General features: G+C 67.8%; 55 protein-coding genes and 2 riboswitches (1 of these 57 running past the window's edge). Of the genes, 18 read left to right on the top strand and 37 right to left on the bottom strand.

Annotated elements, in window-relative coordinates; translation table 11 throughout:
- Positions 1 to 292 precede the first annotated feature (292 nt).
- Together ACTIF2_RS10870 and ACTIF2_RS10865 are read right to left on the bottom strand one after the other, a co-directional pair.
- Positions 293 to 778 carry a peroxiredoxin gene (locus tag ACTIF2_RS10870; RefSeq protein WP_439497077.1) on the bottom strand — a complete coding sequence of 162 codons (486 nt, stop codon included), beginning with the start codon at positions 776 to 778 and terminating at the stop codon, positions 293 to 295.
- 48 nt (positions 779 to 826) lie between these two features.
- Positions 827 to 1,678: a protein-disulfide reductase DsbD domain-containing protein gene (locus ACTIF2_RS10865; RefSeq protein WP_439497076.1), complete on the bottom strand. Its 852-nt coding sequence runs from the start codon at positions 1,676 to 1,678 to the stop codon at positions 827 to 829.
- 179 nt (positions 1,679 to 1,857) lie between these two features.
- On the opposite strand from ACTIF2_RS10865, the gene ACTIF2_RS10860 reads away from it, so the two are divergent.
- Positions 1,858 to 2,469, top strand: coding sequence for a YqgE/AlgH family protein (locus ACTIF2_RS10860; RefSeq protein WP_439497075.1), 612 nt, complete (start codon positions 1,858 to 1,860; stop codon positions 2,467 to 2,469).
- Positions 2,470 to 2,497: 28 nt separating this feature from the next.
- On the opposite strand, the gene ACTIF2_RS10855 is transcribed toward ACTIF2_RS10860, so the two are convergent.
- The 12 genes from ACTIF2_RS10855 to coxB all read right to left on the bottom strand — a co-directional run bounded on the left by ACTIF2_RS10855 (position 2,498) and on the right by coxB (position 15,668).
- A complete protein-coding gene (locus ACTIF2_RS10855; protein WP_439497074.1) occupies positions 2,498 to 5,407 on the bottom strand; it encodes an EAL domain-containing protein in 2,910 nt (969 codons plus the stop codon).
- Positions 5,408 to 5,508: 101 nt separating this feature from the next.
- Positions 5,509 to 6,123: a GNAT family N-acetyltransferase gene (locus ACTIF2_RS10850; protein WP_439497073.1), complete on the bottom strand. Its 615-nt coding sequence runs from the start codon at positions 6,121 to 6,123 to the stop codon at positions 5,509 to 5,511.
- A gap of 6 nt (positions 6,124 to 6,129) precedes the next feature.
- A complete protein-coding gene (locus tag ACTIF2_RS10845) occupies positions 6,130 to 7,473 on the bottom strand; it encodes a M16 family metallopeptidase (RefSeq protein ID WP_439497072.1) in 1,344 nt (447 codons plus the stop codon).
- Positions 7,470 to 8,885 carry a threonine synthase gene (gene thrC, locus ACTIF2_RS10840; RefSeq protein WP_439497071.1) on the bottom strand — a complete coding sequence of 472 codons (1,416 nt, stop codon included), beginning with the start codon at positions 8,883 to 8,885 and terminating at the stop codon, positions 7,470 to 7,472. Before thrC ends, ACTIF2_RS10845 begins: the two co-directional genes overlap by 4 nt.
- A gap of 220 nt (positions 8,886 to 9,105) precedes the next feature.
- Positions 9,106 to 9,870 carry an SURF1 family protein gene (locus ACTIF2_RS10835; protein ID WP_439497070.1) on the bottom strand — a complete coding sequence of 255 codons (765 nt, stop codon included), beginning with the start codon at positions 9,868 to 9,870 and terminating at the stop codon, positions 9,106 to 9,108.
- Positions 9,867 to 10,241, bottom strand: a complete 375-nt coding sequence (locus ACTIF2_RS10830) for a DUF983 domain-containing protein (RefSeq protein WP_439497069.1) — start codon at positions 10,239 to 10,241, stop codon at positions 9,867 to 9,869. The genes ACTIF2_RS10835 and ACTIF2_RS10830 overlap by 4 nt, the downstream gene beginning before the upstream one ends.
- A gap of 65 nt (positions 10,242 to 10,306) precedes the next feature.
- Positions 10,307 to 11,173, bottom strand: coding sequence for a cytochrome c oxidase subunit 3 (locus ACTIF2_RS10825; RefSeq protein ID WP_439497068.1), 867 nt, complete (start codon positions 11,171 to 11,173; stop codon positions 10,307 to 10,309).
- A gap of 55 nt (positions 11,174 to 11,228) precedes the next feature.
- The gene (locus tag ACTIF2_RS10820) at positions 11,229 to 11,825 is read right to left on the bottom strand and encodes a cytochrome c oxidase assembly protein (protein ID WP_439497067.1); all 597 of its coding nucleotides are present in this window, start codon (positions 11,823 to 11,825) and stop codon (positions 11,229 to 11,231) included.
- The gene (locus ACTIF2_RS10815) at positions 11,825 to 11,995 is read right to left on the bottom strand and encodes a DUF485 domain-containing protein (RefSeq protein WP_439497066.1); all 171 of its coding nucleotides are present in this window, start codon (positions 11,993 to 11,995) and stop codon (positions 11,825 to 11,827) included. Before ACTIF2_RS10815 ends, ACTIF2_RS10820 begins: the two co-directional genes overlap by 1 nt.
- On the bottom strand, positions 11,992 to 12,948 hold the full coding sequence (locus ACTIF2_RS10810) for a heme o synthase (RefSeq protein ID WP_439497065.1): 957 nt from the start codon (positions 12,946 to 12,948) through the stop codon (positions 11,992 to 11,994). Before ACTIF2_RS10810 ends, ACTIF2_RS10815 begins: the two co-directional genes overlap by 4 nt.
- A 143-nt stretch (positions 12,949 to 13,091) precedes the next feature.
- The gene (ctaD, locus tag ACTIF2_RS10805; protein WP_439497064.1) at positions 13,092 to 14,726 is read right to left on the bottom strand and encodes a cytochrome c oxidase subunit I; all 1,635 of its coding nucleotides are present in this window, start codon (positions 14,724 to 14,726) and stop codon (positions 13,092 to 13,094) included.
- 57 nt (positions 14,727 to 14,783) lie between these two features.
- Entirely contained in the window at positions 14,784 to 15,668 is an 885-nt protein-coding gene (gene coxB / locus ACTIF2_RS10800) for a cytochrome c oxidase subunit II (protein ID WP_439497284.1), read from the bottom strand.
- Between the two features lie 314 nt (positions 15,669 to 15,982).
- Between coxB and ACTIF2_RS10795 the strand changes: the two genes are divergently transcribed.
- From ACTIF2_RS10795 to gcvPB, 6 genes are all read left to right on the top strand, one after another.
- Complete coding sequence (locus tag ACTIF2_RS10795) at positions 15,983 to 16,492, top strand: invasion associated locus B family protein (RefSeq protein WP_439497063.1); 510 nt, start codon at positions 15,983 to 15,985, stop codon at positions 16,490 to 16,492.
- Positions 16,489 to 17,094 carry a hypothetical protein gene (locus tag ACTIF2_RS10790; RefSeq protein WP_439497062.1) on the top strand — a complete coding sequence of 202 codons (606 nt, stop codon included), beginning with the start codon at positions 16,489 to 16,491 and terminating at the stop codon, positions 17,092 to 17,094. The genes ACTIF2_RS10795 and ACTIF2_RS10790 overlap by 4 nt, the downstream gene beginning before the upstream one ends.
- Positions 17,095 to 17,187: 93 nt before the next feature.
- Positions 17,188 to 17,288: riboswitch (glycine riboswitch) on the top strand.
- Positions 17,289 to 17,397, top strand: a riboswitch (glycine riboswitch). It abuts the riboswitch before it with no gap.
- Between the two features lie 50 nt (positions 17,398 to 17,447).
- Positions 17,448 to 18,605, top strand: coding sequence for a glycine cleavage system aminomethyltransferase GcvT (gcvT, locus tag ACTIF2_RS10785; RefSeq protein WP_439497061.1), 1,158 nt, complete (start codon positions 17,448 to 17,450; stop codon positions 18,603 to 18,605).
- Positions 18,606 to 18,638: 33 nt separating this feature from the next.
- Positions 18,639 to 19,013, top strand: coding sequence for a glycine cleavage system protein GcvH (gene gcvH, locus ACTIF2_RS10780; protein ID WP_439497060.1), 375 nt, complete (start codon positions 18,639 to 18,641; stop codon positions 19,011 to 19,013).
- Positions 19,014 to 19,138: 125 nt separating this feature from the next.
- Positions 19,139 to 20,479, top strand: coding sequence for an aminomethyl-transferring glycine dehydrogenase subunit GcvPA (gene gcvPA, locus ACTIF2_RS10775; RefSeq protein ID WP_439497059.1), 1,341 nt, complete (start codon positions 19,139 to 19,141; stop codon positions 20,477 to 20,479).
- Positions 20,479 to 22,053, top strand: coding sequence for an aminomethyl-transferring glycine dehydrogenase subunit GcvPB (gene gcvPB / locus ACTIF2_RS10770; RefSeq protein WP_439497058.1), 1,575 nt, complete (start codon positions 20,479 to 20,481; stop codon positions 22,051 to 22,053). The genes gcvPA and gcvPB overlap by 1 nt, the downstream gene beginning before the upstream one ends.
- 4 nt (positions 22,054 to 22,057) lie before the next feature.
- On the opposite strand, the gene ACTIF2_RS10765 is transcribed toward gcvPB, so the two are convergent.
- Both ACTIF2_RS10765 and ACTIF2_RS10760 read right to left on the bottom strand, forming a co-directional pair.
- A complete protein-coding gene (locus ACTIF2_RS10765; RefSeq protein WP_439497057.1) occupies positions 22,058 to 22,483 on the bottom strand; it encodes a type II toxin-antitoxin system VapC family toxin in 426 nt (141 codons plus the stop codon).
- Positions 22,480 to 22,860, bottom strand: coding sequence for a type II toxin-antitoxin system Phd/YefM family antitoxin (locus ACTIF2_RS10760; RefSeq protein WP_439497056.1), 381 nt, complete (start codon positions 22,858 to 22,860; stop codon positions 22,480 to 22,482). Before ACTIF2_RS10760 ends, ACTIF2_RS10765 begins: the two co-directional genes overlap by 4 nt.
- Positions 22,861 to 22,909: 49 nt before the next feature.
- Between ACTIF2_RS10760 and ACTIF2_RS10755 the strand changes: the two genes are divergently transcribed.
- A complete protein-coding gene (locus ACTIF2_RS10755; RefSeq protein ID WP_439497055.1) occupies positions 22,910 to 24,148 on the top strand; it encodes a L,D-transpeptidase family protein in 1,239 nt (412 codons plus the stop codon).
- Positions 24,149 to 24,158: 10 nt separating this feature from the next.
- Here the strand turns inward: ACTIF2_RS10755 and ACTIF2_RS10750 are convergent, their stop codons facing one another.
- The 10 genes from ACTIF2_RS10750 to ACTIF2_RS10705 form a co-directional block, all read right to left on the bottom strand.
- Positions 24,159 to 24,968 carry a dienelactone hydrolase family protein gene (locus ACTIF2_RS10750; protein ID WP_439497054.1) on the bottom strand — a complete coding sequence of 270 codons (810 nt, stop codon included), beginning with the start codon at positions 24,966 to 24,968 and terminating at the stop codon, positions 24,159 to 24,161.
- Positions 24,969 to 25,064: 96 nt separating this feature from the next.
- Entirely contained in the window at positions 25,065 to 25,547 is a 483-nt protein-coding gene (locus ACTIF2_RS10745) for a F0F1 ATP synthase subunit B family protein (protein ID WP_439497283.1), read from the bottom strand.
- Between the two features lie 10 nt (positions 25,548 to 25,557).
- Positions 25,558 to 26,115, bottom strand: coding sequence for a F0F1 ATP synthase subunit B (locus ACTIF2_RS10740; RefSeq protein ID WP_439497053.1), 558 nt, complete (start codon positions 26,113 to 26,115; stop codon positions 25,558 to 25,560).
- A 71-nt stretch (positions 26,116 to 26,186) separates the two neighbouring features.
- A complete protein-coding gene (locus tag ACTIF2_RS10735) occupies positions 26,187 to 26,414 on the bottom strand; it encodes a F0F1 ATP synthase subunit C (RefSeq protein ID WP_114830240.1) in 228 nt (75 codons plus the stop codon).
- A gap of 67 nt (positions 26,415 to 26,481) precedes the next feature.
- Positions 26,482 to 27,228, bottom strand: a complete 747-nt coding sequence (locus tag ACTIF2_RS10730; RefSeq protein WP_439497052.1) for a F0F1 ATP synthase subunit A — start codon at positions 27,226 to 27,228, stop codon at positions 26,482 to 26,484.
- Between the two features lie 52 nt (positions 27,229 to 27,280).
- Entirely contained in the window at positions 27,281 to 27,655 is a 375-nt protein-coding gene (locus ACTIF2_RS10725; RefSeq protein WP_439497051.1) for an AtpZ/AtpI family protein, read from the bottom strand.
- A gap of 206 nt (positions 27,656 to 27,861) precedes the next feature.
- Positions 27,862 to 31,317 carry a chromosome segregation SMC family protein gene (locus tag ACTIF2_RS10720; protein ID WP_439497050.1) on the bottom strand — a complete coding sequence of 1,152 codons (3,456 nt, stop codon included), beginning with the start codon at positions 31,315 to 31,317 and terminating at the stop codon, positions 27,862 to 27,864.
- A 144-nt stretch (positions 31,318 to 31,461) separates the two neighbouring features.
- A complete protein-coding gene (locus tag ACTIF2_RS10715) occupies positions 31,462 to 32,091 on the bottom strand; it encodes a DsbA family protein (protein ID WP_439497049.1) in 630 nt (209 codons plus the stop codon).
- Between the two features lie 92 nt (positions 32,092 to 32,183).
- Positions 32,184 to 32,681, bottom strand: coding sequence for a DUF721 domain-containing protein (locus ACTIF2_RS10710; RefSeq protein ID WP_439497048.1), 498 nt, complete (start codon positions 32,679 to 32,681; stop codon positions 32,184 to 32,186).
- A 45-nt stretch (positions 32,682 to 32,726) separates the two neighbouring features.
- The gene (locus ACTIF2_RS10705) at positions 32,727 to 33,293 is read right to left on the bottom strand and encodes a GNAT family N-acetyltransferase (protein ID WP_439497047.1); all 567 of its coding nucleotides are present in this window, start codon (positions 33,291 to 33,293) and stop codon (positions 32,727 to 32,729) included.
- A gap of 196 nt (positions 33,294 to 33,489) precedes the next feature.
- On the opposite strand from ACTIF2_RS10705, the gene mutY reads away from it, so the two are divergent.
- A complete protein-coding gene (gene mutY, locus ACTIF2_RS10700; protein WP_439497046.1) occupies positions 33,490 to 34,578 on the top strand; it encodes an A/G-specific adenine glycosylase in 1,089 nt (362 codons plus the stop codon).
- Here mutY and ACTIF2_RS10695 read toward each other — a convergent pair.
- From ACTIF2_RS10695 to ACTIF2_RS10680, 4 genes are all read right to left on the bottom strand, one after another.
- Positions 34,553 to 35,737 carry a site-specific DNA-methyltransferase gene (locus tag ACTIF2_RS10695; protein ID WP_439497282.1) on the bottom strand — a complete coding sequence of 395 codons (1,185 nt, stop codon included), beginning with the start codon at positions 35,735 to 35,737 and terminating at the stop codon, positions 34,553 to 34,555. The genes mutY and ACTIF2_RS10695 overlap by 26 nt on opposite strands.
- A gap of 188 nt (positions 35,738 to 35,925) precedes the next feature.
- Complete coding sequence (locus ACTIF2_RS10690; RefSeq protein ID WP_439497045.1) at positions 35,926 to 36,504, bottom strand: ribonuclease HII; 579 nt, start codon at positions 36,502 to 36,504, stop codon at positions 35,926 to 35,928.
- Positions 36,505 to 36,597: 93 nt separating this feature from the next.
- On the bottom strand, positions 36,598 to 37,491 hold the full coding sequence (locus ACTIF2_RS10685) for an alpha/beta fold hydrolase (RefSeq protein ID WP_439497044.1): 894 nt from the start codon (positions 37,489 to 37,491) through the stop codon (positions 36,598 to 36,600).
- 72 nt (positions 37,492 to 37,563) lie between these two features.
- Positions 37,564 to 38,754 (bottom strand): PA0069 family radical SAM protein, encoded by a 1,191-nt coding sequence (locus ACTIF2_RS10680; RefSeq protein ID WP_439497043.1) that lies wholly within the window; start codon positions 38,752 to 38,754, stop codon positions 37,564 to 37,566.
- Positions 38,755 to 38,881: 127 nt separating this feature from the next.
- Here ACTIF2_RS10680 and ACTIF2_RS10675 point away from each other — a divergent pair, with 127 nt between their 5' ends.
- The gene (locus ACTIF2_RS10675; RefSeq protein WP_439497042.1) at positions 38,882 to 39,370 is read left to right on the top strand and encodes a glycosyltransferase family A protein; all 489 of its coding nucleotides are present in this window, start codon (positions 38,882 to 38,884) and stop codon (positions 39,368 to 39,370) included.
- Positions 39,371 to 39,373: 3 nt separating this feature from the next.
- Here ACTIF2_RS10675 and ypfJ read toward each other — a convergent pair whose 3' ends face one another.
- The 4 genes from ypfJ to ACTIF2_RS10655 all read right to left on the bottom strand — a co-directional run bounded on the left by ypfJ (position 39,374) and on the right by ACTIF2_RS10655 (position 43,759).
- Positions 39,374 to 40,261, bottom strand: coding sequence for a KPN_02809 family neutral zinc metallopeptidase (gene ypfJ, locus ACTIF2_RS10670; RefSeq protein WP_439497041.1), 888 nt, complete (start codon positions 40,259 to 40,261; stop codon positions 39,374 to 39,376).
- 97 nt (positions 40,262 to 40,358) lie between these two features.
- A complete protein-coding gene (gene cydB / locus ACTIF2_RS10665; protein ID WP_439497040.1) occupies positions 40,359 to 41,363 on the bottom strand; it encodes a cytochrome d ubiquinol oxidase subunit II in 1,005 nt (334 codons plus the stop codon).
- 12 nt (positions 41,364 to 41,375) lie between these two features.
- The gene (locus ACTIF2_RS10660) at positions 41,376 to 42,806 is read right to left on the bottom strand and encodes a cytochrome ubiquinol oxidase subunit I (protein ID WP_439497039.1); all 1,431 of its coding nucleotides are present in this window, start codon (positions 42,804 to 42,806) and stop codon (positions 41,376 to 41,378) included.
- 152 nt (positions 42,807 to 42,958) lie between these two features.
- Complete coding sequence (locus ACTIF2_RS10655) at positions 42,959 to 43,759, bottom strand: uracil-DNA glycosylase (protein ID WP_439497038.1); 801 nt, start codon at positions 43,757 to 43,759, stop codon at positions 42,959 to 42,961.
- A 205-nt stretch (positions 43,760 to 43,964) separates the two neighbouring features.
- On the opposite strand from ACTIF2_RS10655, the gene ACTIF2_RS10650 reads away from it, so the two are divergent.
- The 5 genes from ACTIF2_RS10650 to ACTIF2_RS10630 all read left to right on the top strand — a co-directional run bounded on the left by ACTIF2_RS10650 (position 43,965) and on the right by ACTIF2_RS10630 (position 50,685).
- Complete coding sequence (locus ACTIF2_RS10650) at positions 43,965 to 44,936, top strand: Bug family tripartite tricarboxylate transporter substrate binding protein (RefSeq protein WP_439497037.1); 972 nt, start codon at positions 43,965 to 43,967, stop codon at positions 44,934 to 44,936.
- 228 nt (positions 44,937 to 45,164) lie between these two features.
- Positions 45,165 to 46,844, top strand: a complete 1,680-nt coding sequence (locus ACTIF2_RS10645) for an electron transfer flavoprotein-ubiquinone oxidoreductase (RefSeq protein ID WP_439497036.1) — start codon at positions 45,165 to 45,167, stop codon at positions 46,842 to 46,844.
- 470 nt (positions 46,845 to 47,314) lie between these two features.
- A complete protein-coding gene (locus ACTIF2_RS10640; protein WP_439497035.1) occupies positions 47,315 to 49,108 on the top strand; it encodes a tetratricopeptide repeat protein in 1,794 nt (597 codons plus the stop codon).
- A gap of 33 nt (positions 49,109 to 49,141) precedes the next feature.
- Positions 49,142 to 50,014, top strand: coding sequence for a 4-(cytidine 5'-diphospho)-2-C-methyl-D-erythritol kinase (locus tag ACTIF2_RS10635; protein WP_439497034.1), 873 nt, complete (start codon positions 49,142 to 49,144; stop codon positions 50,012 to 50,014).
- A gap of 29 nt (positions 50,015 to 50,043) precedes the next feature.
- A complete protein-coding gene (locus ACTIF2_RS10630) occupies positions 50,044 to 50,685 on the top strand; it encodes a LysE family translocator (RefSeq protein ID WP_439497033.1) in 642 nt (213 codons plus the stop codon).
- A gap of 6 nt (positions 50,686 to 50,691) precedes the next feature.
- On the opposite strand, the gene ACTIF2_RS10625 is transcribed toward ACTIF2_RS10630, so the two are convergent.
- Positions 50,692 to 51,702, bottom strand: coding sequence for a polyprenyl synthetase family protein (locus tag ACTIF2_RS10625; protein ID WP_439497032.1), 1,011 nt, complete (start codon positions 51,700 to 51,702; stop codon positions 50,692 to 50,694).
- Positions 51,703 to 51,853: 151 nt separating this feature from the next.
- On the opposite strand from ACTIF2_RS10625, the gene ACTIF2_RS10620 reads away from it, so the two are divergent.
- Together ACTIF2_RS10620 and ACTIF2_RS10615 are read left to right on the top strand one after the other, a co-directional pair.
- Entirely contained in the window at positions 51,854 to 52,078 is a 225-nt protein-coding gene (locus ACTIF2_RS10620) for a putative signal transducing protein (RefSeq protein ID WP_439497031.1), read from the top strand.
- On the top strand, positions 52,071 to 52,826 hold the full coding sequence (locus tag ACTIF2_RS10615; protein ID WP_439497030.1) for a tRNA1(Val) (adenine(37)-N6)-methyltransferase: 756 nt from the start codon (positions 52,071 to 52,073) through the stop codon (positions 52,824 to 52,826). Before ACTIF2_RS10620 ends, ACTIF2_RS10615 begins: the two co-directional genes overlap by 8 nt.
- A gap of 9 nt (positions 52,827 to 52,835) precedes the next feature.
- On the opposite strand, the gene ACTIF2_RS10610 is transcribed toward ACTIF2_RS10615, so the two are convergent.
- Complete coding sequence (locus tag ACTIF2_RS10610) at positions 52,836 to 53,144, bottom strand: hypothetical protein (RefSeq protein ID WP_439497029.1); 309 nt, start codon at positions 53,142 to 53,144, stop codon at positions 52,836 to 52,838.
- 159 nt (positions 53,145 to 53,303) lie between these two features.
- Positions 53,304 to 53,594 carry a hypothetical protein gene (locus ACTIF2_RS10605; RefSeq protein ID WP_439497028.1) on the bottom strand — a complete coding sequence of 97 codons (291 nt, stop codon included), beginning with the start codon at positions 53,592 to 53,594 and terminating at the stop codon, positions 53,304 to 53,306.
- A gap of 213 nt (positions 53,595 to 53,807) precedes the next feature.
- On the opposite strand from ACTIF2_RS10605, the gene ACTIF2_RS10600 reads away from it, so the two are divergent.
- Positions 53,808 to 54,054, top strand: the 5' end (the start) of a protein-coding gene (locus ACTIF2_RS10600) for a glycine--tRNA ligase subunit alpha (RefSeq protein ID WP_439497027.1). Its footprint extends 698 nt past the window's final position; the window shows 247 of its 945 coding nt (coding positions 1–247); the start codon lies at positions 53,808 to 53,810; its stop codon lies beyond the right edge, outside the window.

The following is a 54,054-nucleotide window of genomic DNA, read 5'->3' as shown; positions in this document are numbered from 1 at the left end:
TATGGGGAGGCTAGCGAGCGCGCGCCGCGCTGTCTCATGACAAGCGCAGATCGGATCGATCGGATTCGCTGCTGGAATATATCAGGCGTCATGCTCGGGCGTTCGTCCCTTCTCCCCTTGCGGGAGAAGGTGGCGCGTAGCGCCGGATGAGGGGTCGCGCAGGTCTTGAAGGCTTCGGGAAACGCCTCGGTACGCTCACGATCAACGTCGCGAGACCCCTCACCCTGGCCCTCTCCCGCAAGGGGAGAGGGGACGGGCTTCGCCCCAGAATGACGGGCGTGAAATGGCGATCTCAGAGCTGCGTCAGCAGCGCCTCGGCGCCGGAGACGTCGGCCTTGCCCGGCGCGTCCTCGACGTTCAGCGCCTTCACCACGCCGTCCTCGACGATCATCGAATAGCGCTGCGAGCGCGTGCCGAGGCCGAAGCCGGAACCGTCGAGCGACAGCCCGATCTCCTTGGCGAAATCGGCATTGCCGTCCGAGAGGAACTCGATCACGCCGGCGCCGCCCGTCGCCTTCGACCAGGCGTCCATGACGAAGACGTCGTTGGTGCTGGTGACCATGATCGCGTCGGCGCCCTTGCCCTTGATCTCGGCGGCCTTGTTCAGGTAGCCCGGCAGGTGATTCTTGTGGCAGGTCGGCGTGAAGGCGCCCGGCACCGCGAAAAGCACCACCTTCTTGCCCTTGAACAGGTCATCCGTCGTCTTCGCGGCCGGTCCGTCGGCCGTCATGACCCGGAACGTCGCCTGCGGAAGCTTGTCACCCACCTTGATCGTCATCGCCTGTTCTCCGTGAGCCATGCGGCGCCGTGCCGCCTCGGTCACCGATTAGGGCTTGGCGACCGGGATGTCGAGTTCGAGCCGCGCTTCCACCGCCGCCGGCTTGCCCCGCACCGTCACGATGAAGGGGATCGGGCCCGAAGAGCCTTTCGGCCGATCGTTGATCTTGACCGTCGCCGCGATGGTGCCGTCCGGCTGCGGGCTGAGGCTCGGCTTGCCGAAGGACCACATGCCGGGACCTTCGACGAAGACGTCGTCGATCGTGCCGTCCGGCGGCGCCTGCAGCAGCAACTGCACGTTCGGCTCGGCGCCGGCTTCGCCGGGCTTCACCTCCAGGACGGAAATCTTGTCCTTGTGCGGGCCGAGCTTGACCGGGAGCGGCACGCGCTCCTGGAAGCTCTCGAGGCGCGGCGAGGTCACGGAGGTGACGCCGGGCTCGAGCCAGAGCCGGGCCTCGCCCTTGGCGGGGATGCACATCTTCTCGCAGACCGCGTAGTCGAGCTTGAGCACGACCATCACCGGCTGCGCCGGATCGACCGGCTGGACCGAGACCGGCACGACGACCTCGCCGACATAGCCGACCGAGTAGCCGTTGCCGTCCTCGAATCGTTCGGGAGCCGGCCAGCGGACATCGAGCCCGCCGACATTGAGCGAGCCGCTCCAGTCGAACACCGGCGGCACGCCCGCGTCGCCGGGGCTGCGCCAATAGGTCTTGTAGCCCGGCGACATGGTGATCTCGACGCCGATGCGCTGCTTGCCCGAGGCCGCGGTCGCCCCGGCAATGAGCCGGATCGACGAATGCGTGCTCGGCGACCACGGCGACACCGCCGCCTCCTGCGCCAGCGCAGGGACGCTCAGCGCCAAAGCGGCGAGGGCGGACAGGAGTGAAATCGATTTCACGGGTATCGTTCTAGGGAACTCGCCTTCGAAAAGCGAAACAATCTCTCTCACGATGGCTGGCGATCATGTGACACGGGTGAGGCCGGATATCGCGCAAGATTGGGGCGCAATCGCGATGACCTTTTTTCGCGCATCGGTCCCGGTTTCCAGCAACGCGGATTATGAATTAGCATGGGCCCATGAAACTCGGTTCGACCCAACGTGTCAGCGGACGCAGCTATCTCGACGGGCAATGCCTGATCGCGATGCCGGGCATGACGGATGCGCGCTTCGTGCGCAGCGTCGTCTATGTCTGCGCGCATTCCGAGGATGGCGCCATGGGCATCATCGTCAACAAGCCGGCCTCCGATACGAAATTTCCCGATCTCCTGGTGCAGCTCGACGTGATTCCGTCCGACGAGCTGATTCGCCTGCCGAGCCAGGCCGAGCGGATGCAGGTCCTGCGCGGCGGCCCGGTCGAGACCAAGCGCGGCTTCGTGCTCCATTCGGCCGATTTCTTCCTCGAATCGGCGACCTTGCCAATCGATAACGGCATTTGCCTCACGGCCACGCTCGACATCCTGCGCGCCATCGCCATCGGCAGCGGGCCGGAGAATGCGGTGCTGGCGCTCGGCTATGCCGGCTGGGGCGCAGGCCAGCTCGAATCGGAGATCCAGTCGAATGGCTGGCTGCATTGCGCCGCCGACGACGCCCTGCTGTTCGACGACGGCGTCGAGACCAAATACCAGCGTGCCCTGAACAAGATCGGCATCGACCCGGCTTTCCTGTCGAGCGAGGCCGGGCACGCCTAGCTTTCCTTCTCCCTGGCGGGAGAAGGATTTAAGCCGCCTCGGATGACGAGGCCGCCGCCGCTCCCACCAGCCTGCGCGCTTCTGCCGCGGTCATCGGCTGGCCGAAGATGTAGCCCTGCGCATATTGGCAGCCGAGTTGGTAGAGCTCGATCGCGTCGGATTCCGTCTCGGCGCCCTCGGCGACCACGTCCATGCGCAGGTCGGCGGCGAGCTGCACGATCGAGCGCAGGATCACGGGCGGCTTGCCGTTGCCCATCTGGCGCACGAAGCTCTGGTCGACCTTGATCGTGTCGAAGGGGAAGCGCTGCAGATAGGACAGCGACGAATAGCCGGTGCCGAAATCGTCGAGCGACAAGCCCGCGCCGAGCTCGCGGATGCGCGAGAGCATCTGCGCCGCATATTCGGGGTTCTCCATCACCAGGCTTTCGGTGATCTCGAGCTTGAGCGTGCCGGGCAGCACGCGCCGGCGTGCCAGCACGGTCTTGACGTCGCGCAGCAGGTCGTGGCGCAGCAGCTGGCGGCTCGAGACGTTGACGCTGGCGAAGATCGGCGGGTCGACCTCGAGCGCGGCCTGCCAGGCGGCGAGTTCGCGCGCCGTGCGGTCCATCACATAGACGCCGAGATCGACGATCAGCCCGGTCTCCTCGGCGATGGCGAGGAAATCCTGCGGTAGCAGCCGGCCTTCGCGCGGATGGTCCCAGCGCACCAGCGCCTCGAAGCCGGCGATGGTGCGGTCTTCCAGCCTGACGATCGGCTGGTACATCACCTGGATCTCGCCGCGCTCGATCGCCCGGCGCAGGTCGCTTTCCAGCGCCAGCCTGTCGTTGCGGTCGGTCCGCATCGCCGGCACGAAGACCTCGATCTTGTTGCCGCCCTGGCGCTTGGCATGGGCCATGGCGAGCTCGGCATTCTTTAGCGCGTCGTCCTTGCGCGCCGCAGGGGCGGCGTCGAACAGTGCAAGCCCGATCGAGGGCGTCAGGAAGATCTCGCGCTCCGAGAAGGTGACCGGGGTCGAGACGGCCCGGCGCACCAGTTCCGCCAAAGCGAGGATGCGTTCAGGGTCGCGCTCGGAGACCAGGATCATGGCGAAGGTGTCGCCGCCGATCCGCGCCAGCGTGTCCTGCGCCCGCAGCAGGCGCCCGAGCCGGCGGGCGAGCGTCAGCAGGATCGAATCGCCGGCCGAGAAGCCGACCGATTCGTTGACCTGCTTGAAGCGGTCGATGTCGATGACGATCACGGTCGGCCGGATGGTCTCGTCGGCGCGACAGAAGCCGAAGACCGCTCCGAGCCGGTCCTGGAACAGCTTGCGGTTGGGCAGGCCGGTCAGGTTGTCATGCACGGCGTCGTGCAGCAGCCGCTCCTGCGCCGTGCGCTGCTCGGTGACGTCGGACAGCGTCCCGATCACCCGGATCACCTCGCTGTTCGAGCCGATCACCGGCCGGGCCTTGAGGTTGAACCAGTGATAGGTGCCGTTCGCGGCGCGCAGGCGGAAATCGAGCTGCAGGCGGCCGCGCCGCTGCTCGAGCACGGCGTCGAGCGTGACGCGGTAGCGGTCGCGGTCAGCGACATGCATGTATTCGAGCCAGCGCGCCGCCGAGCCTTCCAGCGACCCGCGCGACAGGCCGAGCAGGGTCTCGATCTGCGGCGAGACGAAGATCTTGTCGGCGCTGACGTCCCAGTCGAAGACGAGGTCGCCGGAGCCCGACAGGGCCAGCGCCCGGCGCTCGGTGTCCGACACCAGCCCCTGTGCCAGCGCGCCCCCGGCAAAGGCGTGCTGGATGACCGTGAAGCCGATCAGCAGCACGATCAGCACCAGTCCGCCGATCAGGGCGGGCGCGACGAGATCGCGCGAGAACTGTCCGGTCACGGTGAACCCGGCCGCGGTCACCCAGACCGCGAGCAGGAACCAGGTCGGGATCAGCATCACGGCCCGCTCGTAGCCATGCGTCGCGAGATGCAGGATCAGCACGAAACCGACGGCAGCGACCGCCGCAATCGAGATGCGCGCGATGCCCGACGCCATCGGCGCGTCGAAGACCGCAAGCCCGACCAGGCCGGCGAGGCCGAGCATCCAGACGATGGTGACGTGGCTGTAGCGCACATGCCAGCGCGAGAGGTTGAGATAGGCGAAGAGGAAGACGAGCAGCGTCGCCGCCAGCACGGTCTCTGCACCCGCTCGATAGATTCGCTCGATCGCCGGCGTCAGCGGGAAGATGCGCTGGAAGAAGCCGAAATCGAGTCCGGCATAGGCCAGGACCGCCCAGGCCAAAGCCGCGGCGGCGGGGAAGATCACGGCGCCCTTGACGACGAAGATGATGGTCAGGAACAGCGCCAGCAGGCCGGCGATGCCGATGATGATGCCCTTGTAGAGCGTCAGGCCGTTGGTCTTCTGGCGATAGGCCTCCTGCTCGAACAGGTAGAGCTGCGGCAGGTTGGGCGATTTCAGCTCGGCGACGAAAGTCACGGTCGTGCCGGGATCGAGCGTGATCATGAAGACGTCGGCGTCGGGGCTTTCCTCGCGCTCGGGTCTGAGGCCCTGGCTCGCGGTCACCGCCTCGATGCGGGTGTCGCCGAGATCGGGCCAGATCACGCCCGAGCCGATCAGGCGGTGGAACGGCGCGACCAGGAGCCGGTCGATCTGCTCGTCGGAATCATTGGTCAGCGCGAACACGATCCAGTCCGGCCTTGCGCCCGATTCGCGGGCCCTGACCGCGATGCGGCGCACGATCCCGTCGGGCCCCGGCGCGGTCGAGATCTGGATGACGTCGCCATCGGACTTATTGCGCTCGACCACATTGGTCAGGTCGAGCACAGGCGCATCCACCGGCACGCGCACCGCCTCGACCGCCTGCGCCGATGCCGACAGCGCCAGCACGAACAGGACCACGAGGCCTGCAATGGTGAGGCCAAGCCGGTGAAGTCGGTCGGGGAGGGACAAGCGCGGCTCGATCTCGGAATGGGGCGCGATCACGCGGAACTGGGGACCAAGTCGTACCGACCGGTCGTGGCGAGGGCAAGGCGGGAAGGCGGCCTTGTGGATCATCGCGCCCGACCCGGCCCGGTATCGCCCGGCAGCGCGTCGGTCGAAAGGGCGCCATAAAGCAGGTGGTCGGCCCATTGCCCGTTGATGCGCAGATAGGCCCGGGCTTCGCCCTCGCGCCGGAAGCCGACGCGCTCGAGCAGGCGTCGAGACGGGTGGTTGTCCAGCAGGCAGGCGGCTTCGACCCGGTGCAGGCCGAGATCGGAGAAGGCGAAGCGCAGCGCCCCGCGCACCGCTTCGGTCATGTGTCCCTTCCCGGCATGACGCTGGCCCATCCAGTAGCCGAGCGTGCAGGCCTGGGCGACGCCGCGGCGGACGAGGCCGAGCGTCAGCCCTCCGAGCAGGGTCTCGGAGCCGGCATCGATGATGAAGAGCGGATAGGCCTCGTCGGCGGCGATCTCGCGCGCCGCGCGCTTGACCCGGAGCCGGAACGAATTTCGGGTCAGGTCGTCTTCGTTCCAGACCGGCTCCCACGGTGTCAGGAACTCGCGGCTTTCCATCCGCAGGACCGCCCAGGCCGCATAATCCGACGCCTGCGGCGCCCGCAGCATGAGATTCGGCGTGCGAATGAGCGGGCGTGTCGGCGGGTCGGTCGAGAAGCGGAAGAGCGCCATGGCCGCTCAGTCCCTGGAGCGCGCAGCCTGGCGCAGCCGCGCCGCCGGCGGCAATCCGTCGAGCGGCCCCACGGCCGCGATCGTCGGCTGATGGCCGAGGAGCGAGCGCCCGGCGGCGCGCACATCCTCCAGCGTGACGGCGTCCAGTCTTTGCGCCAGCTCCTCCCGCGGGATCGCCCGGCCGAAGACCAGGACCTGTCGCGCCATCTGTTCGAGCTTGCCGCCGGGGCTTTCGAGCGAGGCGAGCAGACCGACCTTCATCTGGGCGCGGGCGCGGGCGACCTCGGCTTCGGTCACGTCCTCGGCCGCCTGCCGCAGGCAGGCGAGCGAGACCTCGATCAGCTCGCCGACATCCTCCGGCGCGGTGCCGGCCTCGATCCCGAACACGCCGCAATCCGAGAATGGCCAGTGGAAGGCATCGATCGAATAGGCCAGGCCGCGCTCCTCGCGCACCTCCTGGAACAGGCGCGAGGAGAGGCCGCCGCCGAGCACCGAGGAGAACACCTGGAGCGGGTAATGCTTGCCGTCCTTGAACGCCTGGCCGGGAAAGCCGAGCATCAGGTGGATCTGTTCCTCGTCGCTCTCGATCCGTGCCTCGCCGCCGCGATATTCGCCGGGTTCGCGGTCGAAGGGCGTCGCCGGCGCATCTGGCAGCGCCGCGAGCGCATCACGCGCGAGCGCCACCAGTTCGTCGTGATCGACGGCGCCGGAGGCGGCCAGGACCATGTTGCCGGCGTGGTAGTGCCGCGCCAGATAGGCCCGGATCGCGGCGGGCTTGAAGCTCTTGACGGTCTTGGCCGTCCCCAGGATCGGCCGCCCGAGCGGCTGGTCGGGAAACGCCGCCTGCAGGAAGCGGTCGCCGACGAGATCGTCGGGCATGTCCTGGACGGCGCCGATCTCCTGCAGGATCACGCCCTTCTCGCGCGCGAGCTCGTCGGCGGAGAGCTTGGGCGCGGTCAGGATGTCGGCCAGGATATCGACGGCCAATGCGAGGTCGGAGCCGAGGACACGCGCGGTGTAGCAGGTGTACTCGACGCTGGTCGCGGCATTGAGATCGCCGCCGACACCCTCGATCTCCTCGGCGATCTGGCGTGCATTGCGGCGGGACGTGCCCTTGAAGGCCATGTGCTCGAGCAAATGGGCGAGCCCGTGCTCGTCCGGAAGCTCGTCGCGCGAGCCGGCGCCGATCCAGATGCCGAGCGAGACCGTCGCAGCGTGCTCCATGCGCTGGGAGACGACCCGCAGCCCGGAGGGCAGCGTGGTCAGGCTCACCTCGGGATCATGCGCGCCTTCGGACTGCGCCGCCGGCGCGGCCAGTGTGGCGGTCTCGGCCGGTCCGGTCGCGCTCATGCCGCTGCTCCCCGGACCGTTCTGGCATTCTGCCGGATGAAGGCCTCGATGCGTCCCTGGTCGTTCGGCAGCAGGGTGAAGCGCTCCTCGCGCTCCATCAGGTCGCCGAGATGGGCGGGCAGGGCAGGCGTCACGCCGCTCGCCGCCGCGACCGCGGCCGGGAATTTTGCCGGATGCGCCGTGCCGAGCACGATCGTCGGCGTCGCCGGGTCGGTCTTCAGCCCACGCCGCGCGGCGGCGACGCCGATCGCGCTGTGCGGATCGAGCAGATAGCCGGCCTCGCGCCAGGTCCGGCGGATTTCGTCGGCAACTTCGGCCTCGCTGACCGCGCCGGCATCGAACTCGCCGCGGATCCGGGAGAGCGGTTCCGGTGCGATCTCGAAACGGCCGGATTGCTGCAGGGACTGCATCAGCCTGCGCACGGCCGCGCCGTTGCGGTCATGCGCCTCGAATAGCAGCCGCTCGAAATTCGACGAAATCTGGATGTCCATCGAGGGCGAGGTCGTGGCGGCGACGCCGCGCATCTCGTAGACGCCGCTCTCGAGCGTGCGCGGCAGGATGTCGTTGCTGTTGGTGCCGATCATCAGCCGCTCGATCGGCAGCCCCATCTGCTTGGCGGCCCAGCCCGCGAGCACGTCGCCGAAATTTCCGGTCGGCACGGCGAAGGAGACCTTGCGGCTAGGTGCGCCGAGCGCGACGGCCGAGGTGAAGTAATAGACGACCTGCGCCGCGATCCGGGCCCAGTTGATCGAGTTCACGCCGGACAGCCGCAATTCGTCGCGGAAGGCGTGATGGTTGAACATCGCCTTGGCCAGGTTCTGGCAGTCGTCGAAGGTGCCCTCGACGGCGATGGCGTGGACATTGGGCGCATCGACCGTGGTCATCTGCCGGCGCTGCACGTCCGAGACGCGGCCCTGCGGGTAGAGGATGAACATGTCGACGCGCTCGAGCCCCTTGAAGGCATCGATCGCGGCGCCGCCGGTGTCGCCCGAGGTCGCGCCGACAATGGTGGCGCGCTCGCCGCGCAAGGCCAGGACATGGTCCATCAGCCGCCCGAGCAGCTGCATCGCCACGTCCTTGAAGGCGAGCGTCGGGCCGTGGAAGAGCTCCAGCACGAACAGGTTGTCGCCGAGCTGCGTCAGCGGGCAGATCGCGGGATGCCGGAACGTGGCATAGGCCTCGCGGATCATCGCCTTGAGTGCGGCGGCCTCGATGTCGCCATCGGCCAGCGCACCGACGATCCGCTCCGCGACCTCGGCATAGGGCTTGCCGGCGAAACCGGCGATCTCCTGCGTGCCGATGCGGGGCCAGGCTTTCGGGACATAGAGCCCGCCGTCGCGGGCGAGGCCCGCAAGCAGCGCATCGGAAAAGGCGAGGGAGGGCGCTTCCCCCCGTGTCGAGACATGCAGCACGGTATCGCTCTCTGTGATCGTGCTGATGCTATAGGCCGGGAGAGGGGCAAGGGCAAAGGGGAAGCCAAGGCCCCGGAGATGGGGCGCGGAGTTCCCCGCGCTTCCAGGAAGAGGGCTGGAGGTTAGCCGTCATTGCGAGGAGCGTCAGCGACGAAGCAATCCAGGAGGGCTCACGCGCGGCCCCTGGATTGCTTCGCTGCGCTCGCAATGACGGGGGAGGTCAGGCGCCCTTGCGCCGCCCCTGCCATGCGAAGGCCGCGAACACGCCGATCAGCGTCAGCGCCAGCCCGAACCAGGTCAGCGCATATTGCAGGTGGTTGTCGGGGATGCGCGCGATCAGTTCCTTCGCGTCGACGCCGGCAGGCGGCGTCAGGCCGTCGCCCTGGCGCTCCGCTTCCAGGTAGAACGGCGCCGCAGGCAGGCTGAGCGAGGCGGCGATCGCGGCCGGGTCGCGCGTGAAGAACTCGCGGTTGGCCGGCAGGTCGGCAGGCGTGAAGCTGCCGCGCATTTCCGGTGCGCGCAGGAAGCCGGTCACCGTGGCCGGCCCCGAAGCCGGCCTGATCTCGGCGAGGCGCGCCTCCGGGACGAAGCCGCGATTGACGAGGACGACCCCGCCCGCGTCGAGCCGGAAGCCCTGGAAGATCCAGCGGCCGAAACCGGAGAGCTGCCGCGTTCCCGGCCCGCCGGAGGCGATCGTGGTGCGAACGCCGGCGAAGGCGCCATCCACGAAATGTCCGCTCGCGGAGACGCGCGTCAGGTCGAGCTTCGCGGGGTCGAGCGACGTCCATTGCGTCTCGGGCGGGATCGGGGCCGGCGCCCCGGCCGCCTGCGCCTGTAGGCGCTCGATGAAAGCCCGCTTCTCCTCCATCCGGGAGAGCTGCCAGCTGCCCAGCAGGCAGAGCACCAGCGTGCCGCAAAGGGTCAGGATGGCGGGCAGCAGGAGCGGCGGGCGCCTTTCGCTGGCAGGCTTGTCGTCGCCGCTCATTTCTTCAGCCGGCCTTCTTCGGCCTTGTGCGCATATTGCAGCGCGACCGCGAGCCCCTTCATCGGCCGCAGCATGGCCAGGCAGACGATGACGGCGAGCGGCAGCCAGATCGCCAGGTGCAGCCAGATCGGCGGCTCATAGGCGATCTCGACATAAAGCGCCGCGCCGAGCACGGCGAAGCCGGCGATCAGCATGATGAAGACGGCCGGCCCGTCAGCCGAATCCGCGAAGGAGAAATCGAGTCCGCAGGCGGCGCAGCGCGGGCGGATCTTCAGGAAACCGTCGAAGAGCTTGCCTTCGCCGCAGCGGGGGCAGCGGCCGGAAAGCCCAGTCGAATAGGGAGAGGGGGCGCTGTGTTCGTGCTCGGCCATGGCGAGCTCCTCAAAAGACAAAGGCGGCCTCGCGGCCGCCTTCGGGATCAAAATGAGGCGGCGGCTCAGTGCGCTGCCGCTGCGACGCCGGAGCCGGCGCCCCAGACATAGATGGCGGCGAACAGGAAGAGCCAGACCACGTCGACGAAATGCCAGTACCAGGCGGCGAACTCGAAGCCGAGATGCTGGGCCGGCTTGAAGTGGCCGAGATAGACCCGGTACAGGCAGATCGCCAGGAAGATCGTGCCGATGATGACATGCGCGCCGTGGAACCCGGTCGCCATGAAGAAGGTGGCGCCGTAGATATGGCCGCTGAAGGCGAAGGCGGCGTGGGAATACTCGTAGGCCTGGCACAGCGTGAACAGGACGCCGAGGATCACGGTGAGCCAGAGCGCCTGCTTGAGCCCCTTGCGATCGTTCTGGATCAGCGCGTAATGGGCCCAGGTCACGGTGGTGCCCGAGGTCAGCAGGATCAGCGTGTTGAGCAGCGGCAGGTGCCAGGGGTCGAAGGTCTCGATGCCCTTCGGCGGCCAGGTGCCGCCGGTGAACTCGTGGCGGGCGTACTGGATGGTCTCGCCGTTGAACAGGCTGGCGTCGAAATAGGCCCAGAACCAGGCCACGAAGAACATCACCTCCGAGGCGATGAACATCAGCATGCCGTAGCGGTGATGCATCTGGACGACGCGGGTGTGATGGCCCTCGTGCTCGGCCTCGCGCACGACGTCCATCCACCAGGCCAGCATGGTGTAGAGCACGCCGAGCAGGCCGATGCCGAAGACGAGCGGGGCGATATGCATGCCGCCGAGCGTCATCGCCTTCATCCACATCACCGCGCCGATCGCCATGATCGTCGCGCTCGCCGCGCCGATGATCGGCCACGGGCTCGGGTCGACGAGATGGTAGTCGTGGTTCTTGGTATGGGCCCCGGCCATCTTGCTTTGTCTCCGCGTCCGACGTCTCTGCTCAGCGCTAACGGCTGCCGCAGCTTTATAGTTTCGACTTGTCCGCGTCACCCTTGCTTTCCGCGACAGGCTGACCGGCCTTGGACGGAAAATAGGTGTAGGACAGCGTCAGTGAATTGACCCCGTTGAGATCGCGATTCTGCTCGATCTCGGGATCGACATAGAACACGACCGGCGCTTCCAGCGTCTCGCCCGGCTTGAGCGTATGCTCGGTGAAGCAGAAGCATTGCAGCTTGACGAAATAGGCGGCCCCCTGCGTCGGCGTGACGTTGAAGGTGGCGATGCCCGTCGATATGCGGTCGCTGGTGTTGGTGATCTTGTAGAACACCGTCTGCGTCTCGCCGACGCGGAAGGTGATCTCCGAGCTTTCGGGCTGGAAGCGCCAGCCCAGGCTGGGGGCGACATTGGCGTCGAAGCGCACCGATATCTTGCGGTCGAGGATGCGCCCCGCCGCCGCCGTGCCGACCATCGGCGTGCCCCCGAAGCCGGTGACCTTGCAGAACAGGTCGTAGAGCGGCACCGCCGCGAAGGCGAGGCCGGTCATGCCGACCGCGACGCCGGCGCAGATCAGCGCCGTCCGGCGGATCCTGGCGTCCTGGCGATTCGGCGAGGCTGCGCCCATCACAGCGGCCTGTTCATGATGGCGGGGCCGGTCTTCACCAGCGTCACCACGAAGAAGAAGATCACGAGCCCGGCCAGGACCAGCGCCAGCGCGACCGAGCGCCGCCGCCGGCGAGCCATGTCTTCCGGCGAGAAGGCCGGCGGGGTCTTGGGTTTTGGCGCGCCGCTCATCCCAGCACCTTGGGCAGCGCCCACATCAGGCCGAGGCCGTTCTCGGCGAGAAGCACCGCGAAGAGCAGGAAGAGATAGAGGATCGAGAAGCCGAACAGGGCATAGGCGGCCTTGTGGGCGGCGTCGCCCTCGGTCACGCGCAGGACGCGGAACGAAAGCGCAATCATCGCAAGTCCGGTGACGACCGAGACGACGAGGTAGATCAGCCCGCCGAAGCCCATCAGGGCCGGCAGCACGGCGACCGGCGCCATCAGCAGCGTATAGGCCACGATCTGCCGGCGCGTCGCGGCCGGGCCGGCGACATTGGGCAGCATCGGGATGCCGGCGCGGGCGTAGTCGCTGGATTTGACCAGTGCCAGCGCCCAGAAATGCGGCGGCGTCCACAGGAAGATGATGGCGAAGAGCACGAGCGAGCGCAGGCCGAAATCGCCCGTCACCACCGCCTCGCCGATCATTGGCGGGAAGGCGCCGGCCGCGCCGCCGATCACGATGTTCTGCGGCGTCCAGCGCTTCAGCCACATCGAATAGACGACGGCGTAGAAGAAGATCGTGAAGGCCAGGATCGCAGCCGAGAGCAGGTTGGCGACGAGGCCGAGCACGATCACCGAGCCGATCGCGAGCGTCAGGCCGAAGGCGAGCGCTTCGGAGGGCAGGACCCGGCCCGCGGGAATCGGGCGCTTGGCGGTGCGCACCATCAGCGCGTCGATATCGGCGTCGTACCACATGTTGAGGCACCCGGACGCGCCGGCTCCGACCGCGATCGCGATCAGCGCGGCGAGGCCGATCACGGGATGGATCGCGCCGGGAGCCGTGACCATGCCGCCGAGCGCCGTGACCACGACGAGGAACATCACGCGCGGCTTCAGCAGCGCGAAGAAGTCGCGCGCCTCGCCCGTGGAGCTCAGCGCGACGTCGTCGGTGCGGGGATCGAACCTGTCGAACGCAGCGGACATCGGTCTTGTCGTTTCACTCTGTCGGCGGCCCATCGGGGCCGAGGGTAAGAACTGGTGCGGCTGTGCCGCCCGTCGCCGGAACGCCTCGCGGGGCGCTCGGGGGAGGGGCGGCGGCGGGCGCTGGCGCCCGCCGCCTTGCTTGATCAGTGGTCCGAGCCGGTGATGCGCGGCAGGGTCTCGAACTGGTGGAAGGGCGGCGGCGAGGGCAGGGTCCATTCCAGCGTCGTCGCGCCTTCGCCCCAGGGGTTGTCGCCGGCGAGCTGCTTCCTCGTGAAGGCGACGATCACGCCGTAGAAGAACACCAGCAGCCCGGCCGCGAAGATGTAGGAGCCGATCGAGGACCAGAAATGCCAGCCCGCGAAGGCGTCCGGATAGTCGGCATAGTGACGCGGCATGCCGGCGAGGCCAAGGAAGTGCTGCGGGAAGAACAGCAGGTTGGCGCCGAAGAAGGCGATCCAGAAATGCACCCTCCCGACCCAGTCCGGGATCACATAGCCCGACATTTTCGGGAACCAGTAGTAGAAGCCCGCGAAGATGCCGAACACGGCGCCGAGCGACAGCACGTAGTGGAAATGCGCCACCACGTAATAGGTCGCGTGCAGCGAGCGGTCGACGCCGGCATTGGCCAGGACGACGCCGGTCACGCCGCCGACGGTGAACAGGAAGATGAAGCCGATCGCCCACAGCATCGGCGCGGTGAAGCGCAGCGAGCCGCCCCACATCGTCGCGATCCACGAGAAGATCTTGATGCCGGTCGGCACCGCGATGACCATTGTGGCGAAGACGAAATAGCGCTGCGTGTTGAGCGAGAGGCCGGCGGTGTACATGTGGTGGGCCCACACGATGAAGCCGACAACGCCGATCGCCACCATCGCATAGGCCATGCCGAGATAGCCGAAGATCGGCTTCTTCGAGAAGGTCGAGATGATGTGGCTGACGATGCCGAAGGCCGGCAGGATCATGATGTAGACTTCGGGGTGGCCGAAGAACCAGAACAGGTGCTGGTACAGGATCGGGTCGCCGCCGCCGGTCGGGTCATAGAAGGTCGTGCCGAAATTGCGGTCCGTCAGCAGCATGGTGATGGCGCCGGCCAGAACCGGCAGCGCCAGCAGCAGCAGGAAGGCGGTGACCAGCACCGACCAGGCGAAGAGCGGCATCTTGTGCAGCGTCATGCCGGGCGCGCGCATGTTCAGGATCGTGGTGATGAAGTTGATCGCGCCCAGGATCGAGGCCGCACCGGCCAGATGCAGCGCCAGGATGCCAAAATCGACCGAGGGGCCCGGGTGGCCGGTGGAGGAGAACGGCGGATAGATCGTCCAGCCGGTGCCGACGCCATGGGCGCCCGGCGCGCCCTCGACGAACATCGAGGTGATCAGCAGCACGAAGCCGGCGACCGTCAGCCAGAACGAGATGTTGTTCATGCGCGGGAAGGCCATATCCGGCGCGCCGATCATCAGCGGCACGAACCAGTTGCCGAAGCCGCCGATGACGGCGGGCATGACCATGAAGAAGATCATGATCAGGCCGTGGCCGGTGACGAAGACGTTGTAGCTCTGCCCGTTGGCGAAGATCTGCAGGCCAGGCTCCTGCAGCTCGATGCGCATCATGATCGAGAGGAAGCCACCGACGAGGCCGGCCATGATCGAGAAGACCAGGTAGAGCGTGCCGATGTCCTTGTGGTTGGTCGACATCAGCCAGCGCCGCCACCCGGTCGGGTTGGCGTGGGCCTCGTCATGTCCGTGTTCGTGGGCGTGAGCGTCCGGAGCCGCGGTTGCCATGGAGTTCGTCTCCTCGTGCGAAATCTGTTCGCGAGAGTCAGTCAGATCAGGTTCGGTTTACTTGGCCGCCGTGGCGACCTTGCCGGCGGCGTCGCCGGCATTGGCGAATTTCTGCTTCGATTCGGCGAGCCAGGCCGCATAGCGCTCCGGGCTCACGACGCGGAAGGCGATCGGCATATAGGCGTGGTTCTGTCCGCAGATGAACGAGCACTGGCCGTAATAGATACCCTCGCGGTCGGCCTTGAACCAGGTCTCGTTGAGACGGCCCGGGATCGCGTCGATCTTGATGCCGAAGGACGGCACCGTGAACTTGTGGATGACGTCGGCGCCGGTGACCTGGACGCGCACGATCTTGCCGACCGGCACCACCGCCTCGTTGTCGACGGCGAGCAGGCGCGGCGCCTCGGCTTCCGCGATCTTCTTGCTGCTGATCGCCTCGGCCCGCTGCTTCTCGTCGAGCATCAGCGAATCGAAGCCGAACGCACCGCCGTCCTGCGGGTACTCATAGGACCAGTACCACTGCTTGCCGGTGACCTTCACGGTGACGTCGGCCTGCGGAATCTCGAGCTGCAGCTTGAGCAGCCGGAAGGACGGGATGGCGATCACGACCAGGATCAGGACCGGAATGACCGTCCAGGCCACCTCGAGCAGCGCGTGGTGCGTCGTCTTGGACGGAACGGGATTGCGCTTCTCGTTGAACCGCCAGGCGACATAGACGAGCAGCCCGAGCACGAAGACCGAGATGATGAAGATGATGACGTTGAGCCAGTCATGGAACCAGTGGATATATTCCGCGACCTCGGTCGCCGGCCCCTGCAGGTTCATCTGATAGGGCGACGGCATGCCGGTGCCGGCCAGCGCGCTGTTGGGGACGATCGTCGTCGCGCCGGCGGCAAAGGCCGCGGCAGCCACTGTTGCAATGGTCCTGCTCAGAAATCGCATCGGTCCGACATAGCTCCTGTGATGCCCGTCGCGGTCCGCGTCCTTGAGGTCTGTGCGGCCACGCGTGACGACGCGTGCCCTGCGGCCCGCCTCGTTCTTCGGCATTGCGATAAATCAAAGATCACGCCAGCGCCAGAGGGGCAATGCGGGCCTTCAACGCATGCCGTGCGGCAAAATCGCGCGAGGCCAGAGCGCTGTTGCATGGGTCGGGGGCCGCTCTCTCCTTGACAGGACAAGGCCTTGCATGGTCCCAACGCAGGCGCTTGGGGAGCGAAGTCCGGCCGCGACTGCCGGTTTGAAGGGGAATGACGGGGATGGGCAAGATCATCGGACCTGTCTTCGCGGCTGCGTTGGCGGCTGCGGGCGCCTGTCTGGCCGTGGGTCCGGCTTTCGCCCAGGGCGCGGTGAAGGCGACGCATGGCGACTGGCAGATGCGCTGCGAGGTGCCGCCTGGCGCCAAGGTCGAGCAATGCGCGCTCGTGCAGAACGTCGCGGCCGAGGACCGGCCGAATCTGACTCTGCTCGTCATCGTCCTGAAGACGGCGGACCAGAAGAGCCGGCTCCTGCGCGTCGTGGCGCCGCTCGGCGTGCTGCTGCCCTCCGGGCTCGGCCTCAAGATCGACGACAAGGATATCGGGCGGGCCGGTTTCGTCCGCTGCCTGACCACCGGCTGCGTCGCCGAGGTGGTGATGGACGACACCTTGCTCGGCCAGCTCAAGACCGGCAAAAGCGCCACATTCATCGTATTTCAGACACCGGAGGAGGGCGTGGGCATCCCCGTCTCGCTTTCCGGCTTCGGGCCTGGCGTGGAGACCTTGCCGTGATTGATGTGACCTCCCGCCGGCTGCACTGGCTGGCCGCTTCGATGCTTTGCGTTGGTCTCGCCGGCTGCGGCTCGTCCTCGGGCGGGTCGGGCGGCATGCAGTCGCTGACCAACATGGTGATGTTCCAGTCGTCGACGCCGCCGCCGGTGATGGAGCTTCCTCCCGCCGAGGACGATAATTTCAACTGCCCGGCCGTGGTCATCGCCGAGGGCGGGGCCGCCGTTCGCGCCCAGTCCGGCGCCGATAGCGACACCTTGCGGCACCAGATCTCGATCCTGAACATCGCGCGCGAGTGCAAGCCGACCGGCAATGGCGGCTTCGGCCTCAAGATCGGCGTCGAAGGGCGCGTTCTGATCGGCCGTGCCGGCGGCGCCGGCAGCTACTACGCGACCCTCAACATGCAGGTTCTGCGCAACACCGCGGTCGTCGCCCGCCGCGCCGTCCGCGTCGGCGGCACGATTCCCGCCGGGCAGGGCGGAACCGATTTCACCCATGTCGAGGACGGCATCGTCGTTCCGCCCGGTACCGGCGAGGTCGAGATCATCATCGGCCTGAGCCAGGGCGGCGCCGCGACCCCGGCGCGCTCGCGCAGGCGTCGCTAACTCAGGCGTCGCCAGCACCCCGGCGATTGCCGTGAAGTGAGGCGCCCGCCCGATTGACTCGGGGGCCGTCTCTTGTATCTGTGCTGACGCCGCATCATCCCCGCGGGAGAGACCGGGTTCGGGCCTTGTCCGAAACCGGCGCCGAAGGCGCAACCGCCCCGGAAACGCTCAGGCAAACGGACCGCGTGGGAATTGGCACTCTGGAAAGCGGCGGGAGCGATTCCGCCCACCGACGGGTGTAACCTCTCCGGCCGATCGCGCCGGGCAGGGAAATCTCTCAGGTTCCGAGACAGAGGGGGCGCGCTCCGGACAGTTCCGTCCGGGGCTGGCGCTCGATTCTGGAAGGGGCCGTCATGGCTGCCGAGGCCGTTGAAGCCGATGCCGCAGGCGCACAAGCGCTGCTGAAGACACCGCTCCATTCCCGTCATGTCGCGCTGGGAGCGCGCATGGTGCCCTTCGCCGGCTACGACATGCCGGTGCAATACCCGTCCGGCATCCTCACCGAACATAACTGGACGCGCGAGCAGGCCGGGCTCTTTGACGTCTCCCATATGGGCCAGGCCTTCCTGATCGGCCCCGACCACGAGACCACGGCGCGCGCGCTCGAGGCGCTGGTTCCGGCCGATATCCTCAATCTCGCGCCCGGCAAGCAGCGCTATTCGCAGCTTCTCGACGAGACAGGCGGCATCCTCGACGACCTGATGGTGACGCGCTCGATCGAGCCGGACGAGGACGGCGCGTTGCTCCTCATCGTCAACGCCGCCTGCAAGACCGCCGATTACGCCCATATCGAGGCCCGCCTGCCGGTGAATGTGAAGCTGGTCCGCGCCGAGCATCGCGGGCTGATCGCGCTACAGGGCCCGGCCGCCGCCGAGGCGCTGGCCGCGCTCGCGCCCGAAGCCGCCGAGATGGGTTTCATGAGTGCGCGCAGCATGAAGGTCGCAGGCGTCAAGGCCAATCTCAGCCGCTCCGGCTATACCGGCGAGGACGGCTACGAGATTTCGGCCGCCGCCGGGAAGATCGGCGAGATCTGGGATGCGCTCCTGCTCGATCCGCGCGTCAAGCCGATCGGCCTGGGCGCACGCGATTCGCTGCGGCTCGAAGCGGGCCTCTGCCTCTATGGCCATGACATCGACACCACGACCTCGCCGGTCGAGGCGGCGCTGAACTGGTCGATCCAGAAGCGCCGGCGCGAGGAGGGCGGCTTCCCGGGCGCGGAGCGCATCCAGCGCGAATTCGCCGAGGGGACCGATCGCATTCGCATCGGGCTGCTGCCTGAAGGCCGCGCGCCGGCCCGCGAAGGCGCCGAGATCGCGACGCCCGAGGGCGAGATCGTCGGCAAGGTCACGTCCGGCGGCTTCGGCCCGACGCTGAATGCGCCCTGCGCCATGGGCTATGTCGCCAAGGCCCATTCCGCCCCCGGCACCCGCCTCGACCTGATCGTCCGCGGCAAGCCGCTGCCGGCGACCGTCGCGTCGATGCCCTTCGTGCCCAACCGCTACAAGCGCTGATTTTTCTCAATCCTCTTCGGGAGACGTAAGACCATGGCCGAGACCCGCTACACCAAGGACCACGAATATATCCGCATCGAGGGCGATACCGGCACGGTCGGGATCACCGATTATGCCCAGGGCCAGCTCGGCGATGTCGTCTTCGTCGAGCTGCCGGCGGTCGGCAAGGCGGTCGCCAAGGGCGGCGAGGCGGCGGTCGTCGAGAGCGTCAAGGCGGCCTCGGAAGTCTACGCGCCGGTCTCCGGCGAGGTCGTCGAGGTCAATAGCGAGCTCGAAGCCACGCCCGGCACCGTCAACGAGGACCCGGCCGGCAAGGGCTGGTTCGTCAAGCTGAAGCTCAAGGACGCCGGCGAGCTCGAGGGCCTGATGAGCGAGGCCGAGTACCAGGACTACGTGAAGACGCTGTGAGAAGCGCTCGCGCGTCATTCTCGGACGGAGCGTAGCGGAGATCCGAGAATCTCCCGACGAGAAGGCACTGGTTCAAGAGATGCTCGGGTCAGGCCCGAGCATGACGCCATTCAAGGAAAGCCCGAATGCGCTATCTCCCCCTGACCGATACCGACCGCGAGGACATGCTCGCGCGCATCGGCGTCTCCGGCATCGACGCGCTGTTCAGCGACGTGCCTGCCGGCAAGCTGCTGAAAGCTCCGCTCGATCTGCCGCGCGCCAAGGGCGAGCTCGAGGTCGAGCGCATCATGGGCCGCATGGCGGCGAAGAACCTCGCGGCCTCCTCCGCCCCGTTCTTCGTCGGCGCCGGCGCCTACAAGCACCATGTCCCGGCGACGGTCGACCACCTGATCCAGCGCTCCGAGTTCCTGACGAGCTACACGCCCTACCAGCCCGAAATCGCGCAAGGCACGCTGCAATATCTCTTCGAGTTCCAGACCCAGGTCGCGGCGCTGACCGGCATGGAGGTCGCCAACGCCTCGATGTATGACGGCTCGACCGGCACCGGCGAGGCGGTGCTGATGGCGCATCGCGTCACCAGGCGCCGCAAGGCCGTGCTCTCCGGCGGGTTGCATCCGCACTATGCCGATGTCGTGAAGACGATCTCGGAAATGGCGAGCGACGAGATCGTGGCGCTGGCTCCTGACGTTTCCGCCAGCGAGGACATCCTCGCCCAGATCGACGACGAGACCTCCTGCGTCGTCGTCCAGTCGCCCGACGTCTTCGGCAACCTGCGCGATCTCAAGCCGATCGCCGACAAGGCCCATGCCCATGGCGCACTGCTGATCGCGGTCTTCACCGAGGTGGTTTCGCTGGGCGCGGTGACCCCGCCCGGCGCCATGGATGCCGATATCGTCGTTGGCGAGGGCCAGTCGATCGGCAATGCGCTGAATTTCGGCGGCCCCTATGTCGGCCTCTTCGCCGCCAAGTCGAAATATCTGCGCCAGATGCCGGGCCGGCTCTGCGGCGAGACGGTCGATTCCGACGGCCAGCGCGGCTTCGTGCTGACGCTCTCGACGCGCGAGCAGCATATCCGCCGCGACAAGGCGACCTCGAACATCTGCACCAATTCCGGCCTCTGCGTGCTCGCCTTCACCATCCATATGACGCTGCTCGGCCAGGCCGGGCTGTCGCGGCTGGCCGAGGTCAACCACGCCAATGCCGTCAAGCTCGCCGATGCGCTCGGCGGGGTGAAGGGCGCGAGCGTGCTCAACGAGAGCTTCTTCAACGAATTCACGGTGAAGCTCTCGAAGCCGGCGGCACAGGTCGTCGAGGCGCTGGCGGAAAAAGGCATTCTGGCCGGCGTGCCGGCCTCGCGCCTGCTGCCCGGCGCCGGGCTCGACGATCTGCTGATCGTCGCCAATACCGAGATCAACACGGATGAGGACCGGGCGGCCTTCGTGGCGGCGCTCGCGGAGGTACTGTGATGCTGAACCGTCAGGGACGTCCCACCCAGGCCGGCTCCACCGTGGATCACGGCCGCGAGACCTTCACCGGCAACCGCGCGCTGCAGCAGATCGAGCCGCTGATCTTCGAGATCGGCCATCACGAGACGACGGGCGTCGATATCGACAAGCCGGCTGCGTTCAAGAGCCGCCTCGGCAAGCACGCGCGCAAGGACGGCATCGGCCTGCCCGGTCTCTCCGAGCCGGAGACGATGCGGCACTACGTGCGCCTGAGCCAGAAGAATTACGGCATCGATACCGGGCTCTTCCCGCTCGGCTCCTGCACGATGAAGCACAACGCCCGGCTCAATGAGAAGACGGCGCGGATGCCGGGCTTCTCCGACGTGCATCCGCTGCAGCCGGTCTCGACCGTGCCCGGCGCGCTCGACGTGATGCTGGAGCTCGCGCGCTACCTGATGACGCTGACCGGCATGCCGGCCGTGGCGCTGAGCCCCAAGGCCGGCGCCCATGGCGAGGCCTGCGGCATGATGGCGATCAAGGCCGCCATCGCCGCCAAGGGCGAGGGCGCGACGCGCAATGTCGTGCTGGTGCCGGAATCGGCCCATGGCACCAATCCGGCGACGGCGGCGCTGATCGGCTTCACCGTCAAGTCGGTGCCGGCGCGCGACGACGGCACGGTCGCGGTCGAGGACGTCAAGGCCCTGCTCGGGCCGGACATCGCCGCGATCATGCTGACCAACCCGAACACCTGCGGCATCTTCGAGCCGCAGATCGTCGAGATCGCCGCGGCGATGCATGAGGCCGGCGCCTATTTCTACTGCGACGGCGCCAATTTCAACGCCATCGTCGGCAAGGCCAAGCCCGGCGATCTCGGCGTCGACGCCATGCATATCAACCTGCACAAGACCTTCTCGACGCCGCATGGCGGCGGCGGGCCGGGCGCCGGTCCGGTCGTGCTGTCGAGCCGGCTCGCCCCCTATGCGCCGGTGCCCTTCCTGCATCTCGATGGCGGAAAGGCCCGCCTCGTCGAGCACAAGGCCGAAGCTCCGGCCGGCACCGCGCCTTTCGGCCGCATGACCGCCTTCCACGGCCAGATGGGCATGTATGTCCGCGCCCTGACCTATATGCTCAGCCATGGCGCGGACGGCATGAAGCAGGCCTCGGAAGACGCCGTGCTGAGCGCCAACTATATCCGCGCCGGCCTGTCGGATCTGATGTCGCTGCCTTTCCCCGACCATCCCTCGATGCACGAGGCGCTGTTCGACGACGAGTGGCTGAAAGGCACCGGCGTCACCACGCTCGATTTCGCCAAGGCGATGATCGACGAGGGCTACCATCCGATGACGGTGTATTTCCCGCTCGTCGTCCATGGCGCCATGCTGATCGAGCCGACCGAGTCCGAATCGAAGGCCTCGCTCGACCTCTTCATCGCGACGCTGCGCGATCTCGCCATGGCGGCGAAGGGCAACGACAAGGCGCGCTTCACCGCGGCGCCGCATCACGCCCCGATCCGCCGTCTGGACGAGACCCGGGCGGCGCGTCAGCCGATCCTGAAATGGGTCAAGCCCGAGCCGGTCGCGGAAGCGGCGGAGTAGGGCTTCAACGCTGCTCGGTCCAAGGATCGAGCAGCTCGATGCCGAGTTTGGAGAAGTCGCGCAGATTTCGCGTGACGAGCGTCATCTTATGCGCGACGGCGGTTGCGGCGAGCAGGCCGTCCATCGCGTGAAGGTTCGCACCCGTGCGGCTCGACAACGCCATGAGCTCGCCCCAGGCGGCCGCGGCATCTCGATCGACATCGAGGATGCGCCTTCCGAAGCGGGCCGGGATGTCCTGCACCAGCCATTGTTCGAGGGCGAGCCGCTTGCGGCCGTGGCTCATGCTCGCGATGCCGAAGCCGATCTCCGCCAAGGTGATGACGCTGATATGCAGCCGGTCCTCGGAAGCGTCCACGAAAAGCGATACGCTCGGCGACGGGTTGGGCTTGATCAGCTCGGAGACGACATTTGTGTCGATCAGATAGATCACAGATCGATCTTGCGCGGCGGGTGATTCAGCCGCACCAGATCGATACCGCTATCGCGTAGCGGCGAGTTCTGGAAGAACTCTGTCAGTGTCCCCTGGCGCGCCGTCTTCTTCTCCCACTCCTCCACCGACACCAACACGGCCGCCGGCTTGCCATTGCGGGTCACCGTCTGCGGGCCTTCGGATTTGGCCTTGTCGATCAACTCGGAAAACCGCGCTTTGGCGCTCGCTACGGTCCAAGCCTCTTTTGGTACGGCAGTCATGCGCGCCTCCATCAGGAAATGACCATCATGACCATATAGGTCATCGCGGCTCTCCCTCAAAGTGGCCCGCTGCCCTATGGTCACTTTTCTCCACGGCCTTAAGGCTTCCTTGACCATATGCGAGGGAAGCTCCTTCGGTGCGTCCTTCGCGCCTCGGGATTGGTCCATGGAATGCTTTCGCTTTGCCCGCCCCGCTGCCGCCGTCTTCGCCCTGATGCTGACGGCGACCGTGGCGTGCGCGCAGGAGCCGGGCTACGGGCCCAACACCTATGACCGCACGCTCGATGCGCTGATCGCGCATGAGGATATCGCCTCGCGTGGCGGCTGGCCGCAGGTTCCGGGCGGCGTGACGGCGCTGAAGCCCGGCTCGCAGGGGCCGGAGATTGCCGCGCTGAAGCAGCGGCTGATGCTGAGCGGCGATCTGCCACCAGCGGCGCTGCCGGGCGACATCTACGATGCGGCGACGGTCGCAGCCGTGAAGCGCTTCCAGGTCCGGCACGGGCTCTCCGACCTCGGCACCGTCGGGCGCCTGACCCTGAAGGCGCTGAACGTGCCGGTCGAGGTGCGGCTGAACCAGCTCACGGCGACACTCGAGCGTTTGAAGGGCAACGGCTTCGTTTTCGCCGAGCGCTATGTGGTGGTGAACATCCCCGGCGCCAGCGTCGAGGCTGTCGAGAACGGCGTGGTCCAGCGCCGGCATCTCGCCGTCGTCGGTCGTCCCGACCGGCCTTCGCCGGTACTGCAGGCCAACATCACCTCGGTGAACTTGAACCCGTACTGGACGGTGCCGATGTCGATCGTGAAGGCCGACATCATCCCGCATATGCGCAAGGATCCCGGCTTTATCGCGAAGTCGAACATGAAGCTGCTCGGCGCCGAGAATCGCGAGATCGATCCGGCGAGCGTCAACTGGGCGAGCCTGACCAACCCCTATTTCTACGTCCGGCAGGAGCCCGGCCCGACCAACTCACTCGGCCAGCTCAAGATCGACATGCCGAACGGCGAGGCGGTCTATATGCATGACACGCCGAAGAAGACGCTGTTCCGCAACGATGTCCGCTTCAACTCCTCCGGTTGCGCCCGCATCGAGGGCGTGCGCGATCTCGCCGCCTGGCTTCTCGAAGGCACCGAGTGGAATCAGCCGGCGATCGAGGCCGAGATCGCCAAGGGCGAGCGCAAGGATATCCGCCTGAAGAAGGCCGTGCCGGTCGCCTGGGTCTATCTCACCGGCTGGCAGAGCGGCGATGGACTCGTCCAGTTCCGCGAGGACATCTACGGCCTCGACACCCCGCAGGGCATCGTCACCTCGACGATCCAGGCCCGCAAGCCCAAGCCGGCGTCGCCCCAGGGCACGCCGCTGCCCGTGCCGCGACCAGGCGCACTGACGGTGACCGCGGTCAATTGAGGCATCGGCCTCAGGGCCGGCGCAGGATCGCCATCACCTCGTCGATGGCGCGCGTCCTCGCCGCAGGATCGGTTCCGATCGTCACCTTCCCGTCCGCACGCTGCGAATAGGCGGCTGTGCGCTCGCGCAACCGCAGGTCTGGGTGGTCGAAATCATGATAGGCGCCGGGGAAGCCGACAAATCGCGCGCCACCCTGGCGAGCCAGGTCCTCGCACGGGGCCGCGGGCGTCCAGTCATCGGCGAGGCCCTGGAGGATCGTGGTCGGCGCCTGCGCCCGCCAGCCGCGCTTCAGGATCACGCGGCAGCCTGGATAGAAGGCGATAACGGCGCGGAACCCCTGCGGGCCTGCCGCGGCACGCTCGCCCGCCACGCGCAACGCGGTCGACCCGCCATTCGACCAACCCACCAGCATGACCTTGTCGGCGGTAGCGAAAGGCTGCGCGCTGAGCCAGTCGCGCGCGCCGAGCGCATCTTTCGCCCGGTCGGCGGGCCGGAGCGAACGCTCGCGGCTGTTGCAGAGCGCCGTAAGACCGCGTGGGCGCAGGCTGTCCGGCAGCAGCACGGCGAAGCCAGCAGCGACCCAGCGCGCGCTCCAGTCGGCCTCCCGCGCCGACAGCCGCCCGGACCGGGTCCAGAGCCCGCTGCAGCCATGCAGCGCGACGATGGCGGGGAAGGGGCCCTGGCCGTCCGGCTTCGCCAGCAGCCCGGTCAGCATGGTGCCGTCGCGGGAGGGGAAGCTGACCTGTTCCATCGCCGCGGCTGGGGACGCCAGGCTCGCGGCGAGCGTGAGGGCGAGCACGATCCGGCGGCGGGCGGGCATGGCGAGGCTCCCGGGTGGCGAAGGCGGTCGCTCAAAACGACGACGCCGCGATCCTGTCGGATCGCGGCGTCGAATGCATGGCGCTGGACCGGGAGCTCAGTTCAGCTTGGTCTTGATTTCCTTGAGGCCGGCCGCGAACAGCGTTTCGCCGGTCTTGCCGCCGACCTGGTTGCGCAGGATCGTCTCGGCGGCGCGGGTGGCGGCTTCGGCGGCCGCAGCGCGGACCTCGGCCTCGGCCTGAACCTCGGCCTGCGCGATCTTGTCTTCCGCCGACTTGGTGCGGCGGGTGACGAAATCGGCGAGCTTCGCCTCGGAATCCTTGGCGAGCCGTTCGGCATCCTCGCGCGCGGCGGTGACGATCGCTTCGGCTTCGGCCTCGGCGGCTTTGCGCTTGGCCTCATAGGCAGCGAGGATCGCGGCGGCCTCTTCACGCAGGCGGCGCGCTTCGGCCAGTTCCGCCGCGATCATCTCGCCGCGCTTGTCGAGAGCGGCGGTGACGGCCTTGGCGGCGCCCATATAGATCGCGAGGCCGACGAAGATCGCCGTGGCGATCAGCACCCAGAAGGTCGGATTGTTCAGCATTGTCCGCTCACCCCTTGGTGCTGGCCTTGACGGCTTCGTCGACGGCCGCCTGTGAAGGCGCAACGCCCGTCAGCTTCGCCACGATGGTGGCAGCCGCATCGGCCGCGATGGTCGAGACATTGCCCATGGCCTTGCTCTTCATCGCGACGATCTTGCCTTCCGCCTCGGCGAGCTTGCCCGAGAGGTCGGACTCGACCGCCTTGCGGCGCTCGTCGCTCTTGGCGTTGACGGCATCGCGCGTCTCCTGCGCGATCGCCTGGGACTTCGCCCGGGCTTCGGCAAGCGACTTCTCGTAGGCGGCGACGGCCTCTTCGGCCTTCGTCTTCATCGCCGCGGCTTCGTTCAGGTCGCCGCCGATGCGCGAGGCGCGGTCGGCGAGGATCGCGCCGAGGCGCGGCACGATGACCCTGTCGGCCAGCCAGTACAGGAAGCCGAAGGTGATCGCCAGCCAGAGGAGCTGGGAGGCGAAGGTCTCAGACTGGAACGGCGGGAAGGCGCCGCCCTGAGCGGCCCCGGAGCCGCCATGGGCAACGGTGCCCGTCGTGGTCGTGGCTGGCGTGGCCATCACTGAACCTCATCCGGCACTGCGGACCTCAGTGTCCGCAGTGCAGCTTCGGGAAGCGTGCTCGAGCCGGATCAGACGGCGAAGAGCAGCAGCAGCGCGATCAGCAGCGAGAAGATGCCGAGCGCTTCCGTCAGCGCGAAGCCGAGCAGCAGGGTGCCGCGCTGGCCTTCGGCCGCCGACGGGTTGCGCAGCGCGCCCGAGAGGAACTGGCCGAACAGGTTGCCGAGGCCGATGCCCGCGCCGGCCATGCCGAGGCAAGCGAGACCAGCGCCGATATACTTGGCAGCGATCGGGTCCATGGGAAAACTCCTTGAGAGGTTTGGTGAGGATCGAAGGGGTGGGAGAGCTACCGGACGCTGACTTGCGTCAATGTCCGGGATGCAGGGCGTCGTGCAGATAGATGCAGGTCAGGACTGCGAAGACATAGGCCTGCAGCACTGCGACGAGGAATTCGAGAGCGATCAGCGCGACGGTCAGCACCAGCGGCAGCGGCGAGAGGATCGCCCAGCCGCCGGCGAAGAGCAGCGTGGCGACGAAGCCGGCGAAGATCTTGAGCGCGATATGGCCCGCCAGCATGTTGGCGAAGAGACGGACCGACAGGCTGATCGGGCGCGAGACGAAGGAGATCACCTCGATCGGCACCAGGATGATCAGCATCAGCGGATGCACGCCGGAAGGCACGAACAGGCCGAAGAAATGCGCGCCGTGGCGAACGATGCCGTAGATGATGACGGTGAAGATCACCAGCGCCGCCAATGCGGCCGTCACGACCAGGTGGCTCGTCACCGTGAAGGCGCCGGGCACCATGCCGATCAGGTTGCAGAACAGCACGAACATGAACAGCGAGAAGACCAGCGGCAGGAATTTCATGCCGTCATGGCCGGCGGAATCCTTCACCGTATTCGCGACAAATTCGTAGCCCATCTCTGCCAGGGCTTGGATTCGACCGGGGATCAGGGAGCGGCTGCGGGTGCCATAGACGAAGAGCAGGACGATCAGCGCCAGCGCGATCATCATGAACAGCGCGGAATTGGTGAAGGCGATCTCGCTATTGCCGATCGTGCCGAGCTTGATGATCGGCTTGATCTCGAACTGTTCGATGGGACTGGCCATCTGGCGCCTTGAGCTCCGCTGTCATTCCAGGACGAAAACCGCCCCGGGGCCGCTACTTGGCGCCCGACTTATCGCCAGTGCGAGATTTCATCAACCCCGCTGCGCGCGCGACGTTGAAAAAACCCGCGCAGGTGCCGAGCAGCAGCAGCACGATCAGTCCCCAGGGACTGGTTCCGAGCCAGCGATCGAAGGCCCAGCCGGCTCCGCCGCCGACGATGATGCCGGCTATGAATTCGGTGGACAGCCGCAAGGCCTGCCCGATTCCCGACATATTGGGCGACTGCCCCTCGGTCTTTCGGACGCTGCCCTTGCGGGCTTCGACGTCGCGCAGCTTGGCCTCGAGCGTGTCGAGCCGGCGTGACAGGGCTTCGTCGCCCGGTTGGGTGGGCCCATCGCTTTCGGGCCCTTTTGGACTGCCTTGCGCCATGAGACGGGACCTTGTTCTGCGGGGTTCGGGGTGTCTTTTGCGAGGGTGCAGGATACGCCACCTCGCGACGGACAGCCCCGAAAAATCGCGCGGACCATAGGAATGGTGCGGAACCCTGTCAAGCTGACGGGGTTCGTTTAATGCTTTGAGTTAATTGGATTTTTTAGGCACCGAAGGGCGCGCCGACCGCCCGCTGCGGACCGCGCTCAGACCGCTTCGCGGATGCGCTCCGCCGTCGCGAGGTCGACCGAGACCATCTGGCTGACGCCGCGCTCGGCCATGGTGACGCCGAACAGCCGGTCCATCCGCGCCATCGTGATCGGATTATGCGTGATCAGGATGAAGCGCGTCTGCGTGTTGCGCGCCATCTCGTCGAGCAGGTCGCAATAGCGCTCGACATTGGCGTCATCGAGCGGCGCATCGACCTCGTCGAGCACGCAGATTGGCGATGGGTTGGTCAGGAAGACGGCGAAGATCAGCGCGGTCGCGGTCAGCGCCTGTTCGCCGCCGGAGAGCAATGTCATCACCTGCGGCTTTTTGCCCGGGGGGCGCGCGAAGATTTCCAGCCCCGCTTCGAGCGGATCGTCCGAATCGACCAGCCTCAGCTCGGCGGTGCCGCCGCCAAAGAGAATCCCGAACAGCCGCTGGAAATGGCCATGGACGATCTCGAAGGCCGCCAGCAGCCGCTCCCGGCCCTCGCGGTTGAGCGCCCCGATCGCCTGCCGCAGGCGGCGGATCGCCTCGCTGAGATCGTCGCGCTCGCCGGTCAGCCCTTCGCGCTTGCCTTGGACCTCCGCGAGTTCCTCCTCAGCGCGCAGATTGACCGCGCCCAGCCGCTCGCGCTCGGCTTTCAGCCCGGCGAGCCGGCGCTCGATCTCGCCCGGTTCCGGCAGCGCGTCGCCCGGCTTGATCGTGGTCAGCTCCTGGAGGCCGGCAAGGCTGGTCTCCAGCCCGTCCTCGATCTGCCGGGCCACGTCGGCGAGGCGCTGGCGGGCAGCCTCCAGCCGCGCTTCGGCGGACGCCCGGACCTCCCTCACGCCGGACAATGCTTCCAGCGCCGCGCGTGCGGCGCGGTCGGTCTCCGCCTGCGCGGTCTCTCCGGCGGCCAGCCTGTCGGCCGCTTCGCGCCGCGCGGTCTCCGCGGTCTCGATCTCGGCGATGATGCGGCGGCGTTCGACCAGGAAGGTGTCGGGGGCCTCGAGCAGGGTCTTCTGTTCGGCCTCGGCCGTCTCGATGCGGCGTTTCGTCTCGTCGGCGGTCTGCCGGCTGGCCTGGGCGCGCTCCTGCCAGGCCTTGATATCGTTGGCGATCGTGACACGACGCTGCGCCCGAAGCTCCGCTTCGCGCCCCAGGGTCTGGACGCGGGCGCGCGCGTCGGATGCGACGGCGCGCTGCTCGCCGAGCGCGACGCGGGCATGCAGCAGGGTGCTTTCCAGTTCGGTCGTCGGTGCGAGCGTGGCCATTCCCTCGTCGGCGCTCGCCGCCTGCGCCCCGGCTTCCGCGATCGCCTGACCCAGGCGCGCGATCGCCTCGCTCAGCGCCGAGCGCCGGGCCGCGACCTCGCCGGCCTTGCGCTCGGCGCTGGTGAGCTGCTCGCGCGCGAGGTCGAAGTCGCGCCGCGCCCGCCGCGCGGTCTCGAGGGCCATGGTCTCGGCCTGGGCGGCTGCCTTGACGGCCTGCGCGGCGTTGTCGAGCCCTTCGCGCGCCGCTTCCGCCGCCTCGCGCGCCGCCTGCGCCTCGCGTTCGAGGTCGCCGAGCCGGTTCTTCTCGACGAGGCGCCGTGCCGCCGGGGTCGGCGCTTCCGCCGCGCTGGTGAAGCCGTCCCAGCGCCAGATGTCGCCCTGGCGCGAGACCAGCCGCTGGCCGGGCTTCAGCGCGCCGCGCAGCCGGGCGCCGTCCTCGCGCGCCACCACGCCGATCTGCGCCAGCCGGCGGGCGAGCGCCTGCGGTCCGCGGACATGGCGGGCCAGGGGCTCGATGCCGGCAGGCAGGACGGGATCGTCCGCGCCGTCGCCGGTGTCGAGCCAATGCGCCGGAGCCGAGGCGTCGGAGGCGGCGTCGAGATCGTCGCCGAGCGCCGCGCCGAGCGCGGTCTCAAAGCCCTTCGCCACGCTGATCGCCTCGACGATCGCCGGCCAGAAATCTCCCGAAGCCGGCGCCAGCAGCTTCTGCAAGGTCCGGATCTCGGTCTCGAGCCGCTGCGCCTGCCGGTCGGCCTCGGCGAGCGGGGCCCGCAGGCGCGTTTCGGTCTCGCGGCCGGCGGCCAGCGTGGCGCGGGCGGTCCCGGCCGCCAGATCGGCTTCGCGCATGGCGCCCTCGGCCTCGCCGAGGCCGGTGCGGAGAGCATCCAGCGGGCTTGTCGCGCTGTCGGCGTCGAGTGCGGCCTGGTCGCGGACCAGGCGCTCGCGCTCAGTGACATGCCTGGCTTCGCGCTCCCGCGCCTCGCGCAGCGCCCGCTCCAGCGCGCCGCGGCGGGCGCCAAGCTCGGAAAGCCTGGCCTGTGCCGTCGCATGCTCGGCCTCGGCTTCGGCCAGCGCCGTCTCGGCCTGGCTCAGGGCGGCTTGTGCCGCCTCGCCAAGCGTCGCCGAGTCGTCGGTCTCCTGGACGAGCGCCTCATCCTCCTGCGCCAGCCGGGCGAGGCTTTCGGCCGCATCACTGGCGATGCTGTTTTGGCGCGCGAGGTCGCTTTGCAGCTCGGTGAGGCGCCGGCCCAGCTCTTCGCTGCGCTGCTTGGCGCGGCGGTTCTCGGCTTCGAGCTCGTCGAGCCCGCGTTTCAGCCGCACCAGCGCCGCAGCAGATGCAGCCTCGGCCTCGCGCAGGGGAGGCAGGGCGTGCGCCGCGATCGCCTGGTGGCGCGCGGCTTCGGCCTGCATGCCGGTCGCGTCGGCGACGCTGCGGATCGCGGCTTCCAGAGCGCGCTCGGCCGTTGCCTCCTGCTCGCGCGCATCATGATGGGCGATCAGCGCCAGCGTCGCCTCGGCGCGGCGGATATCGGCGGCGAGGCTGCGATAGCGCCCGGCCTGCCGCGCCTGCCGCTGCAGCGCCTCGACCTGCGCGTCGATCTCGCCGAGCACGTCCTCGAGCCGCGTGAGATTGTCCTCGGCGCCCCTGAGACGGAGTTCCGCCTCGTGGCGGCGGCTATGCAGGCCGGCAATGCCGGCGGCGTCCTCGAGGATGCGGCGGCGCGATTGCGGCTTGGCGGCGATGATCTCGCTGATTTGCCCCTGGCGCACGAGAGCCGGCGAGCGGGCGCCGGTGGCGGCGTCGGCGAAGAGCAACTGCACGTCGCGGGCGCGCACCTCCTTGCCGTTGACGCGATAGGTCGAGCCTTCCTCACGCTCGATCCGGCGCGTCACCTCCAGGACGTCGGTGTCGTTGAAGCTGGCCGGCGCCTTCCGGTCGGAATTGTCGAGGGTCAGCGCCACCTCGGCCATGTTGCGGCCGGGCCTGTCCGACGAGCCGGAGAAGATGACGTCGTCCATGCCGGACGCGCGCATGTTCTTGAACGAGCTCTCGCCCATCACCCAGCGCAGCGCTTCGACGAGATTCGACTTGCCGCAGCCATTGGGGCCGACGACACCCGTCAGGCCCGGCTCGATCAGGAATTCCGAGGGTTCGACGAAGGTCTTGAAGCCGGTGAGCTTGAGGCGCGTCAGCTGCATGGACGCCTCTCTCCTTCTCCCCTTGGGGGAGAAGGTGTCTGCGAAGCAGACGGATGAGGGAAGGATGATGGCGCTCGGCCCTCATCCGTCAGCGCTTCGCGCTGCCACCTTCTCCCCCAAGGGGAGAAGGGAGGACGCGCGGCTTCAGCCCGCGAGAAGCGGTTCGAGGATCTTGTCGAACTCCGAGATCGAAAGCGCACCTGAACGCTTCTGCCCGTTGATGAAGAAGGTCGGCGTCGAGTCGACGCCAGCCTTGGCCCCACGATCCTTCACTTGCGTGACGGCGTCATAGATATCCTGCCGTTTCAAGCAAGCCTCGAAAGATTCCTGTGTGAAACCGGCCTGTTTCACCATGGTCGACAGCGCATCGACCGGTTTCTCGGTGAAGGCCCAGTTGCGCTGCTGGGCGAAGAGCAGGTCGGACATCGGATAATATTTGTCGTTGCCGTTGCAGCGCGCCAGCATGAAGCCGGCGGTCGCGAGCGGATCGAGCGGGAATTCGCGCAGCGTGAAGCGGACCTTGCCGGTGTCGATATATTTCGCTTTGAGCTCCGGCCAGGTGTCCTTGTGGAAGGTCGCGCAGTGGCTGCAGGTCAGCGAAGCGTACTCGATGATCGTGACCTTGGCGTCGGCCTTGCCGAGCCAGACATCGCCGAGGGGGCCCTCGGTGGCGAGTTCGGGATTCGAAGATTGCGCCTGGGCCGCGCGCGAGCCCAGCATCGCGGCGGCTGCGATCCCGGCGGCGCCGGTGAGAAGCTGTCGCCTGTTCGTCATCTTGCAAGTCCTCGAAGGGTCGAAATGGATGGCCGGACCATAGAGGCCATCACGATTGTGGCAAGATCGGTACGTGCCGAACCGCCGCGTTCTCACGAAGCCGTGTCATTCCGCCGCCGGTTCTCCTTCGCTGCGACAGCCTGGCCGAGCCGCTGCAGGGCGGCCTTGAGGTCGGAATCGACGATGCGGGAGACCTGGCCTGCGACCCGCCGCACGACGGCAGGGTCCGGCGCTGCGGCTGCCTGCTTCGGAGCCGGCGCCTCGACCGGCCCCTGCTTCAGCACGAGCTTGCCGACGGCGCGCCAGCCGAGATGGGTGTTGACCCGCTCCAGCACCAGCGGCCCGAGCTGCTGCATGTCGAGCGCGAAAGCGCCCTCGACGCGCACCACCAGCGTCGCCGGGTCCGAGACTTCGCCCGGGGCAGGGCGCCGGCGCGGCCAATCGATCTTGAGCGGCCGGGAACGCGCCGCCAGCCGCTCTCCGACGATCTCGGGCCAGAGCGAGACGATGGCGCGCCCGGCAAAACCCTGCGCGGCGAGCGCGGGCGCGAGGCAGTCATCGATCAGGTCGGCGAGGGGTTTGGCGGCCATGCGCCATTTTGCGCCCGCGCCGCCGGCGCGGCAAGCCGTTGCGGCTCAGGAGCCCTGTCGGTGGGCGCGCCATTCGGCCGCGGTCAGCTCCCAGATCTCGGCAGGATGCGGGCCGGAGACGTAATTGCGCGTTTCGGTCCGGATCACCCGCATGCCGCTGCGTTCCGAGATGCGGCGGGAGGCGAGGTTATCCACGGCCTTGGGAATGTGGAGAACCTCCCGCCCCAGATCCTCGAACCAGAACTCGGTGACCGCGGCCGCGGCCTCGCTCATCAGCCCCTGGCCCTGCCAGTCCGGCGCGATCCAGAAACCGCGGTTGTCGCCTTCGCGCGCCATCAGGCTGATTCCGCCGATCAGCGTGCCGGGGTCCGCTTTCGGTCGCAGGCTCCAATGCCATTCGTCGCCGCGCGCCATGCCCGGCAGCGCCACGTTGCGCAGGAAGGTCTCGGCCCCGTCCGGCGGGTAGGGCCAGGGCACATGGCTGGCGAGGAAGCGCACGATCTGCCATTGCGGGAAGGTGGCCTGGATCGCCGGCGCGTCCGCGAGCGTCAGCGGTTGCAGGGAGAGCCGCTTGGTTTCGAGCGTGGGGATCGTGCCAGAGATCTGCGGCATGTGCCGGCCGGTTCTTTCGGGCTTGGCGCAAGCGGCGCTTGCGGTCGCGGGGCGGCACCTTAGAGCCGGATGGTTTCAGGTGGAATCGCTGCGCGATCCACCTGAAAGCTGAATCCGTCTCTCACCAATAAGTGAGAGCAGGATCAATGCGAAAAACCGGTTCCCACTTTTTCGCATCCTGCTCTAAACCGGGGCGATGAGCCTCGCAACGCGACTGCAGGCGGCCAGGGCGGCCGACCTTCTAGCCTGGTATGACCGTCACCGCCGCGTCCTGCCCTGGCGCGCCTTGCCGGGCGAGCGCGCGGAGCCCTACCGCGTCTGGGTCTCCGAGATCATGCTGCAGCAGACCACGATCGCGGCCGTGAAGCCCTATTTCGAGCGCTTCATGGCGCGCTTTCCCACGGTGAAGGTGCTTGCCGATGCGCCGAGCGAGGAGGTCATGCAGGCCTGGGCCGGGCTCGGCTACTATTCCCGCGCCCGCAACCTCCATGCCTGCGCCAAGGCGGTGGTGGCGCTGCATGCCGGCCGGTTTCCCGATACCGAGGACGGTTTGCGCGAACTGCCCGGCATCGGCGCCTATACGGCCGGCGCGATCGCCGCGATCGCCTTCGATCGGCCGGCGGTGGCGGTGGACGGCAATGTCGAACGGGTGATGACGCGGCTCTTTGCGATCGAGGACGCCTTGCCTGGCGCCAAGCCGTTGATTCGCGAGCGCGTACTGGAGTTGCTGCCGCCAGAACGTCCCGGCGATTTCGCGCAAGGCTTGATGGATCTCGGCGCCACGATCTGCACGCCACGCTCGCCGGCCTGCGGGCTCTGTCCCTGGCGCGCCCCCTGCGCGGCGCGGCAGGCGGGAACGCAGGAGATCTATCCGCGCAAGACGCCGAAGAAGGCGGGCATCACCCGCTACGGCGCGGCTTTCGTCGCCATGCGCGAGGATGGCGCAGTGCTGGTGCGCACCCGCCCGGCCAAGGGCTTGCTCGGCGGTATGGTCGAGGTGCCGACCAGCGAGTGGCAAGCCGAATACCTGCTGGAAACCGGCATGCGCGATGCGCCCTTGCCGGCCCGCTGGCGCCGCCTGACGGCCCCCGTGCGCCATGTCTTCACGCATTTCCCGCTGGAGCTGACGGTTTTCGTCGCCAAGCTGCCCTTCGAGGCGCAGGCACCTGAGGGCATGCGCTTCACGCCCTTCGCCCGATTGCGCGAGGAAGCGTTTCCGAACGTCTTCCTGAAGGCTCTGGAGGCGGGGCTCGAGGCGCTCAGGCCGCCGCCATCTGCGCCCTGATCTCGCCGCGCAGCGAATCGAGCAGCGTCAGCCCGCCCGATCGCTCGACATGCCAGAACGTCCAGCCATTGCAGGCCGGCAGCCCTTGCGCCAGCGCGCCGACCTTGTGGATCGAGCCGACGGCGGGCCCGAGCACCAATGTGCCGTCGGCCCGGATCACCGCCTTGTGCCGGCGCTTGTCGTCGACGACGCTCTCGCCGGCCCTGACCAGCCCGGCCTCGACCAGGCTGAGGAAGGGCACGCGCGGCTCGCTGCGCTTCGATGGCGCGGTGGCGAAAGCCTCCGGCGGCAGCGGCTGCACGGCGGCGATGCGCCTGCGGGCGGCTTCGGCATAGATCGGATCGCGCTCCAGGCCGATGAAATGCCGGCCGAGCGCCTTGGCGACGGCGCCGGTGGTGCCGGTGCCGAAGAACGGGTCGAGGATCACGTCGCCGGGATTGCTGGCCGAGAGCATGACGCGGGCGAGCAGGGCTTCCGGCTTCTGCGTCGGGTGGACCTTGGCGCCGCTCGCGTCCTTCAGGCGCTCATCGCCGGTGCAGAGCGGCAAGTACCAGTCGGAGCGCATCTGCAGGTCGTCATTGCCGCCCTTCAGCGCCTCGTAATGGAAGGTGTATTTCGAGCTCGCGCCGCGGGCGGCCCAGATCAGCGTCTCATGCGCGTTGGTGAAGCGCCGGCCGCGGAAATTCGGCATCGGATTGGCCTTGCGCCAGACGATATCGTTCAGCACCCAGAAGCCGAGATCCTGCAGCGTCGCGCCGACGCGGAAGATGTTGTGATAGGAGCCGATCACCCACATCGCGCCGTCGGGCTTCAGCACGCGGCGGCAGGCCGTCAGCCAGGCGCGGGTGAAGGCATCGTAATCGGCGAAGGAGGCGAACTTGTCCCAGTCGTCGTCGACTGCGTCGACGAGGCTGTCGTCCGGCCGGCGCAGATCGCCGCCGAGCTGCAGATTATAGGGAGGATCCGCGAAGACGAGGTCGACGCTGGCCGGAGGCAGGCGTTCGAGCGCGGCGATGCAGTCGCCGACGACGACCTGATCGAGCGGAAGATCGAGAGAAAGGCCGGAGGCCTTGATCCGGGATTCCAGCGCTGGCCGTCCGGTACGCGAGACCTGGATCCGGACGGCGGCGCTGGCGGTCCCGGTACGCGAGGTACCCATGACGCCGAAACCGTTACGCAACTTCAACAGTCGCGATCTTGGCGAGTCAGGGTAAAAGCCGGGTTTCCGGGTTGAAAAAAATGCGTCTCGTTTTGGGGCTGCAGATTTTGCCTAGTCTTTGGCAAACAAGGGGAATTTGCCGCGGCGATTAAGAAACGGCTAACGTTTGCCGCTGCCGCGCCGATGTTTCAGCGCTGCCATGTGCTCTTGATCGGCGCGAAGGAGAAGCGGTGCTCCGGGCAGGGGCCGTGAAGCGCGATCGCGGCGCGGTGCTGCGGCGTCCCATAGCCGACATGCCCGGCGAAACCATAGGCCGGGTAATGCGTGGCGAGCCGGGCCATCATCCGGTCGCGCGTCACTTTCGCGACGATCGATGCGGCCGAGATCGAGCAGACCAGGCCGTCACCCTGGATGATCGCCTCGCAACTGCAGGCCAGCAGCGGCGGGTCGTTGCCGTCGACCAGCACGAGGTCGGGCCGCAGCGGCAACGCCGCTACCGCCCGCCGCATCGCGAGCAAGGTCGCCTGCCGGATGTTGATCGCGTCGATCTCTGCCGCCGAGGCGCTGCCGACGCCCACCCCCAGCGCCGAGGCCAGGATGGTCGCGAAAAGCTCCTCGCGACGCGGCGCGGCGAGTTCCTTCGAATCGGCGAGGCCGTGGGGGATCGTCCGCCAGTCGAGGATGACGGCGGCCGCGACGACAGGGCCGGCCAGAGGCCCGCGGCCGACCTCGTCGACGCCGGCGACAAGGGCGTGCCCGGCGGTCATCGCTGCCTGCTCGCGGCTGAAATCGGCGGTCATAGCCCCGCTATGCCAGATCGCGGCCTCGCGGTCTGCCGGTCGCCTTGCCGCATCCACAGTTCAGGCCGTGCCCATCAAGAATGCTCGCAAGGCCCGGGCCGTGGCTTCCGGATGTTCCTCTGGAAAGAAATGCCCGCCCTGCACGCCTTCGCCGGCGGCCGTCTCGGCCCAGCGACGCCAGATCGCGAGCGGCCCGCCGTCCGCTGCATACCATTGCGCCAATGCGCCCCGCGCGCTCCACAAGGCGAGGACGGGGCAGGCGATGCGCCGCCCGTTTTCCCGGTCGTCCGCGTCATGGTCGCGGTCGATGCCGGCGGCCGCCCTGTATTCCTCGCAGATCGCATGGATGTGGCGCGGGTCGCGAAGAACCTCGAGATAGGCTTCCCGGACCGAGGCCGGAAAGGTCGCGGCAGGCGTTCCCCAGCCGTCCAGGGCGCTATCGATGATCGCCTCGGGCGCAGCCGCGAGCAGCCGCTCGGGCAGGGGCGCAGGCTGGCCGAGCAATGTCCAGGGCCAGAAGCCGAGCGCGAAGCGTGCGTCGGCGCGGTCCCAGGCCTCGATGGTCGGCACGATGTCGAGCACCGCGAGCCTCGCGATGCGCTCGGCATGATCGAGCGCCATCCGGTAGGCGACGCGGCCGCCGCGGTCATGTCCCGCCACGCTGAAGCGGGGAAAGCCCAGCCGCCCCATGACCGCGACCATGTCGGCCGCAAGCGTGCGCTTGCTGTAGGGCGCGTGGTCTGCGGCCGAGGGCGGGCAGGAGCTGCGCCCGTAACCGCGCAGATCGGCGCAGACGACGGTGAAATCCTGCGCCAGCAGCGGCGCGATGTCCCGCCACATCAGATGCGTCTGCGGAAAGCCGTGGAGCAGCAGGAGCGGCGGCCCGGAACCTCCTCTGCGCAGGAAGATCGCGGCTTCTCCCGTCTCGATCGTCTCGCTTGTGAAATCGTCCATGCCGGCCTCCGCCTCTTACGGCGGAAACGCGCGGCAGCCGGATCGGTGCCGCCATGGGCGAAGGCGGCGGCGTCAGAACAGGCTGAGCTGCGCCTTCTCCTTCTCCGGCTTGACGAAGAGATCGCTCCGCAGCCTCAGGCGGTTCGCGTTGAAGCCGAGGCGTTCGGCCGCCATCTCGAAACGCCGGCCGATCATCCAGGCATAGGGGCCGGAGCCGACCTGGCGCTGGCCCCAGGCCGAATCGTAATCCTTGCCGCCGCGCGTCGAGCGGATCAGCGAGACGACATGGCGCAGCTTGTCGGGGTGATGGGTCAGCAGCCAGTCCTGCACCAGGTCCTTCACCTCGAGCGGCAGGCGCAGCAGGACATAGCCGGCCTCGCGCGCGCCAGCGGCCTTGGCAGCGTCCAGGATGCGCTCGATCTCCTGCTCGTTGATCGCCGGAATGATCGGCGCGACGAGCACCGTCACCGGGATGCCGGCTTCCGAGAGCCTGCGGATCGTTTCCAGCCGCTTGCCCGGCGCGGCTGCACGCGGCTCCATGCCACGCGCCAGTTTCGGATCGAGCGTGGTCAGCGAGATCGCGACCTTGGCGAGGCCCTGCGCCGCCATCGGCGCCAGGATGTCGATGTCGCGCTGCACCAGTGCCGATTTGGTGACGATGCCGACCGGATGGTTGAACCTCGCCAGCACCTCGAGGATCGAGCGCATGATGCGCAGCTTCTTCTCGATCGGCTGATAGGCGTCGGTATTGGTGCCGATCGCGATGGTGCGCGGCTGGTAGGACGAGGCGGAAAGCTCCTTTTCGAGCAGAAGCGCGGCGTCGGGCTTCGCTGTCAGCTTGCTCTCGAAATCGAGCCCCGGCGACAGGCCGAGATAGGCGTGGCTCGGCCGCGCGAAACAGTAGACGCAGCCATGCTCGCAGCCGCGATAGGGATTGATCGAGCGGTCGAAGGAAATATCAGGGGAATCATTGCGCGTAATGATCGTGCGCGGCTTCTCGATCGCGACCTCGGTCCTGAACGCCGGCAGCTCGCCGAGCGAGCCCCAGCCATCGTCCTCGCTGACGCGCTGCTCCGCCTCGTAGCGCCCGCCCGGATTGATCGTCGCGCCGCGTCCGCGCCGCCGCTCCGGATCGATGCGGTGGCCGGCATGGGCGAGCGGCTCCAGCGGCGCCACGCGCGCCGAAACCGACAGCGGCTCGCCATCATGCCGCTTCAGCGGCTGGGCCGCGATCGGCCGGGCGGAAGGTCTGGCTTGGCGCATGGCGCTGAACCGTTCTGAAAAAGAGCCGGAGAATCGGCGTTTCCGTGACGGTCAATGTGAACATATAGGGAACAGATTGCAAGTGACAGGATTGCGACATGTTGCGCTGCGTCATAAGCATTCGGACATGCTCACCGCCGTCATCAGGGCCGATGGCCCGGCCAGCGCGCTCGCCGCGACCTTCTCGGTGCTGATCCCAGCGGTCGCCGACGGCTTTCTCGGCCATGCCGTGGTCGTGGACGCCGGTAACGGAAGCGATATCGAGCGCCTCGCCGACGTCACGGGCGCGACCTATCTGCACGCCGGGGCGGCCGAAGGCTGGCATCTGGGTGCGGCCCAGGCCCGGGGCGAGTGGCTGCTCCTGCTGAGCGCCGGCGACGTGCCGCAACTGAACTGGACGCAGGCGATTGAGCGCCACCTGCTGCTTTCGCCGGAGCTCCCGGCGCTGATGCCGTTGCGCGGCGTCGCCGCCTCGCTTCGGGAGCGTGCCGCCTTGTCGTTCGGGGCGCGTCGGCTGCGGGCCGGGCTCATCGCCCCCAAGGGCCAGGTCCTGTCGGGGCGGCTGAACGTCCCGCCCCGCCGCCTCGGCGCCCGCCGGGAGCGCGCCGCGCCCTGAGGTTCAGAGCTGGTTCGTCTTGAACGTGTCGCAGCTCTGCATCGAGCCCGATTTCAGGCCGGTGGTGAACCAGCGCGTCCGCTGCGCCGACGAGCCGTGGGTGAAGGAATCGGGCACGGCGACCCCTTGCGAGGCCTCCTGAAGCCGGTCGTCGCCGATGGCGGAAGCCGCACGCAATGCTTCCTCGAGGTCGCTCTGGTCGATGCGGCCCATCGCCTGGACGTTATGGGCCCAGACGCCGGCGAAGCAGTCGGCCTGCAGCTCGACGCGCACCGAGAGCGCATTGTTGTCGCGCTCGGAGAGCCGGGGGCGGAGCTGGTTCACCTTGGGCAGGATGCCGAGCAGGTTCTGGATATGGTGGCCGATCTCGTGGCCGATGACATAGGCATAGGCGAAGTCGCCGCCGCCGCCGAGCTTGCGCTGCATCTCCTGGAAGAAGGAGAGGTCGAGATAGACCTTCTTGTCTTCCGGGCAATAGAACGGCCCCATCGCCGCTTGCGCGGTGCCGCAGCCCGAGCGGTCGATCCGCGAGAACAGCACGAGCCGTGGCGCCTCGTAGCGACGGTTCGCCTGCTGCGGCAGGAGCTTGGTCCAGACGTCCTCGTTCTGCGCCAGCACGGCCGAGACGAAGCGGCCCATCTCGTCCTGCGGCGGGCCGGAGGAGGGGCGGCTGGTCTGGGTCGGGGCGCCGCGCCCACCGATGCCGCCGATCATTTCGGCGCCGCCGATCAGCAGGCGCGGGTCGATGCCGAGCGCCCAGCCGAGGAGGCCGAGCACGACCATGGTGCCGATGCCGACCCCGCCGCGCCCGCCCGGCAGGCCGGCGAAGCCGCCGCCGCCATTGCGCCTGTCTTCGAGATTCTCGGACTGGCGATAATCTTCCCAACGCATGGCGTAGCCCCTGTCTCGTCCCGAGCAATCTCATCGAGAGAGGCCCGGAACTCAAGCGGTTCGTCAACCGGTAGGCGCGCGGGTGGTTCCCGTTTCCTCAATGGTAGCCGCTATCGGCCTTCACCTTGCCGCGGAAGGTCCAGTAGACGAAGGCGGTGTAGAACAGGATCATCGGCAGCAGGAAGCAGACCCCGATCAGCACGAAGACATGCGAGGACGGCGCCGCGGCCACGTCCCAGATCGTCAGGTCGGGCGGCACCAGATAGGGGTAGTTCGAGATCGCCAGCCCGAGGAAGCAGAGCAGGAAGATCGCGATCGTGAAAGCGAAGGGCGTGAATTCGTGCTGCCCGTGCAGGCGCTTCCAGACCATGTAGCCGCAGAAGGCCGTCAAGACCGGGAAGGGCCAGAGCAGGAGCAGGTTGGACGGCGTGAACCAGCGCTCGGCGATGCGCGGATGCGCATAGGGCGTCCAGAGCGAGACGATGACGGCGAAGGCCATCAGCCCGAGCAGCAGCCATTTCGCCTGTTTGCGCGCCCGCTCCGCGACCGGCCCTTCCGTCTTGTAGACGAGCCAGGTCGCGCCGAGCAGAGCGTAGCCGACGACGACGCCGACGCCGCACATCACCGAGAACGGCGTCAGCCAGTCGAGCGGGCCGCCGGCGAACTCCCGGTTGCTCACCGTGATGCCCTGGATCAGCCCGCCGAGGATGAGCCCTTGCGAGAATGCGGCGACGGTCGAGCCCAGCCAGAAGGCGAGATCCCATTTGCCGTGATGCGGCTTGGCGACCCAGCGGAACTCGAAGGCGACGCCGCGGAAGATCAGCGCCAGCAGCAGCAGCGTCACCGGCAGGTAGAAGGCGGGCATGATGATCCCGTAGGCGGCCGGGAAGGCCACGAGCAGGCCGCCGCCGCCGAGCACCAGCCAGGTCTCGTTGCCGTCCCAGAACGGCGCGACCGAATTCATCATCTGGTCGCGCTCGCCCTCGTCCGAGGTGGTCGGGAACAGGATGGCGATGCCGAGGTCGAAACCGTCGAGCACGACATAGAGCATCACGGCGGTGCCGATCAGTACGGCCCAGATCACGGGGAGATATGATTCCATCGCTGTTCTCCCTCAGGTTGCGGGCTGGATCTTGTCGTCGCCGGGGTGCCCGTCGCCGAAGATCTCGGAGGCTTGCTCCTGCGTCGCCTTGAGCGTGCGTTTCGAGGGTTGCTCCGGCGGGTCCTTGGTGATCGAGGCGTCCGGCCCCTTGTCGATCAGCCGGTTCATCAGCAGGATTCCCGCGGTGAACACGACGGAATAGACGCAGAAGAACAGGGCCAGCGAGATCGCGACCTGCGTCGTCGTCACCGGCGAGATCGCATCCTTGGAGCGCAGCACGCCGGTGGCGATCCAGGGCTGGCGGCCGACCTCGGTCACGAACCAGCCGGCCAGGATCGCGACGAAGCCGGCGGGCCAGGTGTATTGCGCCACCCAGAGCCAGCGCCGTGCTTCGAAGACCTTGCCGCGCTGCCACAGCCAGGCGCCGAGCCAGCCGAAGCCGATCATCAGGAAGCCGATGCCGACCATCAGCCGGAAGGCGAAGAACGGGATCTTGACCGGTGGCCGGTCCTCGACCGCGAAATCGTTCAGTCCGGGGAACAGCGCATCCATGCTGCCATGGGTGACGAGGCTGGCGAGGCCCGGGATCGCGATCTCGAAGCGGTTGACGCCGGCGACCTCGTCCGGCCAGGCGAAGAGCACGAGCGCGCCGGGCTTCGAGGAATCCCAATGCGCCTCGATCGCGGCAAGCTTGGCCGGCTGGTACTTCGCCGTGTCCTCGCCATGTCGGTGGCCGATCACCGCCTGCAGCGGCGCGGTCAGCGCGATCATCAGGATCGCCATCCGCACCATCGTCTTGGCCGGCTCGATGTTCTTGCCGGCCACCAGGTGGCGCGCGCCGGTCGCCAGCACCACGAAGGCGGTGGTCAGATAGGCCGCGGTCATCATGTGCATGAAGCGCATGGGGAAGGTCGGGCTGAAGACGATCTTCATCCAGTCGACGGGATAGGCGATGCCGTCGCGCATCTCGTGCCCGGTCGGGTACTGCATCCAGCTATTGGCCGACAGGATCCAGAAGCCCGACAGCGCGGTGCCGCCGGCGACGATCACTGCCGAGAGGAAATGCAGCCAGGGCGGCACCCGCTTCCAGCCGAAGAGCAGCACGCCGAGGAAGGACGCCTCGAGGAAGAAGGCGCTCAGCACCTCATAGCCGATCAGCGGGCCGAGCACATTGCCGACCGCCACCGAGAAGCGGCTCCAGTTCGTGCCGAACTGGTAGGACAGCACGATGCCGGAGACCACGCCCATGGCGAAGGAGACCGCGAAGATCTTGGTCCAGAACCGCGCCAGAAGATGGAATTTCTCGTCCCCCGTCTTCAGCCAGAGCCCGAGCAGCGTCGCGATATAGGCCGAAAGCCCGATCGTGAAGGCGGGAAAGACGATGTGGAAGGAGATCGTGAAGGCAAACTGGATTCGGGAGAGCAGAAAAGCGTCGATTTCCATCGCAAGGCCCCGGCCGGCTTCGCCGCGCGAGCGGCTTGAAACGACTCTGCCCGGACAGCTTCGTCGCCGGAGGCGAGGTTAGTCAAATCCCGCGCCCGATTCCGGAGCCGCAATGTCGCAGCGGCCCGTCCGCATTGTCGCAGGACGCCGGCTCAGCCCAGCTTGTCGAGCGCGGCCTTGAGTGCGCGCAGGTCGCGCCAGGTCAGGCGCTTGTCGAGCGGTTTCCGGAGCAGATAGGCGGGATGGAGGATGGGCATGGCCGGAACCCGGCGCTTGCCGGTGTCATACTCCATCCAGCGGCCGCGCGTGGCCATGATGCCGGTCACGCCGAGAAGGCCCATGGCCGACGGCTTTCCGACGCAGACCAGGATGTCGGGATCGGCGAGCTCGATCTGGCGCTGGATGAACGGCAGGCAGATCGCGACCTCCTGCGGCGTTGGCGTGCGGTTGCCGGGCGGCCGCCAGGGCAGGAGATTGGCGATATAGACATGTTCCTGGCGGTTGAGCCCGATCGCCGCGAGCATCAGGTCGAGCAATTGGCCCGATCGGCCGACGAAGGGCAGCCCGAGCCGGTCCTCGTCCGCGCCCGGCGCTTCGCCCACCAGCATCACCCGGCCCTCCGGGTTGCCGTCGGCGAAGACGAGATTCTTGGCCGTCGCCTTGAGCGCGCAACCCTCGAAGCCCGCGAGCGCCGCCTTGAGCTCATCGAGCGTCGTCGCTTGCTGGGCGAGCGCACGCGCGCTCTGGGCCGCTTCGTCGGGCGCCGCCACGGCTGCCGGAAGCGCGCGCGCGGCGGCAGGCGTCTCAGTGCGTGGCGGCAGCCGTCGCGGGGCCGGCTGCGCCGCTGCCGGCTCGGTGAAATGGTCGTGCGGCGTCTCGTCGAGCGCCTCGGTCACGCCCATCTCGGCATACCAGGCGGCAAGTTCGGCGGGATCGGTGGCGGCGGGGATCATGACGCCAACCTAGCACATCTTCGCAGCCGATCGCGACCGTGCCGCGCTGCGAACCCTGCCGCGCGGTTGGCTGGACAGGCAGCGGGCGATTTTATATAGGTCATTCAACTAGTCTTTCAAATAATAGGCCGAAGGCAGGCCGGGCTGTCATGCGACATGCCAGCTCGCCCGGAACGGCCGTCAAAAGCTCTGGGAGGAGTGCCTGATGATCGATCGTCGTGGATTCGTCGCGCTCGCGGCCAGCGCCGTGCTGGCTCGTCCGGCCCTTGCCCAGACGGGTTACCCGAGCCGGACCATCAGCATGGTCGTTCCGTTTCCGGCCGGCGGACCAGCGGACCTGACCGCTCGGGTGGTCAAGGAGGAGATGGAGAAGCGGCTCGGCCAGCCGATCGTCATCGACAACCGCGCCGGCGCCGGCGGCACGATCGGTGCCGCAGCGGTCGCGGCGGCTGAGCCGGACGGCCATGTCATCGGCATGATCAGCACCGGCGCGATGACGATTCTGCCGCATATCATGCCCAAGCTGAAATACGACCCGCTGCGCGATCTCGTGCCGGTCGGCCTTGCCATGACCACGCCCCAGATTCTGGTGATCTCGCCGGATCTCAAGGTCGACAGCGTCACCGAGCTGGTCGCGCGCGCCAGGGCCAAGCCCGGCGACCTGATCTATGGTTCGGCCGGTGTCGGCTCCTCGCTTCATCTCGCCGGCGAGTTGTTCCGGCTTCGGGCCGGCGTGCAGGTCACGCATCTGCCTTACCGTGGTGCGGCGCCGGCGCTGGCCGACCTGCTCGGCGGGCGCATCCAGTTCATGCTCGCCGATGCGCCGGCCTTCCTCCCGCAGATCCAGAGCGGCGCGTTGAAGGCGCTCGCGGTGACGGCGGAACGGCGGCTCGCCATCCTGCCGGCGTTGCCGACCATGCGGGAAGCCGGCTTCGCAGTCGTTTCCGAGACCTGGTACGGCCTGCTCGCGCCGAAAGCGACGCAAGAGGAGCGTCTCGACCGGCTCCATGGCGCCCTCAAGGAGGCGCTGACGGCATCGTCGGTGAGACAGACGCTCGAAGGGCAGGGCGGCTTGATCTCAACGCTCGATCGGGCCGCCTTTGCCGCCTATATCCGCGCGGATTTCGCCAGCTGGGGCGAGATCGTGAAATCGGCGGACATCAAGCTCGACCCCTGATCGGGTTTCCGTACCGCGGGGGTCTTTCACCGACATATCGACTCCTGGGGCGCAGTGCTGATCATCCAGGCACAATCGCTCCTCCCCACCAATCACGGTTGCAAATTGGAACGTGCCCCCGGATAGAGGGTTTCCAATCTGGGTTCGGCTCGACTTGAGCCGGCGAGCATAATAGTTCATATGTAAACTATCTATGGTCGAGCCAGGCGAGGCTGTGCGGAGGACAGGATGGATCTCGAGGAAGCGCAAAGCACCCCGCGCGAGAGCATGGACTATGACGTCGTCATCGTCGGCGCCGGACCGGCGGGGCTTGCGGCCGCGATTCGTCTCAAGCAGCTCGACGAGAACGTCTCGGTCGTCGTGGTCGAGAAGGGAGCCGAGGTCGGCGCCCATATCCTGTCGGGCGCGGTGATCGATCCCATCGGCCTCGACAAGCTCCTGCCCGACTGGCGCGAGGACGACGCTCGGCCTCTGACGACGCAGGTCAGCGAGGACGTCTTCTATTACCTGACCGAACCGAACGGCGTGCGCTTGCCGAATTTCGGCATGCCGAAGCTGATGGACAATCACGGCAACTTCGTCGGCTCGCTTGGCCTGGTGGCGCGCTATCTCGCGGGCCGCGCCGAGGCGCTCGGCGTCGAGATCTATCCCGGTTTCGCCGCGGCCGAACTGCTCTTCGACGAGAACGGCACCGTCACCGGCGTCGCCACTGGCGACATGGGCATCGCCAAGGACGGCTCGGTCTCCGACCGCTTCACGCGCGGCATGGAACTGCGCGGCCGCTACACGCTGCTCGGCGAGGGCGCGCGCGGCTCGCTCTCCAAGATCGCGATCAACCGCTTCGGCCTCGACGAGGGCCGCGATCCGCAGAAATACGGCATCGGCATCAAGGAGATCTGGCAGGTCAAGCCGGAGAAATTCCAGAAGGGCAGGGTCCAGCACTCCTTCGGCTGGCCGCTGGACAACCGCACCGGCGGCGGCTCCTTCCTCTATCATTTCGACGACAATCTCGTCACGGTCGGCTTCGTCGTGCATCTCAACTACGAGAACCCGACGCTCTCGCCCTTCGACGAGTTCCAGCGCTTCAAGACGCATCCGATGATCCGCGACGTGTTCGAGGGCGGCAAGCGGCTGTCATACGGCTCGCGCGCCATCACCGAAGGTGGCTGGCAGTCGGTGCCGAAGCTGACCTTCCCGGGCGGCGCGCTGATCGGCTGCTCGGCCGGCTTCGTCAACGTCCCGCGCATCAAGGGCAGCCACAACGCCATCCTGTCCGGCATGATGGCGGCCGAGCATCTCGTGCCGGCTCTGGCCGCCGGGCGCGCCCATGACGAGGTCACAGGCATCGAGGAGAGCTGGCGCTCCTCCGAGATCGGCCGCGACCTGAAGCGGGTGCGCAACGTCAAGCCGCTCTGGTCGAAGCTGGGAACGGTCGGCGGCGTCGTGCTGGGTGGCATCGACATGTGGCTGAACCAGCTCTTCGGCTGGTCGCCCTTCGGCACGCTCAAGCACGGCAAGCCGGACTACGCGACGCTGAAGCCGCTCGCCGAGGTCAAGCCGATCGTCTATCCGAAGCCCGACGGCAAGCTCTCCTTCGACAAGCTCTCCTCCGTCTTCCTGTCCTCGACCAATCACGAGGAAGACCAGCCGTCGCATCTGAAGCTGAAGGATCCGTCGATTCCGGTGGAGAAGAACCTGCCGCTTTATGGTGAACCTGCGCGGCTTTACTGTCCGGCGGGCGTTTACGAGATCGTCTACAAGGATGCCGACGCCAGGACCGAGCCGCGCTTCGTGATCAACGCGCAGAACTGCGTCCACTGCAAGACCTGCGACATCAAGGACCCGGCCCAGAACATCAACTGGACGGTTCCGGAGGGCGGTGGCGGTCCCGGCTATTCGAACATGTGAGGCGGTGGGGAGCTCGGCCGCCCAAAGGAAAAGGCCGCGCCCAAGGGGCGCGGCCTTTCTGTTCTTCGGCAATGGGAGGTGTCTCAGCCCTTGCGGATGACGGACGGGGCCGGCTTCTCGGGCTGGGCGCAACCGGCGGCGAAGCCGGCAAGCAAAGCGATGGCGGCAACTGATAGAACGATCTTTTTCATTGGAATGATCCTGAACGAATCGTCGCGACAGATGCGAACATTCGCACAATAACAGCGAAAACTTGACGTTTAGTAGCACAATGTCTTCGCATTTGCGCTTTGCCGGTAGTGTTTGCGCCGCGTGTTGCATCCTTGCTACGGAGGCGATCTGCCGCCTTGCGCGCCGCTTGCCGCCACGCCCGGAAACGGCCATCTTGAACGCATATGCGAAGCGGTCACGGTCGCGCTGAAGACCCAGCCCCTGCGCCAGAGGCGGCGGACCGAGGGAGAATAGCAGTCGTGACGTTTCGAATGAATGGCCGTGGGGCCGGTGCGACGCTGGCTGTGGCGCTGCTTGTCGCTCTCCACGCCGGTGCCGCCGCCCAGGCAACGACGCAGGCAACCGCCCAGACCCGTACGACCGAGCCGCTCGAGCCTGCCGACAGTCTCGAGGGCAATTATCTCGCGGCGATCGTCGCCGGCGCCGGCCGCGACCTGGGCGCGGCCTCGGTCTATTTGCGCGAGGCCATCAAGGGCGATCCGAAGAACAATGACCTGCTCGAGCGCGGCTTCGTCGCCTTCCTGGCCGACGGCTCGATGGACGACGCCTTCCGCGCCGCCCAGAGGCTGATCCAGCGCGACCCGACCAACGGTCTGGCGCAGCTCGCGATCGGCATCCGCGCGATCAAGCAGAAGAGCTATCAGACGGCGCGCAACCATCTGCAGCGTGGCGGGCGGGGCAGGGCGGCCGACATCACGGCGACCTTGCTCTCCGCCTGGTCCTATGCCGGCTCGGGGCAGACCAACCGCGCCATCGAGACGCTGGAGCGGCTCAAGGGCGAGGCCTCCTACAATCTTTTCCGCGATTACCATGCCGGGCTGATCCTTGATCTCGCCGGCCGCAAGGCGGATGCCGAGCGCCGGCTCAAGGCGGCCTACGAGGCCGAGAAGACGACGCTGAGGCTGGTCGACCTCTGGGGCCGCTTCCAGGCGCGCTCGGGCGATTTCGACGGCGCGGCGGCGACCTATGGCGCTTTCGACCGGCTGCTGCCGAACCATCCGATCGTTCGCGACGGCCTGGCGCGCATCGCGGCCAAGGAGCCGCTGGCGCGCACGGTCGCGTCGCCCCAGCAAGGTGCGGCCGAGGTTCTCTACGGCCTCGCCAGCGCCGGCAACCGGCAGGGCGACGAAGCGGCGGCGCTGCTCTATCTCAGGCTCGCGATCTATCTCGATCCCAGCCACGATCTCGCGATCCTGACGCTGGGCGATATCCTCGAGCGTGCCAAGCAGCTCGAGGATGCCGTGGCGGTCTATGGCCGCATGCCGGCCGGCTCGCCGCTGCAGCCCAATGCCGAGATCCAGGCCGGCCTGGCGCTGGAGGCGCTCGGCAAGTCGGACGAGGCGGTCAAGCATCTGGAGACCTTGATCGTCGCCCGGCCGGACGATGTCGATGCGCTCTCCGCGCTCGGCAATGTCTATCGCTCGCGCAAGCGCTTCGCGGAGGCGTCCGATGCCTATGACAAGGCGATCTCGAAGATCGCCTCGCCGGGCCGCGCCAATTGGGACCTGTTCTATTTCCGCGGCATCGCCCGCGAGCGCACCAAGCGCTGGCCCGAGGCCGAGGAGGATCTGCGCAAGGCGCTGGAGCTGATGCCCGAGGCGCTCGGGCGCGAGCGGGCGCTGGTGCTGAACTATCTCGGCTATTCGCTGGTCGACCAGCATCTCAAGCTCGACGAGGCGCTCGGCATGCTGCGCCGCGCCGTCGAGCTGCGTCCGCGCGACGGCTACATCACCGATTCGCTCGGCTGGGCCTTCTACCGCCTCGGCCGCTACACCGAATCGGTGCGCGAGCTCGAGCGCGCCATCGAGCTGCGCCCCTCCGACCCGGTGATCAATGATCATCTCGGCGACGTCTATTGGCGCGTCGGCCGCAGGCTCGAAGCGACCTTCCAGTGGAACGCGGCCCGCGATCTCAATCCGGAGCCGGAAGACCTGGTCAAGATCAAGAAGAAGATCGAGAAGGGGCTGGAGGAGCCGCCCTCGGCCAATGCCACCGACCCCAGGGCTGCCGAACCCAAGGCGGATGGCGGCTGAGCGATGCTTCGTGATTTCGCGGGCTGACGACGCGTGCCCGCTTCGCTCGCGACCCGCGCCCGCGCCAAGGTCAACCTCACCCTGAAGGTCCTTGGCCGGCGCGCCGACGGCTATCATGAACTGGAAAGCCTCGTCGCCTTCGCCGGTGTCGCGGACATGCTCAGCCTGGAGCCCGGGCCGTCCTGCGCGCTGACGATCGGCGGACCGCAAGGCGAAGGCCTGGTCGCGGACGAGGGCAACCTGGTGCTGCGGGCCGCCCGTGCGCTCGCCGCGGAGGTGCCCGGCCTGCATGCCGGGCGCTTCCATCTCGTCAAGCGCCTGCCGGTCGCCTCCGGCATCGGCGGCGGCTCGGCCGATGCGGCAGCCGCTCTGCGCCTATTGGCGCGCCTGAACGGGCTTGCGGCCGACGCTCCGGAACTGCAGCGCGCCGCCGTGAAGGTCGGGGCCGATGTCCCGGTCTGCCTCGAATCGCGGGCGCGGATGATGGCCGGCATCGGCGAGCGGCTCGGGCCGCCCTTGCGCCTGCCGCAGCTCTTCGCCGTGCTGGTCAACCCGGGCGTCGCGGTCGAGACGGCGGCGGTGTTCAGGAAGCTGGGCCTCGCGCCGGGTCAGGATGTCTCGCCTTCAAGGAAGTCTGCGCCGCGGTCCGGCACGGCGGCGGAGCTGATCGCGGATCTGAGCGAAGGGCGGAACGACCTCGAAAGGCCGGCGATCGCGATCGCGCCTCAGATCGCCGAAGTCCTGGACATGCTGCGAGCTGCGCCCGGTTGCCGTCTCGCGCGCATGTCGGGCTCAGGAGCGACCTGTTTCGGGCTGTTCGACGATTGCCGGCGGAGTGCGGCGGCGGCGCGGGGACTGACCCGCGCCCAGCCCGGTTGGTGGGTGAAGCCGACTGTGCTGAGATGAGAGCCGCGGTTCAGCCGGGAGGACTCGTCATGACGCTGGCCTCGTTTCTCGCTTTCATCGGCGTAGCGCTGCTGGTGCTCGTCACGCCTGGCCCAGATACAGCTTTGACGATCCGCAATACGCTGTTTGGTGGTCGCCGCGGCGGGGTGTTGACGGCCTTGGGCGTCGCGGTCGGGCAGATGGTCTGGGCGCTGGCGACGAGCCTCGGTCTGGTCGCGTTGCTGGTCGCCAGCGAGCCGATCTTCCGTGCGATCCAGTATGCCGGCGCGGCCTATCTCATCTATCTCGGCGTGCAGGCGTTGCGCGAAGCGTTCCGCCGGCAGGCACCAGCGCTGCCGACAGCAGAGAATGCCAGCCCGGCCCGTCGGCTGGGGCCTGCCGCCGCCTTTCGGCAGGGATTGGTCAGCAATCTTGGGAACCCGAAGATGGCGGTCTTCTTCGGCAGCCTCCTGCCGCAGTTCGCAACGGGGGGAGCTGAGAATTTCGCGGCCCTGTTCCTGCTCGGCCTGGTCTTCGTGGCGATGACCTTCATCTGGCTGTCGGCCTACGCGCTCGTCGTCGCCAAGGCCGGCGACGTGCTACGACGTTCGCAGATCCGGCGCGTCATCGAGGCGCTGACCGGCGGGCTCCTGCTGGCGCTGGGTCTTCGGATTGCAGCGGAGCAGCGCTGACGGAGCTCAATGCGCCCGCGCGACGCAGAAATCGACGGCCTCGTTTAGCGCCTGCTTCATCGCCGAGTTCGGGAACAGGCCGAGCGCGTCCTTGGCCATCTTGGCATAGTGCTGCGCGCGCTCGATTGTGTCGTCGAGCGCCCGGTGTCGGCGCATGATCGCCTGCGCCTCTTCGAGATCGCCGTCCCGGATGTCGCCGTCCTGCAGGGTCCGTTTCCAGAAGGCGCGCTCGCCCTCGTCGCCGCGCCGGAATGACAGCACGACGGGCAAGGTGATCTTGCCCTCGCGAAAATCGTCGCCGGTATTCTTGCCGAGCTTGTTGGCGACGCCGCCATAGTCGAGCGCGTCGTCGATGAGCTGGAAGGCGATGCCGAGATTGAGGCCGTAGCTGCGGCAGGCGGCGGCGTCGGCCTTCGAGGAGTCGGCAATCACCGGTCCGACCTCGCAGGCGGCGGCGAAGAGCTCGGCGGTCTTGCCGCGAATGACGGCGAGATATTCGTCCTCGGTCGTCGCGGTGTTCTTCGCGGCGGCGAGCTGCATCACCTCGCCCTCGGCGATCACGGCCGCGGCGGTGGACAGGATGTCGAGCGCGCGCAGCGAGCCGACCTCGACCATCATCTTGAAGGCCTGGCCGAGCAGGAAATCGCCGACCAGCACGCTCGCCTCGTTGCCCCAGAGCATGCGGGCGGCGAGCTTGCCGCGCCGCATGTCGCTCTCGTCGACCACGTCGTCATGCAGCAGCGTCGCGGTATGCATGAACTCGACCGAGGCCGCGAGCTTGACATGGCCCTCGCCGCGATAGTCGCAGAGCGCCGCCGTCGCCAGCGTCAGCATCGGCCGCAGCCGCTTGCCGCCCGACGAGATCAGGTGGTTGGCGACCTCGGGGATCATGGTCACGTCGGAGCCGGTGCGCGACAGGATCATCGCATTGACGCGGCCCATGTCGGTGCGTGTCAGGCCGACGAGCCGATCGATGCTGGCCTCTTCCTTGTCCTCGAACGGTACGACCACGCCCACGCTGCTCACTCCGGCCGGTTTCAGCTTTGCTGCATTGCCACAACCGTCGCATGCGTGACCAGCCCCCGCAATTGGCCTTTGACGCCGCAGCGCGCGTTCCGTTGCGGAAAATCAGCTTGCGCGCGGGCGTTCGCTCCGTCTCCATGTCGGCATGCATGAACTCGTCCGCAGCAACGATCTCGTCCTGCTCGGCGCCATCGAGGCGCTGCTGGCCTCCGCCGATCTCGACTGCCTGATCACCGATCAGCATATGAGCGCGCTCGAAGGCATGACCGGCGCCTTCCAGCGACGCCTGCTCGTCCGCGAGGCCGATCGCAGACGGGCGCGCGCGCTCCTGACCGAAGCCGGGTTCGGCGCCGAACTGCGCGATGAGTGACGCGGAAACGGCGCTCGGCGCGATCGTCGAGGACAGGCTGCTCGATGGCCGGCTGACCCTGCGCCAACCCGGAAAGGGCCACCGCGCCGGCTCGGACGCCATCCTGCTCGCCGCCGGGCTGCCGGATTTGGACGCCGGGCCGCTGGCTGATTTCGGCGCCGGCGTCGGCACTGTCGGCCTGGCCGCGGCCATGCTGCGGCCAGCTCTGGCGGTGACCTTGATCGAGCGCCATCCGGGGCTTGCGGCGCTGGCCGGCGAGAACATCGTCCTGAACCGCCTCGAAGACAGGGCCCGCGTCGTCACGGCCGATGTCGGCGCGCTGGCGCAAGCGGGCCTCGCATCGGCGAGCTTCGCCTGCGTCGCGATGAACCCGCCCTTCTTCGCTGGTGAAGCTGTGAAGGCGTCCCCGGTCGCGAACCGCCGCGCGGCCCATGTCGCCGACGGGCCGCTCGACGCCTGGCTGAAGGCGGCGCGCCGCTTGCTGAAGCCGGGCGGTCAGGTCGCCGTCATTCATCGCGCCGAGGCCTTGCCCGCGATCCTCGCCGGGCTTGCGACCGGCTTCGGCGGCGCGGTCATCCGGCCGGTTCACGCCTCTGCGGACCGGCCTGCGATCCGCGTCATCGTGACGGCCGAGCTCAACAGCAGAAAGCCGGCAGCGCTGCTGCCGGCTTTCGTGCTCAATGGGCCCGATGGCCGCTTCACCGAACTCAGCGAAGCGGTTCATCGCGGCAGGGCATTGTTGCCGTAGCGTCTGCGATCAGCGGCAGATGCGGCGCTGCTGCACGACCCAGCCCCAGCCATCCCAGTAGCGGACGGGCCGGAAGAAGCAGCGCGGGCCGTAATAGGGCCGGCCATAATAGCCGCCGCCATAGCCGTAATAGGGGCGGCCGTAATAGCCGCCGCCATAGCCCCAGCGCGGGCCGTACTGCACCGGACGATAGCCGTAACCGTAGCCCGGCGAGCCGAAGCTGAAGGTGACCGCCTGGGCCGAAGCCGGGGCGCTGGTCATGGCGGCGGTCCCGAGCGTCGCGGCCGCCGCGACTCCAAGAAGTACTTTGCGAAGCATGGCTCTTTTCCTCTCATCTGCCTGGCGCCGGCAGCCATGCCGCGCGGCTCCAACGCCATCGAAGGAAATGCTAGCCCCCAAAAACTGAACGGCGCGAAACCGCGCCGTTCAGCCATCCTTCATTCGGCCGCCATCTGGCGGCCGCAATTCAAGCCGCGCTCAGCGGCAGACGCGGACCGAGCGGACCACCCAGCGATAGCCGTTCCAGACACGGCGGTTGCTGTAGAAGCAGCGCGGACGATAGACCGGGCGGCCGTAATAGCGACGTGGGCCGTAGTAGCGGCGCGGGCCGTAATACTGGGCCTGCTGGACCAGGTCGGCCGCACTGGCCTGGGTCGCCTGGACCGGGCCGGCGCCGATCGGCGCAGCCGTGGCCGGGGCGACGGTGAAGGCCGCGAACATGAGGGTGAGCGCGCCGAACAGGGCGGCGACAAAGCGGGATGACAGCATAGGTTAGCTCCTACCGAGACCGCCGGCCCGTCTCAAGCGCTCGCCCCGAACGCCGCAGACCTCGCGGTTGAGCCGACACTATTCTTTCAATCATGAACGAAAGCTGTCCGCAGCGGCTGGGCTGCCGTTCAGTAACCGCCGCAAGCTTGACCTGCGACGCCGATGGCTCCTAAGCACGCGGCAATCCGTCGAAATCTGGGAAGGCTCCCCTCCTTGGCCGCCGCTTCGCTGTCCGATCCGCTCGACCCGACCCGTTCGTTCCAGGGATTGCTGCTGACCTTGCAGCGCTTCTGGGCGGAGCGCGGCTGCGTCATCCTGCAGCCCTACGACATGGAGGTCGGCGCCGGCACCTTCCATCCGGCGACGACCTTGCGCGCGCTCGGGCCCAGGCCTTGGAGAGCGGCCTATGTCCAGCCCTCGCGCCGGCCCAAGGACGGCCGCTATGGCGAGAACCCGAACC

Source organism: Allobosea sp. (assembly GCF_051860145.1).
Lineage (GTDB): Bacteria > Pseudomonadota > Alphaproteobacteria > Rhizobiales > Beijerinckiaceae > Allobosea.
This window is presented reverse-complemented; position numbering and strand designations above follow the sequence as displayed.

Excerpts from the sequence above, each read along its gene's own strand:
- ACTIF2_RS10860 (WP_439497075.1), top strand. The coding sequence starts at position 1,858 with ATGAAACTCGGTTCGACCCAACGTGTCAGCGGACGCAGCTATCTCGAC.
- ACTIF2_RS10755 (WP_439497055.1), top strand. The coding sequence starts at position 22,910 with ATGGAATGCTTTCGCTTTGCCCGCCCCGCTGCCGCCGTCTTCGCCCTG.
- ACTIF2_RS10710 (WP_439497048.1), bottom strand. The coding sequence starts at position 32,681 with ATGGCCGCCAAACCCCTCGCCGACCTGATCGATGACTGCCTCGCGCCC.
- ACTIF2_RS10725 (WP_439497051.1), bottom strand. The coding sequence starts at position 27,655 with ATGGCGCAAGGCAGTCCAAAAGGGCCCGAAAGCGATGGGCCCACCCAA.
- ACTIF2_RS10720 (WP_439497050.1), bottom strand. The coding sequence starts at position 31,317 with ATGCAGCTGACGCGCCTCAAGCTCACCGGCTTCAAGACCTTCGTCGAA.
- ACTIF2_RS10695 (WP_439497282.1), bottom strand. The coding sequence starts at position 35,737 with ATGGGTACCTCGCGTACCGGGACCGCCAGCGCCGCCGTCCGGATCCAG.
- ACTIF2_RS10815 (WP_439497066.1), bottom strand. The coding sequence starts at position 11,995 with ATGAGCGGCGCGCCAAAACCCAAGACCCCGCCGGCCTTCTCGCCGGAA.
- ACTIF2_RS10830 (WP_439497069.1), bottom strand. The coding sequence starts at position 10,241 with ATGGCCGAGCACGAACACAGCGCCCCCTCTCCCTATTCGACTGGGCTT.
- ACTIF2_RS10690 (WP_439497045.1), bottom strand. The coding sequence starts at position 36,504 with ATGACCGCCGGGCACGCCCTTGTCGCCGGCGTCGACGAGGTCGGCCGC.
- ACTIF2_RS10630 (WP_439497033.1), top strand. The coding sequence starts at position 50,044 with ATGACGCTGGCCTCGTTTCTCGCTTTCATCGGCGTAGCGCTGCTGGTG.
- mutY (WP_439497046.1), top strand. The coding sequence starts at position 33,490 with ATGAGCCTCGCAACGCGACTGCAGGCGGCCAGGGCGGCCGACCTTCTA.
- ACTIF2_RS10610 (WP_439497029.1), bottom strand. The coding sequence starts at position 53,144 with ATGCTTCGCAAAGTACTTCTTGGAGTCGCGGCGGCCGCGACGCTCGGG.
- ACTIF2_RS10845 (WP_439497072.1), bottom strand. The coding sequence starts at position 7,473 with ATGAGCGCGACCGGACCGGCCGAGACCGCCACACTGGCCGCGCCGGCG.
- ctaD (WP_439497064.1), bottom strand. The coding sequence starts at position 14,726 with ATGGCAACCGCGGCTCCGGACGCTCACGCCCACGAACACGGACATGAC.
- ACTIF2_RS10645 (WP_439497036.1), top strand. The coding sequence starts at position 45,165 with ATGGATCTCGAGGAAGCGCAAAGCACCCCGCGCGAGAGCATGGACTAT.
- ACTIF2_RS10760 (WP_439497056.1), bottom strand. The coding sequence starts at position 22,860 with ATGGTCAAGGAAGCCTTAAGGCCGTGGAGAAAAGTGACCATAGGGCAG.
- cydB (WP_439497040.1), bottom strand. The coding sequence starts at position 41,363 with ATGGAATCATATCTCCCCGTGATCTGGGCCGTACTGATCGGCACCGCC.
- ACTIF2_RS10835 (WP_439497070.1), bottom strand. The coding sequence starts at position 9,870 with ATGAGCGGCGACGACAAGCCTGCCAGCGAAAGGCGCCCGCCGCTCCTG.
- ACTIF2_RS10685 (WP_439497044.1), bottom strand. The coding sequence starts at position 37,491 with ATGGACGATTTCACAAGCGAGACGATCGAGACGGGAGAAGCCGCGATC.
- ACTIF2_RS10615 (WP_439497030.1), top strand. The coding sequence starts at position 52,071 with ATGAGTGACGCGGAAACGGCGCTCGGCGCGATCGTCGAGGACAGGCTG.
- ACTIF2_RS10660 (WP_439497039.1), bottom strand. The coding sequence starts at position 42,806 with ATGGAAATCGACGCTTTTCTGCTCTCCCGAATCCAGTTTGCCTTCACG.
- ACTIF2_RS10740 (WP_439497053.1), bottom strand. The coding sequence starts at position 26,115 with ATGGCCACGCCAGCCACGACCACGACGGGCACCGTTGCCCATGGCGGC.
- ACTIF2_RS10820 (WP_439497067.1), bottom strand. The coding sequence starts at position 11,825 with ATGGGCGCAGCCTCGCCGAATCGCCAGGACGCCAGGATCCGCCGGACG.
- ACTIF2_RS10715 (WP_439497049.1), bottom strand. The coding sequence starts at position 32,091 with ATGACGAACAGGCGACAGCTTCTCACCGGCGCCGCCGGGATCGCAGCC.
- ACTIF2_RS10795 (WP_439497063.1), top strand. The coding sequence starts at position 15,983 with ATGGGCAAGATCATCGGACCTGTCTTCGCGGCTGCGTTGGCGGCTGCG.
- ACTIF2_RS10750 (WP_439497054.1), bottom strand. The coding sequence starts at position 24,968 with ATGCCCGCCCGCCGCCGGATCGTGCTCGCCCTCACGCTCGCCGCGAGC.
- ACTIF2_RS10620 (WP_439497031.1), top strand. The coding sequence starts at position 51,854 with ATGCATGAACTCGTCCGCAGCAACGATCTCGTCCTGCTCGGCGCCATC.
- ACTIF2_RS10810 (WP_439497065.1), bottom strand. The coding sequence starts at position 12,948 with ATGTCCGCTGCGTTCGACAGGTTCGATCCCCGCACCGACGACGTCGCG.
- ACTIF2_RS10870 (WP_439497077.1), bottom strand. The coding sequence starts at position 778 with ATGACGATCAAGGTGGGTGACAAGCTTCCGCAGGCGACGTTCCGGGTC.
- ACTIF2_RS10850 (WP_439497073.1), bottom strand. The coding sequence starts at position 6,123 with ATGGCGCTCTTCCGCTTCTCGACCGACCCGCCGACACGCCCGCTCATT.
- ACTIF2_RS10605 (WP_439497028.1), bottom strand. The coding sequence starts at position 53,594 with ATGCTGTCATCCCGCTTTGTCGCCGCCCTGTTCGGCGCGCTCACCCTC.
- gcvPA (WP_439497059.1), top strand. The coding sequence starts at position 19,139 with ATGCGCTATCTCCCCCTGACCGATACCGACCGCGAGGACATGCTCGCG.
- ACTIF2_RS10735 (WP_114830240.1), bottom strand. The coding sequence starts at position 26,414 with ATGGACCCGATCGCTGCCAAGTATATCGGCGCTGGTCTCGCTTGCCTC.
- gcvH (WP_439497060.1), top strand. The coding sequence starts at position 18,639 with ATGGCCGAGACCCGCTACACCAAGGACCACGAATATATCCGCATCGAG.
- ACTIF2_RS10680 (WP_439497043.1), bottom strand. The coding sequence starts at position 38,754 with ATGCGCCAAGCCAGACCTTCCGCCCGGCCGATCGCGGCCCAGCCGCTG.
- ACTIF2_RS10650 (WP_439497037.1), top strand. The coding sequence starts at position 43,965 with ATGATCGATCGTCGTGGATTCGTCGCGCTCGCGGCCAGCGCCGTGCTG.
- gcvT (WP_439497061.1), top strand. The coding sequence starts at position 17,448 with ATGGCTGCCGAGGCCGTTGAAGCCGATGCCGCAGGCGCACAAGCGCTG.
- coxB (WP_439497284.1), bottom strand. The coding sequence starts at position 15,668 with ATGCGATTTCTGAGCAGGACCATTGCAACAGTGGCTGCCGCGGCCTTT.
- ACTIF2_RS10675 (WP_439497042.1), top strand. The coding sequence starts at position 38,882 with ATGCTCACCGCCGTCATCAGGGCCGATGGCCCGGCCAGCGCGCTCGCC.
- ACTIF2_RS10825 (WP_439497068.1), bottom strand. The coding sequence starts at position 11,173 with ATGGCCGGGGCCCATACCAAGAACCACGACTACCATCTCGTCGACCCG.
- ACTIF2_RS10655 (WP_439497038.1), bottom strand. The coding sequence starts at position 43,759 with ATGATCCCCGCCGCCACCGATCCCGCCGAACTTGCCGCCTGGTATGCC.
- ypfJ (WP_439497041.1), bottom strand. The coding sequence starts at position 40,261 with ATGCGTTGGGAAGATTATCGCCAGTCCGAGAATCTCGAAGACAGGCGC.
- ACTIF2_RS10730 (WP_439497052.1), bottom strand. The coding sequence starts at position 27,228 with ATGGCCAGTCCCATCGAACAGTTCGAGATCAAGCCGATCATCAAGCTC.
- gcvPB (WP_439497058.1), top strand. The coding sequence starts at position 20,479 with ATGCTGAACCGTCAGGGACGTCCCACCCAGGCCGGCTCCACCGTGGAT.
- ACTIF2_RS10705 (WP_439497047.1), bottom strand. The coding sequence starts at position 33,293 with ATGCCGCAGATCTCTGGCACGATCCCCACGCTCGAAACCAAGCGGCTC.